41 protein-coding genes and 1 tRNA gene (1 of these 42 cut by a window edge) are annotated in these 43291 nt (G+C 65.5%); 23 read left to right on the top strand and 19 right to left on the bottom strand.

What is annotated here, in order from left to right:
• The first annotated feature begins 175 nt into the window (after positions 1-175).
• Complete coding sequence (locus FNL14_RS12870) at positions 176-1642, top strand: FAD-dependent oxidoreductase (RefSeq protein WP_142060618.1); 1467 nt, start codon at positions 176-178, stop codon at positions 1640-1642.
• 140 nt (positions 1643-1782) lie between these two features.
• Positions 1783-2718 carry a TM2 domain-containing protein gene (locus tag FNL14_RS12865; RefSeq protein WP_142060616.1) on the top strand — a complete coding sequence of 312 codons (936 nt, stop codon included), beginning with the start codon at positions 1783-1785 and terminating at the stop codon, positions 2716-2718.
• A gap of 14 nt (positions 2719-2732) precedes the next feature.
• Here FNL14_RS12865 and FNL14_RS12860 read toward each other — a convergent pair whose 3' ends face one another.
• From FNL14_RS12860 to FNL14_RS12850, 3 genes are read right to left on the bottom strand one after another with little or no spacing between them, the layout of a single operon-like run.
• Positions 2733-3173 (bottom strand): SRPBCC family protein, encoded by a 441-nt coding sequence (locus FNL14_RS12860; RefSeq protein ID WP_142060614.1) that lies wholly within the window; start codon positions 3171-3173, stop codon positions 2733-2735.
• 22 nt (positions 3174-3195) lie between these two features.
• A complete protein-coding gene (locus tag FNL14_RS12855) occupies positions 3196-4023 on the bottom strand; it encodes a DUF1206 domain-containing protein (protein WP_142060612.1) in 828 nt (275 codons plus the stop codon).
• Positions 4024-4026: 3 nt separating this feature from the next.
• Positions 4027-4317: a hypothetical protein gene (locus FNL14_RS12850; protein WP_091416212.1), complete on the bottom strand. Its 291-nt coding sequence runs from the start codon at positions 4315-4317 to the stop codon at positions 4027-4029.
• Between the two features lie 154 nt (positions 4318-4471).
• Between FNL14_RS12850 and FNL14_RS12845 the strand changes: the two genes are divergently transcribed.
• The gene (locus FNL14_RS12845) at positions 4472-5008 is read left to right on the top strand and encodes a hypothetical protein (protein ID WP_142060610.1); all 537 of its coding nucleotides are present in this window, start codon (positions 4472-4474) and stop codon (positions 5006-5008) included.
• Between the two features lie 74 nt (positions 5009-5082).
• Here the strand turns inward: FNL14_RS12845 and FNL14_RS12840 are convergent, their stop codons facing one another.
• The 3 genes from FNL14_RS12840 to FNL14_RS12830 all read right to left on the bottom strand — a co-directional run bounded on the left by FNL14_RS12840 (position 5083) and on the right by FNL14_RS12830 (position 8519).
• Positions 5083-6291 carry an AI-2E family transporter gene (locus FNL14_RS12840; protein ID WP_142060608.1) on the bottom strand — a complete coding sequence of 403 codons (1209 nt, stop codon included), beginning with the start codon at positions 6289-6291 and terminating at the stop codon, positions 5083-5085.
• A 146-nt stretch (positions 6292-6437) separates the two neighbouring features.
• Entirely contained in the window at positions 6438-7118 is a 681-nt protein-coding gene (locus FNL14_RS12835) for a FadR/GntR family transcriptional regulator (RefSeq protein WP_091416206.1), read from the bottom strand.
• A gap of 6 nt (positions 7119-7124) precedes the next feature.
• A complete protein-coding gene (locus tag FNL14_RS12830) occupies positions 7125-8519 on the bottom strand; it encodes a CynX/NimT family MFS transporter (RefSeq protein WP_142060606.1) in 1395 nt (464 codons plus the stop codon).
• Positions 8520-8667: 148 nt separating this feature from the next.
• Here FNL14_RS12830 and FNL14_RS12825 point away from each other — a divergent pair, with 148 nt between their 5' ends.
• The gene (locus FNL14_RS12825) at positions 8668-10233 is read left to right on the top strand and encodes a CYTH and CHAD domain-containing protein (protein WP_255470818.1); all 1566 of its coding nucleotides are present in this window, start codon (positions 8668-8670) and stop codon (positions 10231-10233) included.
• Between the two features lie 163 nt (positions 10234-10396).
• On the opposite strand, the gene FNL14_RS12820 is transcribed toward FNL14_RS12825, so the two are convergent.
• On the bottom strand, positions 10397-11833 hold the full coding sequence (locus tag FNL14_RS12820; protein WP_091416198.1) for a PucR family transcriptional regulator: 1437 nt from the start codon (positions 11831-11833) through the stop codon (positions 10397-10399).
• A 156-nt stretch (positions 11834-11989) separates the two neighbouring features.
• Between FNL14_RS12820 and FNL14_RS12815 the strand changes: the two genes are divergently transcribed.
• Both FNL14_RS12815 and gabT read left to right on the top strand, forming a co-directional pair.
• A complete protein-coding gene (locus FNL14_RS12815) occupies positions 11990-13420 on the top strand; it encodes a gamma-aminobutyraldehyde dehydrogenase (protein ID WP_091417052.1) in 1431 nt (476 codons plus the stop codon).
• Between the two features lie 61 nt (positions 13421-13481).
• The gene (gene gabT / locus FNL14_RS12810; RefSeq protein WP_142060602.1) at positions 13482-14852 is read left to right on the top strand and encodes a 4-aminobutyrate--2-oxoglutarate transaminase; all 1371 of its coding nucleotides are present in this window, start codon (positions 13482-13484) and stop codon (positions 14850-14852) included.
• 81 nt (positions 14853-14933) lie between these two features.
• Here gabT and FNL14_RS12805 read toward each other — a convergent pair whose 3' ends face one another.
• Positions 14934-16196: an NAD(P)/FAD-dependent oxidoreductase gene (locus tag FNL14_RS12805; protein WP_142060600.1), complete on the bottom strand. Its 1263-nt coding sequence runs from the start codon at positions 16194-16196 to the stop codon at positions 14934-14936.
• A gap of 40 nt (positions 16197-16236) precedes the next feature.
• Entirely contained in the window at positions 16237-17316 is a 1080-nt protein-coding gene (gene rarD / locus FNL14_RS12800; RefSeq protein ID WP_142060598.1) for an EamA family transporter RarD, read from the bottom strand.
• An 84-nt stretch (positions 17317-17400) separates the two neighbouring features.
• Here rarD and FNL14_RS12795 point away from each other — a divergent pair, with 84 nt between their 5' ends.
• From FNL14_RS12795 to FNL14_RS12760, 8 genes are all read left to right on the top strand, one after another.
• Complete coding sequence (locus tag FNL14_RS12795; protein ID WP_091416187.1) at positions 17401-18399, top strand: DNA topoisomerase IB; 999 nt, start codon at positions 17401-17403, stop codon at positions 18397-18399.
• A gap of 101 nt (positions 18400-18500) precedes the next feature.
• On the top strand, positions 18501-19934 hold the full coding sequence (locus tag FNL14_RS12790; RefSeq protein WP_142060596.1) for an FAD-dependent oxidoreductase: 1434 nt from the start codon (positions 18501-18503) through the stop codon (positions 19932-19934).
• Positions 19935-20039: 105 nt separating this feature from the next.
• Positions 20040-21380 carry a helix-turn-helix domain-containing protein gene (locus tag FNL14_RS12785; RefSeq protein ID WP_142060594.1) on the top strand — a complete coding sequence of 447 codons (1341 nt, stop codon included), beginning with the start codon at positions 20040-20042 and terminating at the stop codon, positions 21378-21380.
• A gap of 149 nt (positions 21381-21529) precedes the next feature.
• Entirely contained in the window at positions 21530-23053 is a 1524-nt protein-coding gene (locus tag FNL14_RS12780; protein WP_142060592.1) for an aldehyde dehydrogenase family protein, read from the top strand.
• 36 nt (positions 23054-23089) lie between these two features.
• Positions 23090-24112 carry an alcohol dehydrogenase AdhP gene (gene adhP, locus FNL14_RS12775; RefSeq protein ID WP_181762622.1) on the top strand — a complete coding sequence of 341 codons (1023 nt, stop codon included), beginning with the start codon at positions 23090-23092 and terminating at the stop codon, positions 24110-24112.
• Positions 24112-24519: a DUF779 domain-containing protein gene (locus tag FNL14_RS12770; RefSeq protein WP_142060590.1), complete on the top strand. Its 408-nt coding sequence runs from the start codon at positions 24112-24114 to the stop codon at positions 24517-24519. Before adhP ends, FNL14_RS12770 begins: the two co-directional genes overlap by 1 nt.
• 174 nt (positions 24520-24693) lie before the next feature.
• Complete coding sequence (locus tag FNL14_RS12765) at positions 24694-26256, top strand: amino acid permease (protein WP_142060588.1); 1563 nt, start codon at positions 24694-24696, stop codon at positions 26254-26256.
• A 222-nt stretch (positions 26257-26478) separates the two neighbouring features.
• Positions 26479-26838 (top strand): nuclear transport factor 2 family protein, encoded by a 360-nt coding sequence (locus FNL14_RS12760; RefSeq protein ID WP_255470821.1) that lies wholly within the window; start codon positions 26479-26481, stop codon positions 26836-26838.
• Positions 26839-26840: 2 nt separating this feature from the next.
• On the opposite strand, the gene FNL14_RS12755 is transcribed toward FNL14_RS12760, so the two are convergent.
• The 3 genes from FNL14_RS12755 to FNL14_RS12745 form a co-directional block, all read right to left on the bottom strand.
• Positions 26841-27476, bottom strand: coding sequence for a DUF2461 domain-containing protein (locus tag FNL14_RS12755; protein WP_142060584.1), 636 nt, complete (start codon positions 27474-27476; stop codon positions 26841-26843).
• A gap of 127 nt (positions 27477-27603) precedes the next feature.
• Positions 27604-29085, bottom strand: a complete 1482-nt coding sequence (locus FNL14_RS12750; RefSeq protein WP_091416162.1) for a catalase — start codon at positions 29083-29085, stop codon at positions 27604-27606.
• A 7-nt stretch (positions 29086-29092) separates the two neighbouring features.
• Positions 29093-29578: a Fur family transcriptional regulator gene (locus FNL14_RS12745; protein WP_142060582.1), complete on the bottom strand. Its 486-nt coding sequence runs from the start codon at positions 29576-29578 to the stop codon at positions 29093-29095.
• Positions 29579-29672: 94 nt separating this feature from the next.
• Between FNL14_RS12745 and FNL14_RS12740 the strand changes: the two genes are divergently transcribed.
• Both FNL14_RS12740 and htpX read left to right on the top strand, forming a co-directional pair.
• A complete protein-coding gene (locus tag FNL14_RS12740) occupies positions 29673-30944 on the top strand; it encodes an MFS transporter (protein ID WP_142060580.1) in 1272 nt (423 codons plus the stop codon).
• A 33-nt stretch (positions 30945-30977) separates the two neighbouring features.
• On the top strand, positions 30978-31847 hold the full coding sequence (gene htpX / locus FNL14_RS12735; RefSeq protein WP_142060578.1) for a zinc metalloprotease HtpX: 870 nt from the start codon (positions 30978-30980) through the stop codon (positions 31845-31847).
• Positions 31848-31991: 144 nt separating this feature from the next.
• Here the strand turns inward: htpX and FNL14_RS12730 are convergent, their stop codons facing one another.
• Entirely contained in the window at positions 31992-32483 is a 492-nt protein-coding gene (locus FNL14_RS12730; protein ID WP_050054209.1) for a YajQ family cyclic di-GMP-binding protein, read from the bottom strand.
• A 185-nt stretch (positions 32484-32668) separates the two neighbouring features.
• Here FNL14_RS12730 and FNL14_RS12725 point away from each other — a divergent pair, with 185 nt between their 5' ends.
• From FNL14_RS12725 to FNL14_RS12715, 3 genes are all read left to right on the top strand, one after another.
• A complete protein-coding gene (locus FNL14_RS12725; protein ID WP_142060576.1) occupies positions 32669-32917 on the top strand; it encodes a hypothetical protein in 249 nt (82 codons plus the stop codon).
• A gap of 198 nt (positions 32918-33115) precedes the next feature.
• Positions 33116-33197: transfer RNA gene (locus FNL14_RS12720), tRNA-Tyr, on the top strand.
• 469 nt (positions 33198-33666) lie between these two features.
• Positions 33667-34098: a CBS domain-containing protein gene (locus FNL14_RS12715; protein ID WP_142060574.1), complete on the top strand. Its 432-nt coding sequence runs from the start codon at positions 33667-33669 to the stop codon at positions 34096-34098.
• Between the two features lie 143 nt (positions 34099-34241).
• Here FNL14_RS12715 and FNL14_RS12710 read toward each other — a convergent pair whose 3' ends face one another.
• Together FNL14_RS12710 and FNL14_RS12705 are read right to left on the bottom strand one after the other, a co-directional pair.
• Positions 34242-35273, bottom strand: a complete 1032-nt coding sequence (locus FNL14_RS12710) for a LysM domain-containing protein (RefSeq protein ID WP_142060572.1) — start codon at positions 35271-35273, stop codon at positions 34242-34244.
• A gap of 357 nt (positions 35274-35630) precedes the next feature.
• A complete protein-coding gene (locus FNL14_RS12705; protein WP_142060569.1) occupies positions 35631-36362 on the bottom strand; it encodes a potassium channel family protein in 732 nt (243 codons plus the stop codon).
• 77 nt (positions 36363-36439) lie between these two features.
• Between FNL14_RS12705 and FNL14_RS12700 the strand changes: the two genes are divergently transcribed.
• Positions 36440-36985, top strand: coding sequence for a thioesterase family protein (locus FNL14_RS12700; protein WP_142060568.1), 546 nt, complete (start codon positions 36440-36442; stop codon positions 36983-36985).
• 29 nt (positions 36986-37014) lie between these two features.
• Here the strand turns inward: FNL14_RS12700 and FNL14_RS12695 are convergent, their stop codons facing one another.
• Together FNL14_RS12695 and FNL14_RS12690 are read right to left on the bottom strand one after the other, a co-directional pair.
• Positions 37015-37815, bottom strand: a complete 801-nt coding sequence (locus tag FNL14_RS12695; protein ID WP_142060567.1) for an ABC transporter permease subunit — start codon at positions 37813-37815, stop codon at positions 37015-37017.
• Positions 37812-38735 (bottom strand): ABC transporter ATP-binding protein, encoded by a 924-nt coding sequence (locus tag FNL14_RS12690; RefSeq protein ID WP_142060562.1) that lies wholly within the window; start codon positions 38733-38735, stop codon positions 37812-37814. The genes FNL14_RS12695 and FNL14_RS12690 overlap by 4 nt, the downstream gene beginning before the upstream one ends.
• 158 nt (positions 38736-38893) lie before the next feature.
• Here FNL14_RS12690 and FNL14_RS12685 point away from each other — a divergent pair, with 158 nt between their 5' ends.
• On the top strand, positions 38894-39316 hold the full coding sequence (locus FNL14_RS12685; RefSeq protein WP_142060560.1) for a co-chaperone YbbN: 423 nt from the start codon (positions 38894-38896) through the stop codon (positions 39314-39316).
• A 92-nt stretch (positions 39317-39408) separates the two neighbouring features.
• Here FNL14_RS12685 and FNL14_RS12680 read toward each other — a convergent pair whose 3' ends face one another.
• Positions 39409-39687, bottom strand: a complete 279-nt coding sequence (locus tag FNL14_RS12680) for a putative quinol monooxygenase (protein ID WP_091417048.1) — start codon at positions 39685-39687, stop codon at positions 39409-39411.
• A 114-nt stretch (positions 39688-39801) separates the two neighbouring features.
• Here FNL14_RS12680 and FNL14_RS12675 point away from each other — a divergent pair, with 114 nt between their 5' ends.
• Complete coding sequence (locus FNL14_RS12675; RefSeq protein WP_142060558.1) at positions 39802-41523, top strand: AMP-binding protein; 1722 nt, start codon at positions 39802-39804, stop codon at positions 41521-41523.
• Between the two features lie 132 nt (positions 41524-41655).
• Entirely contained in the window at positions 41656-42609 is a 954-nt protein-coding gene (locus FNL14_RS12670) for a hypothetical protein (protein WP_142060556.1), read from the top strand.
• A 141-nt stretch (positions 42610-42750) separates the two neighbouring features.
• On the opposite strand, the gene FNL14_RS12665 is transcribed toward FNL14_RS12670, so the two are convergent.
• Positions 42751-43291: the 3' portion of a DNA-3-methyladenine glycosylase gene (locus FNL14_RS12665; RefSeq protein WP_142060554.1), read on the bottom strand. 443 nt of this gene lie beyond the right edge of the window; 541 of the gene's 984 nt are visible here — the last part of the coding sequence; its start codon lies beyond the right edge, outside the window — the gene reads right to left on this strand; the stop codon is at positions 42751-42753.

The following is a 43291-nucleotide window of genomic DNA, read 5'->3' as shown; positions in this document are numbered from 1 at the left end:
GGCCGTCGCACTTCAAAACCGCTGATTACGGAACCACCACCCCCAACAGCCCCCGCAAGACCTCCGTTACCACCTAGCCCCCACCCAACTGGGTAGCGCCAAGTGTCGTTTTGAGCCCTCATAACGACACTTAGCGCTACTTAGTTGGGACGGATCGAAGAAAAGGAACACAGCCGTGTCATCAAGCACCACCGTAGGTTCTGCCGACCGTCCGCTGCGCGTCGCCGTCGTGGGCTCCGGCCCGGCCGGCGTCTACGCCGCGGACATCCTCACCAAGAGCGAGGCCGTCAAGAGCGGCGAGCTGACCGTCAGCATCGACCTCTTTGACCGCTACCCGGCACCCTACGGCCTGATCCGCTACGGCGTGGCCCCTGACCACCCCCGCATCAAGGGCATCGTCAACGCCCTGCACAAGGTCCTGGACCGCGGCGACATCCGCTTCTTCGGCAACGTGGACTACGGAACGGACCTCACCATCGAGGACCTGCGCACCCACTACGACGCCGTCATCTTCGCCACCGGTGCCATCAAGGACGCGGACCTCAACATCCCCGGCATCGAGCTGGACGGCTCCTACGGCGGCGCGGACTTCGTCTCCTGGTACGACGGCCACCCCGACGTTCCCCGTGAATGGCCCCTCGAAGCCAAGGAAATCGCCGTCATCGGCAACGGAAATGTCGCCCTGGACGTGGCGCGCGTCCTATCCAAGCACGCCGACGACCTGCTGGTCTCGGAAATCCCGGACAATGTCTACGCCGGACTGAAGGCCTCGCCGGTCACCGACGTGCACGTCTTCGGCCGCCGCGGGCCTGCCCAGGTGAAATTCACCCCGCTGGAACTGCGCGAGCTGTCCCACTCCAAGGACGTGGACATCATCCTCTACCCGGAGGACTTCGAGTTCGACGAGGAATCGGACCGCCAGATCCAGACAAACAACCAGACCAAGACCATGGTCGGCACGCTCACCAACTGGATCGCCGAGCAGCCCGAGGACGTCTCCGAGCTGAAGGCTTCCCGCCGCCTGCACCTGCACTTCCTGCACAGCCCGGTGGAGATTTACGACGACGCCGAGACGCCCGGCAAGGTGGCCGGCATCAAGTTCGAGCGCACCGAACTGGATGGCACAGGCAACGCCCGCGGCACCGGCGAGTTCGTGGACTACCGGGTCCAGGCCGTGTATCGCGCCATTGGCTACTTCGGTTCCGCCCTGCCGGAGATCGAGTTCGACCACAAGAAGGGTGTGGTCCCGAACGACGGCGGCCGCGTCCTGGATGCCTCCGGCACCCACGTGCCGGGTATCTACGCCACGGGCTGGATCAAGCGCGGTCCCGTCGGCCTGATCGGCCACACCAAGGGCGACGCCCTGGAGACCGTCACCTACCTGCTGGAAGACCGCGAAAACCTTCCGGTGGCCAGCGTTCCGGCCGAGGACGCCGTGGTGGAACTCCTCGACGCCCGTGGCGTGAAGTTCACCAGCTGGGAAGGCTGGCTGGCACTGGACGCCCACGAACTCGCCCTTGGCGCAGCAGCCACGGAAGCAGGCGGCTCGCACGGTGTTGAGGTCAAGCGTGAGCGCATTAAGGTAGTGCCGCGCGAGGACATGGTGGACATCTCCCGCGACGGTGTAGCCGCGCAGGTCTAGCGCTTTTCGAAGTCAAATCAGTGGGATGGGCATTTCTGCCCATCCCACTTTTTTGGCCAATAAAGTAAATTCATTGGAGAAACACGTGCCGGCCCCGGCCGGCCGCTGCCATTCCGCCTGCCCTTACCTAAGGACCCTCCATGAGCCACCCCAGTTACCCGCCTGCGCCCGAAAACAGCGCGTCAGTTCCGCCGGTTCCGCCCGCTCCGTCCGGTTTCGCCGGGCACTACCAGGGAGGACAGTCCGGCGGCTACCAGCCGGAGCCATACGGGCAGGTTCCTTACGCCGGCGGGCCGGGCAAGTCCTTCGTCACCACCTGGATCCTGTCCCTCCTGCTCGGCAGCCTGGGCGCGGACCGGTTCTATCTCGGCAAGATTGGCACCGGCGCCGCCAAGCTGCTGACTCTGGGCGGACTGGGTATCTGGGCCATCGTTGACCTGATCATCATCCTGACCGGGAATGCCAGGGACAAGGATGGGCGTCCGCTGGAAGGCTACCCGGAGAACAAAAAGAAGGCGTGGATCATCACGGTAATCCTCTGGCTCGCAAGCATGATTACCGCAATCCTGCTCACTGTCGTGTCCATCAGCATCACAGCTGCAGCCCTCGAGGGCCGGAACGTTCCCGTTCAGCCGCCTCTTCCCTCGGCCTCGCAGGCAGCGCCCGCTCCATCATCCGGAACCACCACCGATAAAAACTCCCTCGTGGTCACCGTGTCCGAAGGCAACACCGTAAAGATCGGCGTCCTCGATTCCCTGTACACCACCGAGATCCCGGCCATGTCCTACCTGAAACCGGCGAACGGAGGGTTCCTGGTGTTCGAGGTCTCATGGGAGACGCTCACCGGAACCAGCACGGCCGCGCCGATGAACTTCGAGGCGTACGACTCGGAGGGCAACCAGGGCGAACGGATCTATCTTGAGGATGGCCTGGGCGGCCTGCCCACTGAGGAAGTGGGCGTCGGGGATCTCCGCCAGGGGCTCATTGCGTTTGACGTCAAGAAGGGGCCGGTCAAGGTAGTGGTCAGCGATGACTTCGGCGACCAGGCATCCACCTTCACTTTGACCGCTGAATAGTTAACCCGGCCGGGCTACTTCCCGGCTCCGCCTGCCGCCATCAGCTCCAGCCGCTTGAGCGTCTCCCGGTTGCGCATGGTGATCATCGGATCCCGCAGTGCCTTCGGGACCTTCTTGCCCGGGCCGCGGATAGCGTCCTCGGCCATGGTGACAAGGCACTGGTTGCCCTGGTCCTGCAGGGTGATCACCACTTTGGCCTCGCCCAGCGGCCAGCCGCGCGCCACCAGTTCCAGTGACTTCTCCGGTTCGGCAGCTGTCACGCGGGTGCTGTCGTTGATCACTAGCGGCCACGTGCCCACAGAATGGTGGAGGCGTGAGCCGGCCTGCGGCCAGGTGTCGTCCACCGCGCGGATCCTTGAGGCACCCACCACCCAGCCGGAGTAGAGCCAGCCGTCGGCAATGACCCGCCAGACATCGGCGGCAGGGGTGTTGAACAGCTGTGACACGGTGGACATGGCGTTCCTTCCTGTAGTGGAGCTACATCCGCCCGAAGCGGGACCGGATGAGGGCGAAAATTCCGTAGGCGATGAATCCGGCCCCGATGGCAACCAGCAGGTAGGGGCCGAAGGGGTGGTCGCGGAGCGCCTTGAGGCTGCCGTCCAATCCCGTGGATTCGTTGGCGTTATGCTTCGCGGCGGCAATCACAAAGAGCAGCCCGGTGAGGCACAGGGCAGCGCCTTTGGCGATATGGCCTGAGATGCCCAGGCTGTCGATAAGCCGTCCGCGCCGGGTGCCGTCGAAGTGGAAGAGTTCCTCCTTGAACCCCCGCCGGATGCCTTTGAAGATGAAGTAGACGCCGATCCCGATGATGGTCAGGCCCAGCGCCACCAGCGCCCACAGCCCCCACGGGGTTCCCATCAGCGAAGCACTGAAATCGCGGGTGCTCTCACTGGAGTCGCCCCGCAGTCCGACGGCGAAACCCGCGAAACTGAGGCCTACACTGCCGTAGGCGATGGCCAGGAAGCCCGAGGAAACCAGCTTGGCCAGCCGCTCCTTGCGGGGAAGGCGGCGGGCCCGGAGCGTGGCTTCACTGGCCTGCCATAAAGCAAGGCCCAGGCACGCAGCCACACAGGCCCACATCACGGCCGGTCCCCACGCATTGGCCGCGAGCTGTTCGATGGCGCCCGTGGGCTCGGCCTCTCCGGGCTGGCCGAAGGCGACCGCAATGGCGATGGCCCCAATGATGACGTGCAGCAGCGCCATAACCGCGAACCCGGCCCGGGCCAGGACGTCGAGGGCCGGGTGGTTCGAGGCCTCCTCGACGGCATCCGCTGCCTGGCTGAGGGTGGAGTCGCTGTCCGACATTGCTTATCCGTTCATGGGTCCTTCGGCGCGGATCTTCTCCGCGCCTGGTCCCTCGACGTGGACGGTGCAGCGGACCACCAGCTGCCCGGGGGCGTTCTCCAGTTCCACGAGGGAATCGTTTCCGCTCAGCACGGTGAAGACTTCGGTTCCCGGCACCACTGCCACGCCCTTGGCTTTGGCAGTGTCCCGCGCATTCCCGAACGCTTCGCGCTGAAGCTTCTCCACGTAGCTGCCGTCATCTTCACGGGCGGGGTCACCAAAGGCCCAGCCGAACAAACTCCCTGTAGTACCCATGCCCAAGATATTACGCGTTGCGCCTGTACAAGACGGGCTTTCGTAACATTAGTAAGTGTGCTTACCATAGGCGCACCATGACCTTGAGGGGACACGGCAAGAGACGTCCGCAGGCACGGCATCTGTAACCAGTTCAACGTTAGGAATGCACATCATGGCAGGAAATCTTATTGCCCGGTCGGTTCACGACCTGACGGCAGCAGCATGGTTCGGTGGATCCTTGATGGGTGCCATCGGCCTGAACGGTGCGGCAGCGGCGGCCAGGGAGCCGTCAGAGCGGACCCGGCTCTCCAGTGCCGGGTGGATGAAGTGGGCGCCCTTCCAGACGGCTGCGTTCGCCTCCCACCTGGTGGCGGACCTCGCGATTGCCTGGGAAAACAAGGAGCGCATTGCCAAGCAGGACGGCGTGGCGCGGGACACGGTGATCAAGACGGCGGTGACGGTGGCGGGCGCTGCCGTGACGCTGTACTCCGGCATCCTGGGCAAGAAGGTGGAGAAGCTGGCCGATCAGGGCGCTGAGAGTGCTACGGAGCCGCGGCCGGATGCCTCGGATGAACTGAAGGCGGCGCAGCAGCAGCTCAAGGTGCTGCAGTGGGTCATCCCGGCGTTCGCCGGCCTGGTGGTCATCCTGGGCGCCAAGCACGGCGAGATGCAGCGGCCCAAGAATGTGTTTGCGGGCCTGCAGCGCTAACGCAGCAAAAACGAACGACGACGGTCCGGCGCCCAGGTGCCGGACCGTCGTCGTGCGTGATTAAAAGGCCAGGCCTAGACCGGCTGGCTCTGTGCGGGAGGCAGGTTCGGGTTCATGTCCTCCAGGTTTGGATCCTCCGCCGTCCACACCTGGATGATGGCCCACGCGACGGCGGTAAGCGGCACCGACAGCACGGCACCTACGATGCCGGCCAGGATAGTGCCGGCAGTCAGTGCCATCAGGATCACCAGGGCGTGGAGCTGCAGTGACTTGCCCATCACGATCGGCTGCAGGAGGTCGCCTTCGAGCTGGTTGACCGCCACCACCACGGCCACCACGATCAGTGCGACAATCGGGCCGTTTGCCACCAGCGCCACCAGGGCGGCCAGGATGCCGGCCACCGTGGCGCCCACCAGCGGAATAAATGCGCCGATGAACACGATGATGGCCAGGGGAAAGGCCAGGGGAACCTGCATGATCAGCAGCGCGGCGCCGATGGCCACCGTGTCCACCAGGGCCACGATGGCGGTGCCGCGGACGTACCCGCCCAGCACTTCCAGCGTCCGGCTCCCCACCCGGCGCAGCTTCGCTTCCCGTTGCCCGCTAAAGGGCCGGAGGAAGAAGTTCCAGATTTTCGCGCCGTCCTTGAGGAAGAAAAACAGGATGACCACCATCAGGCTGGCCCCGGCTATGAATTCGGTGACCACCGACAGGCCGGTGATGGCGCCGGACCGGACCTGGCTGCTGGTGGCGAACTGCACAATCCCTTCGCGCGCCTGGTCCAGCTGTTCCTGCTCGATGGGAACCGGGCCGGTCAGCAGGAACTGTTCCAGCTCATCCAGTCCTGAGGAAGCCTGTGCCGCCAGCTCGCCCCACTGGTTGCGGACGGAAAAATAGATCACTGTGGAAATGCCGGCGAGCAAGGCCAGCAATGCCACGAAAGCGAGGCCTGTGGCCACTCCGCCTGGGATGCCGCGGCGCCGCAGCATGTTCACGAACGGTCCTATCGCCGCGGCCAGGATCAGCGCGATCAGGACCGGAATGACCAGGAGTTTGATCTGCATCAGCGCGTAGACGGACACCACTGCGACCGTCAGGATCAGCAGGACCTGGGCTGCCCGGGTGCCCACCCTGCCCAGCCCGTCAGTCCAAAGTGCGCTGGGCTGTTTGGCAGGGCGTTTCTTTGGAGCCGCGGCCGGTTCGTGCCCGTTCGGATGTGGCGCCGGTAGCGGTTGCGGGGTATCGGTGCCCGGCACCTGTTCGGTCAGGCGTGCTTGCGCCATAGGGAACTCCTCATTCGTCGGCGGGTACCCGGGTGCGCAGTATGAGCACGCCAGGAAGACAACCTTCGTCGAATAGTAAGCCTACTGACCGATTAAGGCCGGGTGAAACCCCGTGACCGCCGCATTTCCCTTCGAAGGCGGAGCCGCTACGCCGCCAGCCACTCTGCGCAGGAGTTGAGGTTCCGGTTTACGGTGGCCACGGACCCGTCCTCATCGCCCTGCTCTATGGCCTCGAGCAGTAGGTCATGCCCCTCGTGCTGCAGCCCGTCGAATCCGGGCCGGAGAAGTTGTTTGAGCATGTCCTCATGGACCACGGCGCCGAAGCTGACGTAGAGCTCATGCAGCAGGGGGTTGCCGGAGGCTTGGGCCACGCGCTCATGGAAACCCCAGTCGGCACGCGCCCAGGCCGCATAGTCTTGGCTTTTCCAGGCCTGGGCCCGATCGCTGAGGAGCGCGCGCAGGGCCGCGACGTCGTCAGGCGTGGCATGGCGCGCCGCGAGCCGGGCTGCCTGGGTGTCCAGGCCGAGGCGGACTTCCAGGATGTGCGCCTCGGTGTGGTCCTGGTACATGCGGCGGGCGGCACCGGAGATCTCGCTGGTGGCGCGGACGTAGGTGCCGTCTCCGCGGCGCACTTCCAGCATGCCGCTGTGCGCCAGGGCCTTGATGGCCTCGCGCAGCGTGCCCCGCGAGACGCCCAGATCCGTCATCAGTCCGGTCTCGGAGGGGATGCGCTGGTGCAGGGGCCATTCACCGGAGTGGATCATGGCGCGGAGCTTTGCCGTGACTTCCTCGGCAAGCGGCGGACGGTGTGAGGTACTGAGGGCCATGGCGTCCTACTTCCGCCCGGCCGCGGGAGATTCGGCCGCGGGAGATTCGGCCGCGGGAAATTCGGCCGCGGGTGATCCGGCCGTGCGGGCGGCAACGACGCCAGTTGCGCCGCGGGTCATCGCGCTGCCCGTGATCAGGTGCGCCACCACAATCTGGACCAGCGACAGGAAAAGCAGTAACGCAAGGGGCAGGATCCAGCCGCCGGTGGCGCTGTGCAGCAGTCCCATGCCGAAGGGGCCGGCGGTGGCGAGCAGGTACCCGCTGGACTGGGCAAGGGTGGAAAGTGCTGTGGTTTCGGCCGTGCTGGCTCCGCTCCGGCTGATCATCACCATCACCAGCGGGAAGATGCCCAGGCCGAACCCCAGCAGGACCGCGGGAACAACGGCCAGGGCCACCGGCAGGACCAGGAGCAGGGCAAGTCCCGCGGCCATGGTGATGCTGACCAGGTAAAACGCCGGGCGCAGCATGCGGGGGCGGGAACCAATGGCAATGAGCAGCATGCCCGCAGGAACGGACACCAGCTGCATCAGCCCGAACATCAGCCCGCTGTCCGAAGCGTTCATGCCCATGGTGGTGAGCATGTACGGGAACCAGCTCAGCAGCGCATAGGCCAACAGGGCCTGGAGCGTGAAGATTGCCGTCAGGAGCAGCCCTTTCCGGGTCCGAAGCAGCGGCCAGGGGGACACATGCCGGGCCGCGGACCGGGTGCTGTTGCGGTGTGCGTGCAAGGCGACGGGGAGGAAGCCGAGGAAAGCGGCGACGGCGGTGATTCCAATGGCGCCGACGGCCGCGGACGGCGATCCCAGGGCCTGCGCCAACGGAACCACGGCAACGGCCGTGACGGTGGCCCCGGTGGTCATGGTCACCGTATAGACGGCCGTCATGAGCGAGGTCCGGTGCGCGAAGTGTTCACGGATGAAGGACGGCATGGCCACGTTGCACACTGCCAGCCCGGACATTCCCACCACGCTGCCCAGTACCAGCATTCCGGTGGCGGGGATGCCGCGGAGCAGGAGCCCGCCGGCCAGCAGGGAGAGTGACAGCAGGATGGCCTTCTCCACGCCCAATTTGCCTGTCAGCCAGGAGGTACCGGCGCCGGCCAGGGCGAAGCAGAGTGTGGGGATGGAGGGGATGATGGCAGCCACGAGGGGTCCGTAACCCAATACGGTCTGCAGGTCGTGCAGAAGCGCCGATGCCCCGGTGATGCCCGCCCGCAGGTTGAGCCCGATGAGTACCAGAGCTATCACGCCGAACACGACGGCGGAGCGCGGCTTGGTTGCCTCGCCTCCAGAAGTGCCCCCAACAGCAGGCGCGGCGGCCCGCACCTGGGCCGAAGCAGTGGCAGGCGCCGAAGCATGTGCGGTGTAAGGGATTGCAGGGGAGGGGGGAACGGCGGGCATCTCCCAAGGCTAAAGGTTAGACGTTTGATGTTTCCAGTTTTGTGGTCAAGCTCTCCCGCCGCTGCCTGCCCGGGCAATAGACTGCCAGCGGGGGCTGGGGCGCCAATCCGTCCAGGCCATGCGTGACGAGTGCGGAAGGACGGCTGTGATGGCTTCCGAGGGAATTGAGATCGAGAAGAAGTACGACGTCGGTGAAGACGCCGCAGTGCCCGCGCTGGAAGAACTGGCGGGCGTGGCCAGCGTCGGGACGCCGCATACTGCCGTCCTGGAGGCCGTCTACTTCGATACGGACAAGCACACGCTCGCCTCCCGCCGCATCACCCTGCGCCGCCGCACCGGCGGGGCCGACGCCGGCTGGCACCTGAAGCTGCCGCCGGAAGCAACCACTGAAACAGAACCCCAGCACCGCCGCGAGGTGCACGCACCGCTGGGCCAGCCCGACGTCGTGCCTGACAGCCTGCTGGCGCATGTCCAGGCTCACCTTCGGGGAGCCGACGTGAGGCCCGTAGTCCGGCTTCAGACCCGGCGTACCACCCACGCGCTGTACGCCGGGGACGGGACGCACCTGGCGGACCTGGCAGATGACTGGGTGGAGGCAACCCGCCTGCGCCCCGGAGACGCGGAAGAACAGCCGCAGAGCTGGCGCGAGTGGGAACTCGAACTGGTTCACGGCGGGCCGGAGCTGTTCGAGCCCGCAGAGCCGCTGCTCCTGGCTGCGGGAGCCCGTCCGGCCGGCCACGCATCCAAACTGGCCCGGGCCCTTGGGGGCGCGTCAAAGGCGGGCGCAGCGCTGGAAGGCCAGGCAGCCCCGGTGGAACTCCAGGCCGGAAAGAAGGCACCGGCCGCCGCCGTCGTCACCGTCTACGTGACGGAGCAACTGCGCCGGCTCCTCGCCGAGGACGCCGCGGTCAGGCTGGAGGAACCCGAGGGCATCCACAACATGAGGTCCGCCATCCGCCGGCTCCGGTCGGTGCTGGCCGCGTACAAGAAGCTGTACCGGGCCACGCCCGTCCGGCGTTTGCGGGATGAGCTGGACTGGCTGGGCCAGCTGATGGGCGATCCGCGGGACGCCGAGGTGGTCCTGGCAGGGCTGCGCGGCCAACTGGCCGGGCTTCCGCCGGGGGCCGGCACGGACGCCGTCCGCGAGCAGGTGGAGCGCAAGGCCGGAGCGGCATTCGACGCCGGTTACCGCCAGGTACACGACGCCCTTCAGTCCGAGCGGTATTTTCGGCTGCTGGACAACCTGGAAGACTTCCGCGATAAGCCGCCGGTGAGGGCGGATGAGGTGGCGGCAGGCCGTCGGCTTGCCGTGAAAGCCGTGGACAAGTCCGTGCGCAGGCTGCGGCGCTCGCAGAAGGCCGCCCGCCAGGCCCGGCGCGGCACGGATTACGAAAACGCACTCCACCAGGTCCGCAAGGAGGCCAAGCGGTTGCGGCACGTGGCCGAGCTGGCGGTGCTGGTGAAGGGCAAACGCGCCGGGAAAGTGGCCAAGGCAGCCCACAAGCAGCAGAAAATCCTCGGCGGCTTCCACGACGCCGTGGTGGCCCGGAAGCTGCTGCAGGACCTGGAAGCGGGCCCTGCCATGGCGGAGGCCGCGGCCGAGGCGATGGCGGTGCTTCGGAAACGCCAGGCCGAAGTCATGGACCAGGCCGAGGCCAAGTACCGCAAGGCCCGGAAAAAGTCCCGTGGCCTGCTGCGGCGCGGGGTTCTGTAGGGGCTCCCAAGGCAACGCGGAGTCAGATAACGCCCTTTCAACCCCAACTATTGGGCACTGTCTGACCCCGCCCGCACCCTAGCCTCGCAAGCTCGGCCAGGGAACCCGGCGGGCGTGGGCCCACCCGCGTTGCGGCTACTTCCCTGTCTGACCCGCGTTGCGGCTACTTCCCCTGCCGGGCGGACAGCCGGGCCACCGCAAGGGCGAGCCAGAGCTGCACCCGGTCCGTGGTGACCGCGGGGTCGTAACCGGTCAGTTCGGTGATCTGTGCCAGCCGGTACCTGACCGTGTTGCGGTGCAGGGTGAGCTCCTCGGCGACGGCGGCCACGGAGCCGTTGTTGTTCAGGTAGCTTTCCAGCGTGGTCATCAGTTCGGCGCCATGGGCGGCGTCGAAGGTCCGCAGCGGATTCAGGGACTCGTGGGCCATGTCCGCCAGCGGCACGTCCTCACTGGCCAGCAGCAGCGACGTCAGGCTCAGCCGCTCCGGCTCGTTGACCGGCAGTCCGTGGCTGGCCGCATCCCGCGCCTCAAAGTAGCTCCAGCGCAGGCCGTTCGGCTTGGTGTACGCGCCGCCGATGCCGATCGTGGCGTGAATCCCCGCCTCCGCCAGGTGGTCGCTCAACTTCCGCGCCAGCGACGGCGCCGCCCCGCCGTCGTCGTTCATCACCAGCATCAGGTCCTTGCCCACGACGGCGGCCACGGACTTCTCCAGTTCCCGCGGCACCGAGGTGCTCACCAGGGCCTTGTGATGGGCGGCCGAGACAGCCAACAGCACCACGTTCTTGCGCGTGCTGTTGATGCCCACCCCGGCCAGGCGGCGCTGCGCCTCGCTGGTCTCCAGCGCCCCGTGGATCACGTCCTCCAGCACCTGCCCGCACAGGGCGCGCTCGGCCTGGCGCTGCTTGACCATGTTGTTCAGCTCAACACTGATCAGGTTCTGGGCGTACCCGATGATGCCCGAGTCCTCAAAGGGCTTGCGGACCCAGAGGGTGCAGGCATCCCGCCGGCCGGTGGGGATGGGGTAGGACGCCCAGGTATCGGCTTGCGGACTGTCTTTGGTGCTGTTGTACAGCTGTGCCGTGAACTGGGTGAGCGCGATGTCCGCCCGGAGCATCCCGCCGAGGTGTTTCAGGAGCTCGGCCAGGCCGCCGCCGGTCAGCAGCGCGCGCGCCAGCACCTGGTGGCCGGCGATCAGCCGTTCCAGTTTGGCGTAATGGTCCGCGGACTGGGCGTCCGCCACCAGCTTGCCGATGGCGATGAAGGGTGTTTCGTAGGGGACTTCCACCACCGGCAGGCCCCAGCGGTTGGCCTCGGCGAGCAGGGCCGGCGGTACTGCTTCATGGGACAGCCCCACGCCGAAGCCGATACCCACGGCGCCGGCCCGCTGTACCTGCCGGACAAAACGCCGCTGCTCGGGGGCCGATTTCAGCCGCAAGCCAGTGGTGAGGATGAGCTCGCCACCATTGATGAAGCGCTGCGGGTCCTCCAGTTCGGTCACAGCCACCCAGTTGATGTCCTCGTGCCAGGTGGTCTCGGCGACCCCCACTTTGGACAGGTTCAGGGATTTGACACCCAGGAGGGCAGCAAGGGAAATGGCCATGAACCAAGGATAAACGGGCGCTAGTCAACCGCACTAAAAAGCGGCAGGAAAGGTGTGCAGGTGGCTATTCACGGGGCAGGGGCGCTGGCATAGGCTCAAGGCAGTCAGATCCATCAGTTTCGACGCCGATGGCCCCCAGGAAAGAGGTTGCACACCGTGGTCCAAACCTTGCAGAACTTCATCAACGGTTCCTTTGTCACGCCCGCCGGCAGCGGCACGCTGGACATCGTGAACCCCACCAACGGTGAAGTGGTGGCGCACTCGCCCATCTCCAACCAGCAGGATGTGGACGCTGCCATGGCCGCAGCCAAGGAAGCCTTCAAGAGCTGGAAGCACGTCACGCCCGGCCAGCGCCAGCTGATGCTGCTCAAGCTCGCCGACGCCGTCGAGGCCAACAGCGACGAACTGGTGGAGGCGCAGCACCGCAACACGGGCCAGGTGCGCTCCCTGATCGCCTCTGAGGAAGTCGCCGCCGGTGCCGACCAGCTGCGCTTCTTCGCCGGAGCAGCCCGCATCCTGGAAGGCAAGTCAGCGGGTGAGTACTTCGAGGGCCACACCTCCTACGTCCGCCGCGAACCCATCGGCGTTGTGGCCCAGGTGGCGCCCTGGAACTACCCGTTCCTGATGGCCATCTGGAAGATCGGTCCCGCGCTCGCAGCCGGCAACACCGTTGTCCTGAAGCCCTCGGACACCACCCCGGAGTCCACCCTGGTCCTGGCCCGTCTCGCCGGTGACATCTTCCCCGCCGGCGTCCTGAACGTGGTGCTGGGCACCGGCCAGACCGGAGCCATGATGGTGGACCACAAGGTTCCCGGCCTGGTGTCCATCACCGGCTCGGTCCGCGCCGGCATCGCCGTCGCCTCCGGTGCCGCGAAGAGCCTCAAGCGCGCCCACCTGGAGCTGGGCGGCAAGGCGCCGGCCATCGTGTTCAAGGACGCCGACATCAAGAAGAGCGCCGCGGCCATCGCCGAATTCGCCTTCTTCAACGCCGGGCAGGACTGCACCGCCATCACCCGGGTCCTGGTGGAGGAATCCGTGCATGACGACGTTGTGGCAGCCATGGTGGAGCACACCAAGACCCTGCACACCGGCTCGCAGAACGACGAAGACAACTACTTCGGCCCGCTGAACAACATCAACCACTTCAAGCAGGTCAGCTCCGTGGTGGAAAACCTTCCAGCGCACTGCCGGATCGAAACCGGCGGACACCAGGCGGGGGATAAGGGCTTCTTCTTCGAGCCCACCATCGTCACTGGTGCGAAGCAGACGGACAGCATCGTCCAGCAGGAAACGTTCGGACCGGTCATCACGGTGCAAAAGTTCAGCACGGAAGAAGAAGCGGTGGAACTGGCCAACGATGTGGACTACGCCCTGGCCTCCAGCGTCTGGACCTCCAACCACGGCACGGCCATGCGGCTCAGCCGCGACCTGGACTTCGGCGCCGTCTGGATCAACACCCACATCCTCCTCACCGCCGAAATGCCGCACGGTGGCTTCAAGCAGTCCGGCTACGGCAAAGACCTCTCCATGTACGGCGTCGAGGACTACACGCGCATCAAGCACGTGATGAGCGCACTGGACGCCTGACGAGTCCGCGCTAACGGCATCACTTCCCCAAACGCTCCCCGCAATTCCTGAAAGGCCCCCCATGACCACCACCGCATCAGACATCACCTTCCGGCTGGAACAGAAGCGCCGCGTCCAGGCCGACTTCCCGGGCCCCAAGTCGCTGGCCCTGGCTGAACGGCGCAAGTCCGTCGTCGCCGCGGGCGTCGCCTCCGGCGTCCCGGTATACGTTGCCGACGCCGACGGCGGCATCATCCATGACGTGGACGGCAACTCCTTCATCGACCTTGGTTCAGGCATCGCAGTGACCAGCGTGGGCGCGTCCGATCCCGCCGTCGTCGGTGCTGTCAAGGAAGCCGTGGAGCACTTCACCCACACCTGCTTTATGGTCACGCCGTACGAAGGTTACGTGGCTGTCGCCGAGCAGCTGAACCGCCTCACCCCGGGCGACCACGAGAAGCGCACCGTCCTGTTCAACTCCGGCGCGGAGGCAGTGGAGAACGCCATCAAGGTGGCCCGCCTCGCCACGGGGCGTGACGCCGTCGTGGCTTTCGACCACGCCTACCACGGCCGGACCAACCTCACCATGGCGCTCACTGCCAAGGCCATGCCGTACAAGACCAACTTCGGCCCGTTCGCGCCCGAGGTCTACCGCATGCCCATGAGCTACCCGTACCGCGAGGAAAACCCGGAGATCACCGGTGCCGAGGCCGCCAAGCGCGCCATCACCATGATCGAAAAGCAGATCGGCGGAGACCAGGTTGCCGCGATCATCATCGAACCCATCCAGGGCGAGGGCGGCTTCATCGTCCCCGCTGAAGGCTTCCTCCCTGCACTGGCAGCCTGGGCCAAGGACAAGGGCATCGTCTTCATCGCCGACGAGGTCCAGTCCGGTTTCTGCCGCACCGGCGAATGGTTCGCCGTCAACCACGAAGGCGTCATCCCGGACATCATGACCCTGGCCAAGGGCATCGCCGGCGGCATGCCGCTCTCCGCTATCACCGGCCGGGCAGACCTGCTCGACGCCGTCCACCCGGGCGGCCTCGGCGGCACCTACGGCGGCAACCCGGTGGCCTGCGCCGCCGCACTCGCCTCCATCGGCACCATGGAGGAGTACGACCTGAACGGCCGCGCCCGCCACATCGAAGCCCTCGCCACTACCCGGCTTCGGGAACTGCAGCAGGAACTGGCAGGCGCTGGAACCGGTGTTATCGGCGATGTCCGCGGCCGCGGTGCAATGCTGGCCATCGAGCTGGTCCAGGCCGGCTCCAAGGAACCGAACCCGGAACTGACAAAGGCCGTTGCCGCCGCCTGCCTGAAGGAAGGCGTCATCATCCTGACGTGCGGCACCTACGGCAACGTCATCCGTCTCCTGCCGCCGCTGGTTATCACCGATGAGCTGCTGAACGACGGCCTGGAGGTCCTGGCTGCGGCCATCAAGGCCAACGCGTAGCCGTCAATAGAGTTAGCGTCCCCTCGCAACGGCGCGAACAAAACCTGGGCCCCGGAACTACCGTTCCGGGGCCCAGGGGTTTTAAGGCAGCTGTCGGTTGACGTTATCCGGCCCGCCGATAACCACCTGCGCGGGGCTGTGCAGGACGTACCCGTTGAGCCAGGAAAACAACGCCCGGATTTTCTGCTGGAATCCGGACAGGAGCGCCAGGTGCACCAGGAGCCAGGACAGGAAGGCCAGCGGCCCCTGGAGCTGCATGCGCTGCCGGCCGAGTTCAGCCACGGCCGCTCCCCGCCCGATCATGGCCATGTAGCCTTTGTCCACGTAGCGGAACGGCTGCCGGGTGCCGCCGTTGAGGTCTGCGTTGATGTTGCGGGCTGCCCACTTGCCGGCCTGCTGGGCCACTGAGCCGAGCTGTGGCAGCTTGGCTCCGGTGGAGTCGGTGATGTTGGCGGCATCGCCAATGACGTAGACGCCCTCGACGTCGGGAACGGTCAGGTCGGTGAGGACATCGATCCGGCCGCCTTTCCCCTGGGGCAGCCCGGAGCCGGCCAGGAGGTCGCCGCCCTTGAGCCCCCCGGCCCACACCACGATTCCTCCCGGGATGTCCGTCCCGTCGGCCAGCGTTACGCCGCCGTCACGCACTTCTGTGACGCCCACGCCCATGTGCATCTGGACGCCGATTTTTGCCAGGCGCTGCCGGGTGTACTCCTGGGACTTCGCCGAAAACATGGTGAGGACGGTGGGGACCATGTCCACCAGGTGCACGCGGCACCGCGCAGCCAGTTCAGGGGAGAAGTACTTGGCCACGACGAATTTGATGTTTTCCGCCAGGGCCCCGGCTGTCTCCACACCGGTGGGTCCGCCGCCGACCACGACCATCTCCACCGGCGCCCCTGGCTCCCGGTCCGCCCGGTCCAGCAGCCGGGTCACGCTGGTTCCCAAACGGGTTGCGTCCGTGACCGAATACAGCGGGAAGGTATGCTCCGCCGCGCCGGGTATGTTGAAGAAATTGGGGACGGCACCAACGGCAACCACCAGGATCTGGGCGCGGAATGTGTCACCCTCGGCGGTGGTGACAGTGTGGTTTGCGGCGTCGACGGCAGACACCTCGGCCGTCAGGACCCGGACGTTCCTGCGGCGCCTGAAAACCGACCGGATGGGCCGGGCAATGGCTGACACGCCGATCTGTGACGTGGCAACCTGGTACAGCAGCGGCTGGAACTGGTGGTAGTTGTTCGAGTCGATCAGCAGTACCCGGACGCCCTTGCGGCCAAGTTCCTTGGCTGCGGCGATGCCGGCGAATCCTGCCCCGATCACGATGACCTGATATGAGTCCTCCATCCGAGCAACCTACTCCACCGGGCTTCCCCGCAACAGTGGGTCAGGTGGATTTCAGGGAAGCTTTGCTCCTTCGGCGGGCCACGGACGTCTTGCGTGCGGTGCGCAGCATGTCCACGGTCAGGACCAGCAGCGCCAGCCACACCACGCCGAACCCGATCCAGCGGTCCACGGTCATTGCTTCCTTGAACACCAGCAGCGCCAGGATGAACTGCAGCACGGGTGCTGAATACTGGAGCAGCCCGATGGTGGTCATCGGGAGCCGGCGTGCCGCGGCACCGAAGAACACCAGCGGCACCGCGGTGATCACGCCGGAAGCCAGCAGGAGCCAGAAATGGCCGGGCCCCTGTGTGGTCAGGGTGGCGGTTCCGGCCGACGCCAGGTAAATCATGGTGACGGCAGCAAACGGAGCCAGCACCACTGTTTCAACGCTGAGGCTGGTGACGGCATCCACCTTCGGACCAACCCGCTTCTTCACGAAACCGTACAGGCCAAAACTGAAGGCGAGCGTCAGTGCAATCCACGGGAGCTTTCCATAGGAGTAGGTGAGCACTCCGACGGCGATGAAGCCGATGGCGACGGCCGCCCACTGCAGCGGCCGCAGCTTTTCCTTCAGTACCAGCACGCCAAGCATGACCGAAACCAGCGGATTGATGAAGTATCCCAGTGATGCCTCGACGGCCTGTCCCGTGGTCACCCCGTAGGTGTAGGTCAGCCAGTTGATGGCGATCAGGAAAGCCGCCACGGCAAGCGTGCCAAAAACGGAACGGTCCCGCAGTGCCTGCGACAGGGTGCCCCATGACCGGGTCACCGTGATGAGGAGCGCACAGAACAGCAGTGACCACACCACCCGGTTGGCCACAATTTCGACGGCGCCTGCCGGCATCAGCACAAAGAAGTACAGCGGGAGCAGCCCCCACAGTCCGTAGGCGCCGATGCCAAACAGGATCCCCGCCGTCGTCTCCTTGTCCACTGCCTTGGGCGCCCCCTTGGTGCCGGCGCCGCCTGCGGGTGCCCCGCTTACTGCTGCTGCAGGAGCCGGCCCTGGCGAGGACGTTGGGGTAGTCGGAGCGGGCAGGTGGGCGGGGGAGGAGGATCCATCGGGAAAAGGCACAACACCCATAACATCACTTCCAGGACGGGTATTCCGGCAAATAGTCAGTAGGCTTGCTTTTATGACTTACGCCGACCGGCCGGAGACCGCCCCATGAGGCTCCGGCGCAGCAACGCTTCGGGCCGCGGCTACCGCCGGGTGGCGGCGGGCAAGGGTTTCAGTTACCGGGACCTGGACGGCTCCACCCTGCCACCGGGGCCCGTCCGCGAGCGGCTGGAAAGTATCGGAATACCGCCGGCGTGGACGGACGTTTGGATTGCCCCGTTCGAGAACGGGCACATCCAGGCCACCGGCGTGGACGCTGTTGGCCGGCGGCAGTACATCTACCACCCGGAATGGCGGGAGCGGAAGGACCGGGTGAAGTTCAACCGGGCGCTTCAGCTGGCCGAATCGCTGCCGGGCGCCCGCCGTCGGGTAACCATGGACCTGCGAAGTGACGGATTTTCGCGTGACCGGGTCCTTGCGGCCGCCTTCCGGATGCTAGACAGCGGGTCGCTGCGGGTGGGGTCCGAGCGGTACACCAACGAGAACGGCAGCCGCGGCCTGGCCACCCTGCTCTGCGCCCACGTGCAGGTGCGCAAGGACCGGATCCTGTTGAGGTTCCCTGCCAAGAGCGGCAAGGACTGGGAGTCGGAAATCCGCGACGCCGACCTTGCCGCCCTGCTGCGGCTGCTCAAGCGGCGGGGACCCAACGCCCGGCTCCTGGCGTACAAGGACGGCCGGCAGTGGCGGCCGGTTACCAGCGCGGACATCAACGCCTACGTGAAGGAGCGGACCGGCTCGGACTTTACCGCCAAGGACTTCCGGACCCTGCGGGGTACGGTGGCGGCGGCTGCCAGCCTTGCCAGGACCGGCCCGCAGAGAACGGCGGCGAAGCGGAAGCGGGCCATCAGCCGGGCGATGGTCGACGCCTCCGAAGTACTGGGGAACACGCCTTCGATCGCGCGCAAAAGCTATGTGGACCCTCGCGTGGTGGACCACTACCACGAGGGCGAAACCATCGACCCCAAGCGGCCGGACTCCGCCGAGGCCGAGCTGCGCGCGCTGCTCTACCGCGAAGGCGATGTGGTTCCGCTGGCCAAAAGCGGATAAGGCCGGCTTTGTGCTCCGCGGCCAGGGGTCCGGGGCCAATTAGAATAAGTGACTGTGCGCTGCTCCTACCTGCGCATCCTCATCGGTCAGAAGGGCTCCGAGTGTCCAACCACGGCGAAACCACCCCCACACGTCCGCTCCGCGTAGCCATCGTGGGCGCCGGGCCGGCAGGAGTCTACGCTGCGGACATCCTCACAAAGTCCAGTGGCGTGAAGGAGGGCGACTTCGAAGTCAGTATCGACCTTTTTGAGGCCTACCCCGCGCCGTACGGCCTGATCCGGTACGGCGTGGCCCCGGACCACCCCCGCATCAAGGGCATCGTTAATGCGCTGCACAAGGTCCTGGACCGCGGCGACATCCGGTTCCTGGGCAACGTCACCTACGGGCGGGACCTTACTCTCCACGATTTCCGCGCCTTCTACGACGCCGTCATCTTCTCAACCGGCGCCGTCAAGGATGCGGACCTGGGTATCCCGGGCATCGACCTGCAGGGCTCCTTCGGCGGAGCCGACTTTGTGTCCTGGTACGACGGGCACCCGGACGTGCCGCGGGACTGGCCCCTGGACGCCAAGGAGATTGCCGTCATCGGCAACGGCAATGTGGCGCTGGACGTGGCCCGCATGCTGGTCAAGCATCCGGAGGAGCTGCTCAGCACCGAGATTCCGGACAACGTCTACCAGGGACTGAAGGCTTCGCCTGTGACGGACGTGCACGTGTTTGGCCGCCGCGGCCCGGCCCAAGTGAAGTTCACGCCGCTGGAGCTGCGGGAGCTCAGCCACATGAATGACGTGGACATCGTGCTCTACCCGGAGGACTTCGAGTTCGATGAGGCCTCCGACGAAGCCATCCGCAGCAACAACCAGATCAAGACCATGGTGAACACGCTCACCAACTGGCTCGTGGAGGAGCATACCGAATCGGAGAACCCCTCCTCCCGCCGGCTGCACCTGCACTTCCTGCACAGTCCCGTTGAGATTTACGACGACGGCGGGTCGGGCAAGGTGGCAGGCATCAAGTTTGAGCGCATGCAGCTTGACGGCACGGGCAACGCCAAAGGCACCGGCGAGTTCATCGACTACCCCGTGCAGGCCGTCTACCGTGCCATCGGCTACCACGGCTCGGCCCTGGACGAACTGGAGTACGACGCAAAGCGCGGTGTCATCCCCAACGAGGGCGGCCGTGTGCTGGACGCCGCAGGTAACCCGGTGCCCGGGATCTACGCCACCGGGTGGATCAAGCGCGGCCCGGTGGGCCTGATCGGCCACACCAAGGGCGACGCGCTGGAGACCATCGGCTTCCTCCTCGAGGACCGGCTCACCCTGCCGCCCGCGCAGAACCCCGATCCGCAGGCCATCATCGACCTGCTGGAGGAACGCGGCATCGAATACACCACGTGGGAAGGCTGGAACAAGCTCGACGCCCACGAAGCGGGCCTGGGCGCAGCCTGGACCGGCCCCGAAGGCCTCGACCATGTGGTGCGCGAACGCATCAAGGTGGTGCCGCGCGAGGAGATGATCCGCATCTCCCGCGGCTGACCACCCCGCCGGCAGGCCTAGGTGGGGGAGGAGGGCAGGGTTAGAATTGCCACCACCCCTTGGCCGGCACGGCAGCGCCGTGCCTACAGGCAGCACAGGAGTTCGATGAAGAACCTGATCCAGCCGGAGCCGCTGCAGCGCGGCGCACTGGCCGCCCACGAGCTGCTCGACGGCGGCTCCCTGCACGATGCCTCCAGCGGCCTGCGCAACCTGATCCGCGAGTCGTGGCAGCGCTCCGCCGGATTCAAGGCGGACCCGGACAACCCTGCCGCTCCACTGGCCATGGACCGGGATGAGCTCGAGGATTACCGCAGCCATCACCCCCTGGCCGCCATCATGCCGGTCATCAACAAACTCCTGGTACAGCCCAGCCACGACTCCGGACTGCTGGTGGCGGTGGGCGACGAAGTGGGCCGGCTGCTCTGGGTGGAAGGCGATCCTGCGCTGCAGCGCAGGGCAGAGGGCATGATGTTTGTTGCCGGCGCCGACTGGTCCGAGGCCACGGTTGGCACCAGCGCCCCCGGAACCGCCCTTGCCCTGGGCCGGGGCATCCAGATTGCCGGCGCTGAGCATTACCAGCGGGCAGTGCACCCCTGGAGCTGCACGGCGGTGCCCTTCCACGACCCGGATTCCGGTGCCGTCCTCGGCGTCGTGGACATCACGGGCACGGCCACGGCGGTGGCGCCGCATACCCTGTCGCTGGTGGAGGCAACAGTAGCGGCCGCCCAGGCACAGCTGCGGGTGGAGCGCCTTCAGCTTGCCGCGGAGCTTGCGAACAGGCCGGCACGACGCCGGGCCACGGCTTCCGCTTCCCGCGCACCGGGGCAGGGGGTCAAGGAAGGCAGCCTGTACCGGAACAGCCTGCAGCTGCTGGGCCGCGACCAGGCACTGCTCAGCCTGGAAGGAAAAACCATTGTTCTTTCCGCCCGGCACAGCGAGATCCTGGCGCTGCTCAGCACCCACCCCGACGGGCTTTCTGCTGAGGAACTGGGCGTCCTGCTCTATCCCGGTGAGGGTTCCACCATCACCCTGAGGGCTGAAATGGTGCGCCTGCGCAAAGTCCTCCAGCAACTGAGCCCCGATGCCGTTCCCGGTTCCCGGCCCTATCGGCTTCCGGTCGATGTGGTGCCGGACAGCGGCCAGGTGCTGAGCTGCCTGCAACGCGGCGCGCACCGCATCGCCCTGGAAATCTACCGCGGCGCTGTCCTGCCGCGGTCCGAGGCGCCCGGCGTCGTGGAGTTGCGGGACAAGGTCTCGTTGCTCCTGCGAGAGGCAGTCCTCACGGACGGCAGCGCTGAGTCGCTGCTCAAGTACGCCGAACTTCCCGAGGCAAGGGACGACGTCGGGGTCCGCCGCGCCGCCCTGCGCCTCCTGCCCGCCCGCTCACCCAAGCGGGCCGCCGTCGTCGCGGACCTGGAGCGGCTGGAAGCCGAATTGGGCGCTTAAGGCGCGCCGGTGGTTGAGTCTGCCGAAACCAGGTTGCGGCCCAAGCTCCGGGACGGTGCAACCTGACTGCAACCTGCCCGCTCCTACGCTGATTCCAACGGCGGCCGCCAGCAGCAAGAGCCGCCCTCTGCACAGCAAAGGAGCTAGCAATGACTGTTTACGCCCAGCCCGGTACCGAGGGTTCGAAGGTCACCTTCAAGGACCGCTACGAGAACTGGATCGGCGGCGAATGGGTTGCCCCGGTCAAGGGCCAGTACTTCGAAAACATCACGCCCGTCACCGGCAAGGCCTTCTGCGAGGTAGCCCGCGGGACTGCAGAAGATATCGACCTGGCGCTGGACGCGGCCCATAAGGTTGCACCGTCCTGGGGCAAGACGTCGGTTGCCGAGCGCGCCGCCATCCTGAACAAGATCGCCGACCGCATCGACGAGAACCTGGAAATGCTCGCCGTCGCCGAATCGTGGGACAACGGCAAGCCCATCCGCGAAACCCTCAACGCCGACATTCCGCTGGCCGCCGACCACTTCCGCTACTTCGCCTCCGCCGTCCGTGCCCAGGAGGGCCGGCTCTCCCAGCTCGACGACGACACCACCGCCTACCACTTCCACGAGCCGCTCGGCGTCGTCGGCCAGATCATTCCCTGGAACTTCCCCATCCTGATGGCCGTCTGGAAGCTTGCGCCGGCGCTCGCGGCAGGCAACGCAGTGGTGCTCAAGCCCGCCGAGCAGACGCCGAGCTCCATCCTGGTCCTGGTGGAACTCATCGGCGACCTGCTGCCCGCAGGCGTGCTGAACATCGTCAACGGCTTCGGGGTGGAGGCCGGCAAGCCGCTCGCATCCAGCCCGAGGATCCGCAAGATTGCCTTTACGGGCGAGACCACCACCGGCCGCCTGATCAGCCAGTACGCGAGCCAGAACCTCATCCCCGTCACGCTGGAACTCGGCGGCAAGAGCCCGAACATCTTCTTCAACGACGTCGCCCAGGAAAACGACGCGTTCTACGACAAAGCACAGGAAGGCTTCGCGCTGTTCGCCTTCAACCAGGGCGAAGTCTGCACCTGCCCGTCCCGCGCGCTGGTCCAGGAGGACATCTACGAATCCTTCATGGCCGACGCCGTGGCCAGGGTGGAGAAAATGATCCAGGGCAACCCCTTGGATACCGAAACCCAGGTGGGCGCCCAGGCCTCCAATGACCAGCTCGAGAAAATCCTCTCCTACATCGACATCGGCAAGCAGGAAGGTGCCAAGGTCCTCACCGGCGGCGGCCGCGCCGAACTGCCCGGCGACCTGGCCGGGGGCTACTACGTCCAGCCCACCGTTTTCGAGGGCCACAACAAGATGCGGATTTTCCAGGAGGAGATCTTCGGCCCGGTGGTGGCAGTCACGAAGTTCAGCGACTACAACGACGCCATGGGCCTGGCCAACGACACCCTGTACGGCCTGGGCGCCGGCGTCTGGTCCCGCAACGGCAACATCGCCTACCGCGCCGGCCGGGAAATCCAGGCCGGCCGCGTCTGGGTCAACAACTACCACGCCTACCCGGCGGGCGCCGCGTTCGGCGGCTACAAGTCCTCGGGCATCGGGCGCGAGAACCACGCCATGATGCTGGACCACTACCAGCAGACCAAGAACCTGCTGGTCAGCTACAACGAAAACAAGCTCGGCTTCTTCTAACAACACCACCGCTACAACGACGCAAGGATTTCGCCAATGACGACGACAATGCAAGCAGCAGTAGTAACCGAATTCGGCACCGACCTCCAGATCCAGGACCTGCCCATCCCGACGCCCGGCCCCGGGGAAGCCCTGGTCAAGGTGCTCACCACGGGTGTGTGCCACACTGATCTGCACGCCGCCGAAGGCGACTGGCCGGTCAAGCCCTCGCCGCCCTTTGTTCCCGGGCACGAAGGAGTGGGTGAAGTGGTGGCACTCGGGGACGGCGTCACCGACCTTGCGGTCGGCGACATGGTGGGCAACGCCTGGCTGTGGTCCGCCTGCGGCGACTGCCAATACTGCCGCACCGGCTGGGAAACCCTGTGCGAGGCACAGAAGAACGGCGGCTACAGCGTCGACGGGTCCTTCGGTGAATATATGCTCGTCGATACCCGCTTCGCCGCCCGCATACCGGCGGGATCCGACCCCGTCGAGGTGGCGCCGGTGCTCTGCGCCGGTGTCACCGTCTACAAGGGCCTGAAGATGACCGAAGCCAAGCCGGGCCAGTGGGTGACCATCTCCGGCATCGGCGGCCTGGGGCATATCGCGGTGCAGTACGCCGTGGCGATGGGCCTGCGGGTTGCCGCGGTGGACATTGCCGACGACAAACTCGCCCTCGCCAAGGCACACGGGGCCGAACTGACGGTCAACGCTTTGCACGAAGACCCCGTGGAAGTGATCCAGCGTGAAACCGGAGGTTGCCATGGAGTCCTGGTTACTGCAGTGCACCCGTCAGCGTTCGGACAGGCCATTGGAATGGTCCGCCGCGGCGGCACGATTGTGTTCAACGGGCTGCCGCCGGGCGATTTTCCGGCGCCCATCTTCGAGATTGTGCTCAAGGGCCTGACGGTCCGCGGCTCGATCGTGGGAACCCGGCAGGACCTGGAGGAGGCACTGGACTTTTACGCCCAGGGCAAGATCCATCCCACGGTCTCCGTCCGGGAACTCGCCGAGGTCAACGCGGTTTTTGACGAGATGAAACACGCCAAAATCGACGGCCGCGTGGTCCTGAGGTTTTGATGACCCCGGACAGCATCCATGCTGCAGTGACGCTGCCCGGGGAGGACTTCTCCCGGGTGGCGCTCACGCCGGCGGCCGCCGAGTTGCTGCGATTGCTGTGGGTTCGGCACGGGCCGCTCATGTTCCACCAGTCCGGCGGGTGCTGCGATGGGTCCTCACCAATGTGCTACCCGGCAGGAGACTTCCTGACCGGTGACTCGGATGTGTTGCTGGGCATATTCGATGTGTCCGAGGGGCTGGAGGCGCAGCCGCTGGAGTTCTGGATGTCCCGGGAGCAGTTCAACTACTGGAGCCACACGCACCTGACCGTTGACGTGGTGCCGGGGCGGGGCAGCGGATTCTCGGTGGAAGCGCCCGAAGGCAAGCGGTTCCTGATCCGGTCCGCACTGATGGATTGGCCGATATAGCACTTCGGCGCTACAGGCTTGAGGTCCTCCATTTGGAGGGCCTCAAGCGCTTTATGCAGAACATAGTTTGGCAGCACTGCCGTCTCACCATTCGGAACAATTGGGACCGTCCAGTGGATGGACACTATCGTTGATAGGTCTGTTTCCATCAGAAATCAGGATTGTGATCCCCCTATGAACCTTCTCCGGACCAAATCAATCGAGCAGTCCATCGCTGACGCCGATGAACCCGGACGCAAGCTCAAACGGTCCCTCAGCACGTGGGACCTGATGATCATGGGCGTTGCGGTGGCTGTGGGTGCCGGTATCTTCTCCGTTGGTGCCAAGGCTGCAGCCAACTTCTCCGGCCCTGCCGTGACGTTGTCTTTCGCCATCGCCGCCGTCACCTGCGCCCTTGCCATCATGTGCTACGCCGAGTTCGCCACCGCCATCCCCGTGGCAGGCTCCGCCTACGTGTTCACCTACGCCACGATGGGCGAGCTGCTTGCCTGGATCATCGGCTGGAACCTGATCCTTGAGCTCTTCACGGCCGCAGCGGTGATCGCCAAGTACTGGGGCATCTACCTCAGCAAGGTGTTCGCGCTGATGGGTGCCGACATTCCGCCGGCCATCTCGCTGGGCGGGGTGGACCTCTACTGGGGCGCCTTCCTCATCGTTGCCGTGTTCACCGTACTGCTGGTGCTGGGTACGAAGCTGTCCGCCCGCGTGGGCAACATCTTCACCCTGATCAAGATCGGTGTGGTGCTCTTTGTGATCGTCGTCGGCTTCACGTACGTGAAGTTCGAAAACTACACTCCCTTCATTCCCGCCGCCGAGCCCACCGGTGGTGCCGGCGCCGCGGATGTCCTGAAGCAGTCGTTCTTCGGGTTCCTCACCGGAGCCGCACCGGCACAGTACGGGACGCTGGGCATCTTCGCCGGCGCTGCACTGGTGTTCTTCGCCTTCATCGGCTTCGATGTTGTGGCCACCTCGGCCGAGGAAGTCAAGAACCCGCAGAAGACCCTGCCGAGGGGCATCTTCGGCGGGCTCGCCGTGGTGACGCTGCTCTACATCCTGGTATCGCTGGCCCTGACCGGCATGGTCTCGTACACGCAGCTGGCCGAGGCCAAGAGCCCCACCCTCACCACAGCCTTCGAAGCCGTGGGTGACACCTCCGCCGCCAAGGTCATTGCCTTCGGTTCCCTGGTTGGCCTGACCACCGTGATCATGGTGCTCCTGATGGGCCTGTCCCGGGTGGTACTGGCGATGAGCCGCGACGGCCTCCTGCCCCGTGCGCTGTCCAAGACCAGTGACAAGCGCTCGACGCCGGTCCGCCTCCAGATCATTTGCGGGGCCGCCGTGGCCCTGGTGGCGGGGCTGACCAACGTGGACCTGCTCGAGGAAATGATCAACATCGGTACGCTGTCCGCCTTTGTGGTGGTGAGCCTGGGCATCCTGGTGCTCCGCAAGAAGCGCCCGGACCTCAAGCCCGCGTTCCGCGTTCCCTTCGGCAAGGTCCTGCCGGTTGTATCCGCCGTGCTGTGCCTTTACCTGATGACGAACCTTGCCGTGGAGACCTGGATCTTCTTCGCCATCTGGCTGGCGATCGGCCTGGCCATCTACTTCGCCTACGGCCAGCGCCACTCCCGTTTGAACGAGAGGTTCGCCACGGCAAACACCGCCGTCAACGGGGGTCCTGTGGAAGCTGGTACTCCGGTGGCGTCGGCCGACGACGAGGACGAGCTGACACGCGCCTGACACTGACCTGCGCCTGGCGCTGACCTGCGCCTGAGCGCTGGTCGTGGCTGACGCCGGAGCCGCAGAACCGCCCGCTGATCCTGGAATCAGCGGGCGGTTCTGCGTTTGCCTGCCGGTCGGAGCGAGAATTGGGGGTGCGGCAGGACGGAGTCTGCAGTTCAATAAAAGTGCACCTGTGGCGGCGGGCCACGGGTGGCTGGAAGGAACGTGGGCGTTGTGCAGATGACGATGGAGCAGGTGGCAGGCGCTTTTTCGAGCCACCGGTTTGAAGAGGCCCTTCCCCAGATCCACGACGATGTTGCCTGGGATCTTGTGGGAGGTGAAGTCCTGGCCGGCAAGCCGGCGGTGGTTGATGTCTGTTCATCCCTCGCCCGGGACCTGCAGGATGTGCAGACCACGTTCGATCAGTTCCGGATGGTTTCCGGACCTGCGGCTGTTGTGGTGGATAGCGTTGCCCGGTACCTCTCAGCCGATGGCAGCCTCAGCCGGGTGGCATCCTGCGATATCTACGACTTTATGGACGGGCGGGTGGTCCGCATCCGCTCCTACAACGTGGAACTGGCACCCGATACAGCCGGTTGAGGCTACGGTGCTGCGTGCCGGCCCACCCAGTCCACCAGCGGCCGCAGCTCATCCCACAAAGCAGCAATCTCCTGGAGGGCGGCAGGAGTAGCCAGCCACGCCGGCTGTCCCAGGTCGGTGGCGGCGGAAAGGGATTTGTGTTTGAGGAGTTCGGCCCTGGGGTGATCCTGCGGGTACCCGCGCGGGACGGTCTTGAGCTTCTCTCCCTCCACCATAAAACCGGCAGCCGCCACGGCTTCGACAATGTGCCGCAGTGATTCCCCTGTTCCTGAAGCGTCCACCGAGTTGCGGTACCGGGCCAGCTGGGCCGGGGTGTGGGAGTGGTATCCGCCGCCCACCAGGAGTCCGTCCGCGCTGACCTGAAGGTAGAAGCCCACTCCTTCCTGGACGGACGCAAAGGCGCCTTGGGCGGTTTTGTAGGGCGACTTGTCCTGGGAGAACCTGATGTCCCGGTTTGGCCTGAAGATTTTGCCGGGACCAAATCTGGGCTCCAGCTCGGCCAGCAATGCGAGGAACGGCTCCCGGACCAGCGTCTGGTAGCGGTCCTTGTTCTCCTGCCACCACTCGCGGGTATTGTTCTCCTGCAGCTCCTGGTAGAACTCGAAGGCGCCGGCGGGGATGCCCTGGAAAGTTGTCATGCGTCGATCCTAGGGACAGCAGCCACCGGCGGCCATGGCGAACAATACCTATGTGGAAAAAGAAAAAACCACCCCGCCACGGAAACCCGTGACGGGGTGGTTTTCAGCAACTCAGAGAGGGGCTGGATCAGCCGATCTTGTTGGCGGCTTCTGCCTCGGAGAGCGGTGCAGCGCCGAGGTTGGCGCGCAGCTTGGCGCCGAGTTCGGCGTCAACGTTGGTCCAGTACTGGATGGCGCGTTCCTTGATGTCGGAGCGCTTGACGCCGCCCACGGCACCGGTGATGGTGTCCAGGAAGCGGGCCTTTGCGGCGTCGTCGTAGACCTCGCGGTACAGCGCGCCGGCCTGGACGAAGTCGCTGTCCTCGGCGTGTAGGGAGTGCGCGGCGAGGGTCAGCTCGCCGTCGTTCTCCCAGCCGCCGGCCGGGTTCTGCGGCTCAAGCGCAGCGGGACCGCCGAAGGTGTTCGGGGCGTAGACCGGAACCGAGGGAGCGTTGAACAGGTAGCGTCCGGCGCCGTCCTGGCTGTAGTTGTTGACCTGGTTCTTGGGCTGGTTCACCGGGATCTGGGCGTGGTTGGTGCCCACGCGGTAGCGGTGTGCGTCCGCGTAGGAGAAGATGCGGGCCTGCAGCATCTTGTCCGGGGAAGCGGCGATGCCCGGCACGAAGTTCGACGGCGCGAAGGTGGCCTGTTCGATCTGCGCGAAGTAGTTCTCCGGGTTCCGGTTCAGCTCCATGGTGCCCACCTTGATCAGCGGGTAGTCAGCGTGCGGCCAGACCTTGGTCAGGTCGAACGGGTTGAAGCGGTAGGTCTTGGCGTCCTCGTACGGCATGACCTGGACGTGCAGGTCCCAGGACGGGAAGTTGCCGGCTTCGATGTTCTCGGACAGGTCGCGGATGTAGAAGTCCGCGTCCGAACCGGCCAGGGCTTCAGCCTGCTCGCCGGTCATGGAGTTCACGCCTTGGTTGGACTTGAAGTGGTACTTGACCCAGAACCGCTCGCCCTCGGCGTTGATCCACTGGTACGTGTGTGAGCCGTAGCCCTGCATTTCACGCCAGGAGGCCGGCAGGCCGCGGTCACCCATCAGCCAGGTGACCTGGTGGGCGGACTCGGGGGACAGGGTCCAGAAGTCCCACTGCATGTCGGCGTCGCGCAGGTGCGTGCCGGGAAGGCGCTTCTGGGAGTGGATGAAGTCCGGGAACTTGATGCCGTCGCGGATGAAGAACACCGGGGTGTTGTTGCCCACGAGGTCGTAGTTGCCCTCAGTGGTGTAGAACTTCACGGCGAAACCGCGGGGATCGCGCCAGGTGTCCGGGGAGCCGTTCTCGCCCGCAACGGAGGAGAAACGGATCAGCATTTCGGTCTCGGCGCCGGGCTGGAGGAAGGCTGCCTTCGTGTACTTGGACACGTCCTCGGTGGTCTTGAACGTACCGAATGCACCGCCGCCCTTGGCGTGCACTACGCGCTCCGGCACCCGCTCGCGGTTGAACTGGGCGAGCTTTTCCACCAGGTAGTGGTCAGTCAGGATGATGGCACCATCGGCACCAACTGACTTCGAGTGCGCGTCGGACGTAACGGGGGCACCTGACTGGGTTGTTGAAATGGCAGTCATTGTTCTCCTATTTCTGTGTTTCTTCTGAGGGACGATTGGAAGGAAGTTGTTGGGACTGCTGGCAGTCCTGGCAGATGCCCTGGTACATCACGTCGGCGATCTGGATGGTCATCGGCTTGGCGTGTTCATCCCAGTGGGGCGTGAGGCAGGGCGCGTGTCCCACGGCGCAGTCCACGTCCTCAACGCGGCCGCAGCTGATGCAGATGGCGTGGTGGTGGTTGTCGCCGACGCGGGTTTCATACAGTGCGGGGGAGTGCGGCGGCTCGAAGCGGCGCAGCATGTGCAGGTCCGTGAGGTCACCCAGCACCACGTAAACGGACTGGGCTGTCAGCTCGGGGAGCTCGGCGCGGGCGGCGGCCAGGATGCTCTCGGCAGGGGAGTGGGGATGGCGTTCGACGGCGGCGAGAACCGCCAGCCGCTGTTTGGTCACCCTGCGGCCGTGGGCGCGCAGGGCGGCAGCCCATGCCTCCTGGCCGTCAAAGTGCTCTGTCATGGCTCCATTGAAACACTTATTCTGAGTTTCTCACAATAAGGCTTGGCTTACCTGTGTGGAGAGTCAGCGGCCCCTGCGACATTAGGGTTACAGGGTGGGGAAACTGCTTGCTGACATCACGCCGCTCAAGGAGAGCCGCGACTTCCGCCGGCTCTGGCTCGGGTCGGCCGTATCCGCCGTCGGAAGCCAGCTCACCCTGGTGGCAGTGAGCCTGGAGATCTACCGCCTGACCCAGGACAGCTTCTATGTGGGACTGCTGGCCGTCTTCGCCCTGGTGCCCCTGGTGATCGGCGGGCTCCTGGGTGGATCCATCGCCGACTCCCACGACCGGCGCCGCGTGGCGCTGCTGGCCAGCACGGTCATGTGGCTGACCACTGGCCTGATCGCCCTGCAGTCCTGGCTGCACCTGGGCAACGTTTGGGTCCTCTATCTCCTGGTGGCAGTGCAAAGCGGCGCGCAGGCCATCAACCAGCCCGCCCGCAGCGCCATCCTTCCCATGCTGATCCGCCAGGAACTGTTGCCGGCGGCGAACGCCCTGAGCATGATGTCCTTCGGCCTTGCCCTGACTGCCGGGCCCCTGCTGGCCGGCGTGCTGGTGGCATGGGTGGGATTTGGCTGGACCTACACCATCGACTTCGCCAGCTTCGCCCTGGTGCTGTGGGCCGTCTACCGGCTGCCGCCCCTGCCGCCGTCGGGAAGTCCCGGCAGGCCAGGCATCCGCTCGGTCATCGAGGGGTTCCGGTTCCTGGGCACCCGTCCCAACCTGCGCATGACCTTCGTGATCGACCTGGTTGCCATGATCCTCGCCCAGCCGCGCGCCCTCATGCCGGCCATCGGCGCTGTGATGATCGGCGGCGGCGAAGCAACCGTGGGCATGCTCCTTGCCTCAACAGCGGTGGGAGCGTTCCTGGCCGGGCTGTTCTCAGGCCCCCTGGGCGCTGTCCGCTGGCAGGGGAGCGCGGTGGTTTTCTCGGTAATGGGGTGGGGTGCATCCATCGCCGCGTTTGGCATGGTGGCAGTGCTCGCCGGCCGCTCCCCGGACGGGGAGGTTACCTTCTGGCTGCTTCCGGCTGCACTGTGCTGCGCATTGGCTGGAATCGCCGACTCGATCAGCAGCGTCTTCCGCAACACCATCCTGCAGGCCGCCGCGCCGGACCACCTCCGCGGCAGGCTCCAGGGTGTGTTCATCGTGGTGGTCGCGGGCGGCCCTCGAATCGGCGATCTGCTGGCCGGCGGCGCCACGAAAATGGTGGCCGAGGGGTGGGTCCTGTTGTTCGGCGGGCTGCTGTGCATTATGGGGGCGTGGCTGGCGGCGAGGCTGCAGCCGGGATTCCAAAAATATGACGCGCGGAACCCGGCTCCCTAGAAAGCCGTTCCCATAGGTGAGCGAGGAGGAATCGTGCACAAACACTACAACGGACTGAAGACGGCGGCGCTTTTCGGCGTGCTGTGGGCGGTGCTGCTTGGCCTCGGAGCCCTCATTGGCGCCAGCACCCGCAGTTCGGCTCCTATCTGGATTATGGCGCTGGTCGGAGTCGGGACCACGGCGTACGGCTACTGGAACAGCGACAAGATCGCCATCCGGTCCATGCAGGCCTACCGGGTCACGGAAGCGCAGGCGCCGCAGCTGTACCAGATTGTCCGCGAGCTGTCCGTGCGCGCCAACCAGCCGATGCCGCGGATCTACATTTCGCCCACCATGAATCCGAACGCCTTCGCCACCGGCCGGAACCCGCGGAACGCGGCGGTCTGCTGCACTGAAGGAATCCTGCAGCTCCTGGACGCCCGCGAACTCCGCGGCGTCCTGGGGCACGAACTCATGCACGTCTACAACCGCGACATCCTCACCTCGTCCGTGGCCGCCGCTGTCGCGGGCGTTATCACATCGGTGGGCCAGATGCTGCAGTTCTTCGGCGGCGGCGACCGGCGGAACTCGAACCCCCTGGCCATGATCGCCATGGCCCTGCTGGCGCCCTTCGCGGCGTCGCTGATCCAGATGGCCATCTCCCGCACCAGGGAGTACGACGCCGACGAGGACGGTTCCGCGCTCACCGGCGATCCGCTGGCGCTCGCCTCAGCCCTGGCCAAGATCGAGCGCGGCGTCAGCATTGCGCCGCTGCCGCATGATCAGAGGCTGGTCAACGCATCGCACCTGATGATCGCAAATCCGTTCCGCGGCGGCGCCATCAACAAGCTGTTCGCCACGCACCCGCCCATGCGCGACCGGATCTCACGGCTGGAACGGATGGCCGGGCCGCCGCTGCGCTAGCGTCCCGCCGTCGTCCGTTCTGTCCGGCGACGCGCATAACCATCCTCGACGCGCAAAAACGCCGACGCTACCGGAATCGGGGTAGCGCCGGCGTTTATGCCTGGCGCAGGAATTTTCCTGCGTCGAAAACCTGTGCCCGCGGTGCTAGCTGCGGAAGTTCACAAACTGCAGGTCAGCCTCGTCGAAGTCCTTCAGCAGTGCCATGGTGGCCTGCAGGTCGTCGCGGGACTTGGACGTAACGCGCAGTTCGTCGCCCTGGATCTGGGACTTGACCGATTTGGGGGCTTCGTCGCGGATCAGCTTGTTGATCTTCTTGGCCAGGTCCTGCGCGATGCCTTCCTTGATGGAAGCCTCGAGGCGGAACTCCTTGCCGGAGGCGTAGGGCTCGCCGGTATCCAGGGACTTCAGTGAGATACCGCGGCGGATCAGCTTGGACTGGAGCACGTCCAGTACCGCCAGGACGCGCTCTTCGGAGTTTGCCTTCATGAGGATCTTCTCTCCGCTGAAGTCCACTTCTGCACCGACGCCCTTGAAGTCGTAGCGCTGGGCCAGTTCCTTCTGTGCCTGGTTGAGCGCGTTGGCCACTTCCTGCTTGTCCACTTTGCTTACGACGTCGAACGTTGACTCGCCTGCCATGACTCTCCTTGTGCTGGTGGGGGCCTTGTCCGCGGACAGGGCCGGGATCGCTGCATTCCAGCCTAATACGGATGTCGCTGATGAGGGGGAGCCGTATTTCACAGTTCCCTCTCAGCGGACATCCCGGGGGAACGAAGGAGGCGGCGACAGAGTTGAAGGAGTTGGAGTTGCACGAAAGGAACACCATGCACCGCAAAGCTGTCCACTACGTCACACGAACCACATCAGCGGCAGCCGGGGCCGTTGCCACGGCAGCAACCTCGGTGGCGGCAGCGGCGGTGGCGGCGTCCATCATTTTCAGCCCGGTAGCGGATGCGTCCTCCCGTATGGACGGCGTCCGCGAGGACCTGCTCCGGGCGGTGCAGTTGAACCAGATCACCGAGGAGCAGGCCATGAAGTTCGAGGCGAAGCTGGCCGGCCGGATTCTGGGCTAGGCCTGACAGCAGCCTTAGGGACCGCCTGCCTGGACCGCCTGCAGGGTCCGGAATCCGCGCCATTCCGGGCCTTACGGCGCCGATTCGATTCTTCGGCGGAAGTTCTGTAAAGTTGTCTTGCCCGCGGTTACTGTAAGCGGAACGGCCCGGAAACGGACGTCCTGCAGACTGCATCTACGGGTACTTCTTTTGAAGTTTGGCAGATTACCCGAGCGGCCAAAGGGGGCTGACTGTAAATCAGCTGGCAACGCCTACGGGGGTTCGAATCCCTCATCTGCCACCCAAGGAAAAGCCTTCGGAACCATAGGTTCCGGAGGCTTTTTCGTGTTTGCGAGCCCGCCCCCATCAAGGTGGCGCAGCATCCGGCAACCCGCCACCACCTCCTGCACCAGATCGGGCAACACGCCATCACGTTTGGGGTCTGCTGGAGCTATCGAATGCAGAAGGCGGCGGCAGCACCGCCGTCGTACTTCATCTGGTGTTGATGGGGCGATGCGGCAGAAGCGGCATGAGGTGATGGCGCGTTGTAGGGAAATCGGCAAAGCTTAGCCATCGCCCATTTCCCGCGCCTTTGCTGGGAAGCAGGCCCCTCCCATACACACGTTTTGTCCTATAACCCCAGGTTCCCGAGCTGCCTCCAGAGGCGGCAAAACCGTCGTCGACATGACAGTGGCGCGGGCGTAGTCTGGCACCATCGGCGCAAGTGCCCGATGCCCTGCGTCGATCAAAGAATCGATAAAGGAGGACAAATGAGTGCCGTACGTGAATTCATGACTACGGACGCGCAGTGTATTAAGGAAAGCCAGTCCCTCGCAGATGCTGCCCGGATGATGCTGGACCTTGACTGCGGATCGTTGCCGATCTGCGGTGACGACGGCAAGTTGAGGGGCATGATCACCGACCGTGACATCGTGCTCAAGTGCGTGGCCGCCGGGCGCGATCCCCGCGAAATGATGGCCCGCGATCTCGCCTCGGGCAAGCCCTACTGGATCGACGCCGATGCGAACGTTGATGAGGCCATCGACATGATGGAGAGCCACCAGGTCCGCCGGCTTCCTGTCATCGCCGACCACAAGTTGGTGGGGATCCTTAGCCAGGGAGACATCGCCCGCAATTACTCCGAACAGCGCGTGGGCGAGCTGGTGGAGCACATCTCCGAACGCAAACGGATGAACGCTTAGCCGGGAAATTTTCATCAACCAACGCCACGGAGGTCCCTCCGTGGCGTTTCTTGATGCCAAATCCTGGCCTTGTCCGCAGCTCCCCACCTTGAAGGTTAGGAACTGCGGACAAGCTTATGAATCCTCGTGCGCGGCAGGAATCTTCAGTTCAGCGCAATCAGGAGCATCTGGCTGGTTCCCGGGATGCACGTCTGCAGGATGGCCCGGGGAAAGCCGCCAAACACATTGATGACATCGTTGGTGGTCCCGGGGTTGGGTACCTGCCCGCGAGCCGTCACCGTGTACGTTCCGTAGCCCGGGATGCTCACCGTCTCACCCACGCCGATTCCGGAGAAGCGGGCCCAGCCGCCGCAGAAATCATGTTCAGTGATAAAGAGTGAGTAGCCGTCGTTGGGCGTGAAGTGGATGGGCCCGATGCAGGCATCGACCATGGACTGCCCACCGGCGCCGGCAACGTAAATGGTCCGGACGGCTGGAGCGGCCGCAACCGGGGCAGGCGCCGGAGCAGCTGCAGGTGCCGGTGCGGGGGCCGAAGCAGGAGCGGGAGCAGAAACAGCAGCAGGTGCCGGGGCCGGTGCGGCAATGGCCGGACCGGTCAGGACCAGTGTCTGGCCCGGGACGATGATGCTGTACTGGCCCAGGCCGTTCGCGGCAAGCATGGCGTTCATGTCCACCCCGAACCGCCCTGCAATGGCACCGACGGTATCGCCGGGAATCACGGTGTACTGGTTTCCGTCGGGCGCCGCTGCCGGTGCCGGTGCCGGTTCAGGAGCGGGTGCGGGCTCGACGGCGGGCGGCGGCGGTGCTGCCTCCGCAGGCGCTTCCGGGGCAGGCGCGGCAGGCGCAGCAGCAGCGGGTGCCTCGGCTGGTGCTTCTGCCGGTGCCTGGACAGATTCCGCGGAACCGGAACCGGAACCGGCAGCATCGGCCTGCGTGCCCTGCTCCTGGGAAACAGCCTCGGCAACGGGAGCCGCCGCCGTCGTACCTGCCGGAGCGATGGTGACGGGCGCGGCAAGGGCTCCCACTCCCACCGCCGCCACAACGGCAGCGGTGGCCATCCCCGCCCACAGTTTGTTGCTGATGGTGGGGCGGCCCGCCGTCAGGTCGGAGCGGGGGACGTCGGTGGCGAAACTACGGCTCGGACCGTCGGGGGTAGAGAAGTATGGCTGGTTCATGGGTAGCCCATCGAGGTGCGGTCCGGCCGGGCAGCTGCGGGTGCAGGAAGCGGGGCAGGACGGATCGAGGTGTGACGCACCGGCGGCCCAGCCTTAGACCAGGCCGCCGCCGGCGCATGATGGAGGCGTCCGCATACCCAGAAAATACGGAAGCTCCGCGAGAAGGCACTGCCATCCGGAAGCCACCCGGTGAACAGGCCAGCACATGTTCGGTCCTAGGAATCCCGAGTCTAGGAAGTGCGGCGGGGCGCAGGCACCAGTAGGGATTACCCGAATATTTTGGACCGGTACTTGGGAGTGCGGTCCCTGACACTCAAAATCGTTCCTGCGTACTACCTGCTGCTCCGGGCGCGGATGCTACCGGCTTTGCCGGCCCTTCAGCTCCGCAATCTCCCGGCGGAGCATGGCGATTTCCACAACCAGGTCCGCCAGTTCGGCCCGCACGGGCTCCTCGGCCTCGGCCACCGCTTCGGCGGTGTCCTCCACCCGCTGGACCAGCCAGGACGCAATGGATGCCGTCACCACACCGAGAACGGCGATGCCGCTCATCATGAGGGCTGCTGCCACCACCCGGCCGAGAGGCGTTACCGGGTACATATCCCCGTAGCCCACGGTGGTGATGGTGGTAATGGCCCACCACAGGGCATCACCGAACGTCAGGATCTTCGCGTCCGGCGCAGACTGCTCCACGTCCAGGACGGCGAGGGCGCCCACAAACACGAGCATGGTTGCCGATCCCGCCACGTACGTAACCACGCGTCCCCGGAGGGTGTCGCCCAGCGTCCTGTGCAGGACGGACAACAGGGTCACCAGCCGCAGCAGGCGTAGTGGGCGGAAGAATGGCAGGGCCACGATCAGCAGCTCATGCAGGTTCCGGACGAACCAGCTGCTCCGGTCAGCTGCGAGCCAGAGGTTTGCCACGTAGTCCACGGCGAAAATACCCCACGTGGCCCACATGATGGCCTCCAGCCAGATGGCCGCGCTGCCCTCAATGCGGCCGATGACCTGCGACGCATACGCTGCCAGGAAGATCAGCGCCGTCATGGTGAGCGGCCAGTCCGCCAGGTCCCGGTAGCGTTGTTGCGTCATGGAGGAAATCCTACGTGGAGGCTTAACAGCCTCGATGTCTGGCTGACCCCAAAGTTACCCGCAGGTAACATGAGTGAATGCACTTGCTGTTGAGAACCCTCCTGCTGCTCATCACCCCGTCGCGCCAGCCGCCGCTGACCGTCTGGGACCATTCGTCGCTGCCGCTGCGTGTGCTGCCCACGGACATCGACATTGCCATGCACGTCAACAACGGGATGTACCTGTCCCTGATGGACCTTGGCCGGTTTGACCTGATGGTCCGTTCCGGCGTCTGGATGCGGATGCGGCGGCGGGGCTGGAGCCCGGTCGTGTCCGCGGAAACCATCTCGTTCCGCAAGTCCCTGCAACTGTGGCAGCACTACACCATCGAAACCAGGATCATCGGGCTGGACGCGAAGGCCATCTACTTTGAGCAGCGTATGGTGGCCGACGGCGAGATTTACGCCCGCGCCTACATCGCCACCCGCCTGGTCCACCAGGGTCGGCCCGTCAGCCAGGAGGAGATCCTGCGCGAGTTTGGCGAGCCCCCCGCAGACCTGGTTCTTCCCGAATGGGTCCATGAGTGGCGGGCCTCCAGCGCGCTGCCCGGGAGCCGGACGCCGGCGCCGCACGCCTGGGCCTAGATGTCCCTGGCCGCCACTGCCCGGCGGCCTTAGGCGCCCACATCACGCCGTTCGAGTGCGACGGCGGCGAGCACCACGAGTGCCGCGGCGATGCCCCACAGCCACCCGGCCGCAGCCCAGTCCGCGCCGTTGGCAACGGGAGAGTTGCTGTACGCCCAGTGGTACGGGCTCAGGTCCAGCAGCCACTCCACGTCCTGGCTCTGGCGGCCCACGGCGTTGAACACGTACCCGAGCACCCCCACCGCAGCCCCGGCGAAGATGCCGTGGATCCTGCGGCCGGTGATGGTACCCACGCACAGGGCGGCGGTGCCGCTGAGCAGTGCCAGCCCGGCGAACAGGACGGTGGCACCGAACAGGTTGCCCGGCTCGATCCCCAGCCGGGAGGGGCCGTTCAGCAAGGACACCAGGACGAAAACCAGGCCAGCCAGGACCAGCACCCGCAACAACAGCGCCAGGGCCCGTTCCAAGACCACCTGGACCCGCCGCACACCGTGGGCGAGCGTCAGCTCCAGTTGCCCGGACTCCTCATCCCCGCCGACGGCCGCCGCTCCCCAAGCCACGGAGGCGATGGTCATCAACAGGAAGCCGATCAGGCCGAACAGGGTGGCCTGCGTATAGCCGGGGCCGGTGGCGATCTGGTCGTAGTTCAGGGCTTTGGTCATTTCGGCGGGCAGGGCGTTGATCATGTCCTGCATCTGGGCGCTGCCGCCAATGGAGGGGTACAGGGGCAGGTAGAGGAACGCTGCGGCCGCCAGTCCAGCGGCCCAGGCGAGCGTGGACCGCCACGTATCAAAGAAGGCCCGGCGGAACAGCGGGAGGCGTGTTCTCACTGCGCCTCCTCCGGCTGGGCGGAATACATCTTCAGCACGGCATCCTCCAGGTCGGGTTCCTCCAGGACGAGATCGGTCAGCTGCAGGGATCCGAGGATCCGCACCAACGGCTGGATGGGGCCTTCCAGCAGGGCCGACAGCGTGACGGTGCCGTCGGACTCCAGCACCTCCACCTGTCCGACGCCGGGTACCCCGGCCAGCAGCGCAACGGCGTCGTGCGGCGTTATTCCGGCAGCGGTGATGCGGACGCGGCGCACTGCACCTTCGCGAAGCCCGCTCACCGATTCCACGGCGATGATGTGTCCGTCCCGGAGGATGGCCACCGTGTCCGCCGTCTGCTGGACCTCGCTCAGCACGTGTGAACTGAGGAAGATAGTCTGGCCCCGGTGCCGGGCTTCCCGGACCATCGCATGGAATTCCTGCTGAACCAGCGGATCCAGGCCGCTGGTGGGCTCGTCGAGCACCAGCAGCTCGGGCTGGTGCATAAAGGCCTGCAGCAGGCCGAGCTTCTGTTTGTTGCCCTTGGAAAGTTTGCGTGTATGGCGGTCCAGGTCCAGTCCCAGGCGTTCGGCCAGTTCGTTGATCCGGCCGGCCGGAACTGGACCGCTCACCGCCTCATAATGCGCCAGCAGCTTGCGGCCGGTCACCCGGCCCTCAAGGAACAGCTCGCCGGGCAGGTAGCCGATGCGGCGCCGCAGCTCCGGCCCGCCCTTCCGCGGATCCACACCCAGCACCCGCACTTCGCCTGCCGTGGGGCGGATGATGTCCAGGAGGCAGCGCATGGTGGTGGTCTTCCCGGCACCGTTGGGCCCGATCACGCCGAACACCGAGCCGGCTTCCACCGAGAAGTCGATCCCGTGCAGCACCTCGCGGCGGCCGAAACTCTTGGTCAGCGACCGGGCCGAAATCGCGATAGCCATAAGCCCTCCCGTGGACCGCACCGAACGCTGATGACCCTCAGAATAGGCGCCCGGGTGCAAGCTGTATATGCGCCGGGCACTCTTATTCCCGATGACGCGGGGAGCGAACAAGCGGCCCTGGCCAAGACATCCCGGCCACGCACGCGTACGGTTGAAACATGGCTACCGTTGACATCACTGGCGAACAGTTCGCATCAACCATCGAAGGCAACGACATTGTCCTGGTGGATTTCTGGGCAGAATGGTGCGGCCCCTGCAAGCAGTTCGGGCCCACGTACTCCGCCGTTTCCGAGAAGCACCCGGATGTCCTCTTCACCAAGGTGGACACAGAGGCCGAGCAGCAGCTGGCCGCCGAGGCAGGCATCTCGTCCATCCCCACGCTGATGGCTTTCCGCGAAAAGGTGCTGGTGTTCTCACAGCCCGGCGCGTTGAACTCCCAGCAGCTGGAACAAGTTGTGGATGCCGTCAAGGCCCTGGACATGGACGAGGTCCACGCCCACGTGGCACGCCAGCGCGAAGAAGCAGCCGCGGCCAGCAACTCGGCGGGACCCCAGGACGGCTCCCAGATCCCGGATCTCTAAACCCTTCTTAACTGCAACGCGGGGTCACTTTACGCCCAAGAACTTCGGTTCTTTGGGCGCAAAGTGACCCCGCGTTGTTCGTGTGAAAGGGGCTACAGGCGTTCCAGCTTGACGGGCTCGGCCAGCAATGCGCTCAGGGACTCGTTCAGGTCCTGGACGGCGATGCCCTTGGAGTGCTTGGCCAGATCCTCCTCCGAGGCCCACTGTTCGGTCAGGACCAGCTTGTCCTCGGTGGCTTCGGTCAGCTCATAGCGGATGCAGCCGGGTTCGTTCACCACCTCGTCGATGGCGATTTCCAGGGCCAGCTTTACACGGTAAAACTCGCCGTCGTTGGGGATGAACGTTGCCTGCAGGTCAATGGGAGAACTCATGGATTTCACAATACCGGCCACCGGCTGCAGCCCCGCTCCTGTTTACGCGGGCCATCCGACTGTTGCACCGCCTCAATCCTTTGTTTGCCCGGGGCCGCTTGGTAGCGTGCCCTCATGCGCGCTTACACAGCCGGGGACACTGACGTCCCGTTGCTCGAGGAGACCATCGGCGGGAACTTCGAAAAAATGGTGGCCAGGTTCCCGCTCCACGACGCACTGATCGAGGCCGCTCCGGTGCCCGGTGCGGACGCGAGGCGGTGGAGCTACACCAAAATGAACGACGACGTCGACCGCCTGGCGCGCGCACTGCTCGCCATGGGCGTCGCCAAAGGGGAGCGGGTGGGGATCTGGAGTCCGAACTGCGCCGAGTGGACGCTGCTCCAGTACGCAACGGCCAAGGTGGGTGCCATCCTGGTGAACGTCAATCCCGCCTACCGCAGCCACGAGCTGGAGTTCGTGGTCAAGCAGAACGGGATGCGGATGCTGGTCGCCGCGCCCTCGGACCGGAACAGCGATTATGTAGGGATGGCCCGCCATGCGCTCGCGGAGTGCCCGGATCTTCGCGAACTTGTGTTCCTGCCCCCACCCGGTGGGGAAGGGGCCGGCGGGAAAGGGTCCAGCGGGGACGGGACCGGCGGCGAATGGTTCGACGGCGCCGTCCCGCTCAATGACGCGGAACTGACGTACGCCGAGCTGCTTCGGCGGGCGGACGCTGTCGGACATGCCGCGCTGAAGACGCGCATGGCGGAATTGAGCCCGCACGACCCCATCAACCTCCAGTACACCTCGGGGACTACCGGCTTTCCCAAGGGCGCCACGCTGACCCACCACAACATCCTGAACAACGGCTACTCGATCGGGGAGCTGCTGGGCTACACGGAGCACGACCGGGTGGTGATTCCGGTGCCGTTCTACCACTGCTTCGGCATGGTGATCGGCAACCTGAACGCCCTGAGCCACGGTGCTGCCACCATCATCCCGGGCAGGGGCTTCAACCCGGCCGCTGCGCTGGAAGCCGTGCAGGACTTCGGCGGAACGTCGTTGTATGGGGTGCCCACCATGTTCATCGCAGAACTGGCGCTGCCGGACTTCGCCTCCTACGACCTCTCCACCCTCCGCACTGGCGTGATGGCCGGTTCGCTGTGCCCCATCGAGGTGATGAACAGGGTGATCTCCGAGATGAACATGCGCGACGTGGCCATCTGCTACGGGATGACGGAGACCTCGCCCGTGTCCACCATGACCCGCGACGGGGACACCCTGCAGCACCGGACGGAAACCGTGGGCCGGACCATGCCGCACCTGGAAAGCAAGATCGTTGATCCGGGTTCGGATGAGGTCCTGGAAAGGGGACAGATCGGCGAACTGTGCACCCGGGGCTACGCAGTGATGGAGGGGTACTGGAACCAGCCGGACAAGACCGCCGAGGCCATCGACGCCGACGGCTGGATCCATACCGGTGACCTGGCCCGCATGGACGACGACGGCTACGTGGTGGTGGAGGGCAGGATCAAGGACATGGTGATCCGGGGCGGCGAGAACATCTATCCGCGCGAAATCGAGGAGTTCCTCTACACCCACCCGTCCATCCAGGATGTGCAGGTCATCGGGGTGCCGGACGTCAAGTACGGGGAGGAACTGATGGCCTGCATCATCCTCAAGCCGGGTGCTGAACCGCTGGACGCTTCCGCCGTTGCCGAATTTTGCCGCGGGAAGCTGGCACACTACAAGATTCCCCGCTACGTCGACGTACGGGAGAGTTTTCCGATGACGGTGTCCGGGAAGATCCGCAAGGTGGAGATGCGCGAGGAAGCCGTGGCCAGGCTGGGCCTCTAACTCCAACGCGGGGTCAGATCTGGCCCAAAAACCGCGGCTTATTGGGCAAGATCTGACCCCGCGTTGGATGGATGGACCTATGCCTGTGGATAACTTCAGAAGGTCTTGCTTGTGGGGTGCACACTTGGTGCCATGGTTACCGCCAGGCCACTTCCCGAGACTCTCGCCAAGCTGCCTTTTACGATCTACGAGGCACGCGACCTTGGCGTTGCGCCAAAGCGTTTGCGCGCAAAGGACCTTGTTGGGGCAGGGCGGCTGATTCGGGCCCATGCCGGGCGGGAGCTTGAGCTGGCTGAACGGGCCCGTGTGCTTTGCACGGCGACCCCGGATGCCTGGGTGTCCCATGAAACAGCTGCCATCCTCTGCGGGCTGGGGCTTCCTCCCTGGCTGGGCAACGACCAGCGCATCCATCTCAGCAAGCCGCACAGCCTGCCGCGTGTCCGCCGGGCCGGGATCATCGCTCACCGGGTGCATATGATCCCTGGTGAAGTGGTGGAGATTGATGGAATCAGGGTCACCGGGCCAGCAAGGACGTGGCTGGACCTGGCCCATGAGCTGCCCCTCCGATATCTCGTGGCCATGGGAGACCAACTGATCCGGATTCCACGCCCTGAACTGGAGTTCCGCAACGAGCCGTTTGCTTACAAAGAAGGGCTGCGCCTGCTGATCCGGCAGCATCCCAACATGAAGGGAGTGGAAAAGGCGCGCCTTGCCCTTGACGAGATGCGGGTGGGGTCGGATTCTTTTCCGGAGACATTCCTTCGGCTTGCGATGCTGGACGCGCACCTGCCCGAGCCGGAACTGCAGCTCCGCCTTGATCCCGACGATCCGCGGTCGCCGGCAGCCGACCTTGGGTATCGGAAGTACCGGATCGCTGTGCAGTACGACGGCGAACATCACCGTTCGAGGGAGCAGCAGTCACGCGATAATCGCCGCGATGAATTCTTCATCAACGCCGGTTGGTCCTATTTCAAGCCAAACGCGGACGACCTCGCCGACGGCTTCCTGGATCTCATCGCCAGGATGAAACAAGCACGCCGATCCTCGCAAAACCCGTCTTCTCAAACAACGCGGGGTCAGGTTTAGCCCAAAAACCGGGGTCTATTAGGCCACGAGTGACCCCGCGTTGCAGTAATGGAGCGTGACCCCGCGTTGCAGTAATGGAGCGTGACCCCGCGTTGCAGTAGTCGGGAGTGACCCCGCGTTGCAGTAATCCAAGCAACAGAGTCAGTGCCGGCGGTGGTCCTGGATGGTCATCCGCGGGCCGAAGGTGGGTTTCCGGAAGCCTGTGCTCTGGATCATCCGCACCACCCGCTGCCGGTGCCCCTGCCAGGGTGCCAGCAGCCGGAGCATGCCGGCGTCGTCCGTCCGCCGGCCCGTCAGCGCCGCGCCGACGTACGCGGCCAGGTGGTAGTCGCCCACCGAGATGGAGTCCGGGCAGCCATGCGTCCGCTGCACCACCTCGGCCGCCGTCCAGATGCCGATGCCCGGGATGGTCTGCATCTTTGCTGCCGCCTCCGGCGCCGGCAGTGCTGCCAGCCGTTCAAGCGCGACGGCGGAACGCAGCGCCCGCATCACGGTGGCCGAGCGCTGTGGTCCCACCCCCGCCTTGTGCCACTCCCAGCTGGGGATCTGTGCCCACTGTGCTGGGGTGGGCGGCAGCATCAGGGTACCGGGAGCCAGCAGCCCTGCCTGCGGTGCGGGGGAGCCGTAGCGGTGCACCAGGTAGCGGTAGGCCCGGCGGGCCTCGATCACGGTCACTTTCTGT

Origin of the sequence: Pseudarthrobacter sp. B4EP4b (genome assembly GCF_006680095.1) — a bacterium.
In the GTDB taxonomy this organism is placed as follows: domain Bacteria; phylum Actinomycetota; class Actinomycetes; order Actinomycetales; family Micrococcaceae; genus Arthrobacter.
This window is presented reverse-complemented; position numbering and strand designations above follow the sequence as displayed.

What these genes read in the sequence shown, in the direction of transcription:
- FNL14_RS12865 (WP_142060616.1), top strand. Translation starts at nt 1,783, where the DNA reads ATGAGCCACCCCAGTTACCCGCCTGCGCCCGAAAACAGCGCGTCAGTT.
- FNL14_RS12860 (WP_142060614.1), bottom strand. Translation starts at nt 3,173, where the DNA reads ATGTCCACCGTGTCACAGCTGTTCAACACCCCTGCCGCCGATGTCTGG.
- FNL14_RS12855 (WP_142060612.1), bottom strand. Translation starts at nt 4,023, where the DNA reads ATGTCGGACAGCGACTCCACCCTCAGCCAGGCAGCGGATGCCGTCGAG.
- FNL14_RS12850 (WP_091416212.1), bottom strand. Translation starts at nt 4,317, where the DNA reads ATGGGTACTACAGGGAGTTTGTTCGGCTGGGCCTTTGGTGACCCCGCC.
- FNL14_RS12845 (WP_142060610.1), top strand. Translation starts at nt 4,472, where the DNA reads ATGGCAGGAAATCTTATTGCCCGGTCGGTTCACGACCTGACGGCAGCA.
- FNL14_RS12840 (WP_142060608.1), bottom strand. Translation starts at nt 6,291, where the DNA reads ATGGCGCAAGCACGCCTGACCGAACAGGTGCCGGGCACCGATACCCCG.
- FNL14_RS12835 (WP_091416206.1), bottom strand. Translation starts at nt 7,118, where the DNA reads ATGGCCCTCAGTACCTCACACCGTCCGCCGCTTGCCGAGGAAGTCACG.
- FNL14_RS12830 (WP_142060606.1), bottom strand. Translation starts at nt 8,519, where the DNA reads ATGCCCGCCGTTCCCCCCTCCCCTGCAATCCCTTACACCGCACATGCT.
- FNL14_RS12825 (WP_255470818.1), top strand. Translation starts at nt 8,668, where the DNA reads ATGGCTTCCGAGGGAATTGAGATCGAGAAGAAGTACGACGTCGGTGAA.
- FNL14_RS12820 (WP_091416198.1), bottom strand. Translation starts at nt 11,833, where the DNA reads ATGGCCATTTCCCTTGCTGCCCTCCTGGGTGTCAAATCCCTGAACCTG.
- gabT (WP_142060602.1), top strand. Translation starts at nt 13,482, where the DNA reads ATGACCACCACCGCATCAGACATCACCTTCCGGCTGGAACAGAAGCGC.
- FNL14_RS12805 (WP_142060600.1), bottom strand. Translation starts at nt 16,196, where the DNA reads ATGGAGGACTCATATCAGGTCATCGTGATCGGGGCAGGATTCGCCGGC.
- rarD (WP_142060598.1), bottom strand. Translation starts at nt 17,316, where the DNA reads ATGGGTGTTGTGCCTTTTCCCGATGGATCCTCCTCCCCCGCCCACCTG.
- FNL14_RS12795 (WP_091416187.1), top strand. Translation starts at nt 17,401, where the DNA reads ATGAGGCTCCGGCGCAGCAACGCTTCGGGCCGCGGCTACCGCCGGGTG.
- FNL14_RS12785 (WP_142060594.1), top strand. Translation starts at nt 20,040, where the DNA reads ATGAAGAACCTGATCCAGCCGGAGCCGCTGCAGCGCGGCGCACTGGCC.
- FNL14_RS12780 (WP_142060592.1), top strand. Translation starts at nt 21,530, where the DNA reads ATGACTGTTTACGCCCAGCCCGGTACCGAGGGTTCGAAGGTCACCTTC.
- adhP (WP_181762622.1), top strand. Translation starts at nt 23,090, where the DNA reads ATGACGACGACAATGCAAGCAGCAGTAGTAACCGAATTCGGCACCGAC.
- FNL14_RS12770 (WP_142060590.1), top strand. Translation starts at nt 24,112, where the DNA reads ATGACCCCGGACAGCATCCATGCTGCAGTGACGCTGCCCGGGGAGGAC.
- FNL14_RS12765 (WP_142060588.1), top strand. Translation starts at nt 24,694, where the DNA reads ATGAACCTTCTCCGGACCAAATCAATCGAGCAGTCCATCGCTGACGCC.
- FNL14_RS12760 (WP_255470821.1), top strand. Translation starts at nt 26,479, where the DNA reads ATGACGATGGAGCAGGTGGCAGGCGCTTTTTCGAGCCACCGGTTTGAA.
- FNL14_RS12755 (WP_142060584.1), bottom strand. Translation starts at nt 27,476, where the DNA reads ATGACAACTTTCCAGGGCATCCCCGCCGGCGCCTTCGAGTTCTACCAG.
- FNL14_RS12750 (WP_091416162.1), bottom strand. Translation starts at nt 29,085, where the DNA reads ATGACTGCCATTTCAACAACCCAGTCAGGTGCCCCCGTTACGTCCGAC.
- FNL14_RS12745 (WP_142060582.1), bottom strand. Translation starts at nt 29,578, where the DNA reads ATGACAGAGCACTTTGACGGCCAGGAGGCATGGGCTGCCGCCCTGCGC.
- FNL14_RS12730 (WP_050054209.1), bottom strand. Translation starts at nt 32,483, where the DNA reads ATGGCAGGCGAGTCAACGTTCGACGTCGTAAGCAAAGTGGACAAGCAG.
- FNL14_RS12725 (WP_142060576.1), top strand. Translation starts at nt 32,669, where the DNA reads ATGCACCGCAAAGCTGTCCACTACGTCACACGAACCACATCAGCGGCA.
- FNL14_RS12715 (WP_142060574.1), top strand. Translation starts at nt 33,667, where the DNA reads ATGAGTGCCGTACGTGAATTCATGACTACGGACGCGCAGTGTATTAAG.
- FNL14_RS12710 (WP_142060572.1), bottom strand. Translation starts at nt 35,273, where the DNA reads ATGAACCAGCCATACTTCTCTACCCCCGACGGTCCGAGCCGTAGTTTC.
- FNL14_RS12705 (WP_142060569.1), bottom strand. Translation starts at nt 36,362, where the DNA reads ATGACGCAACAACGCTACCGGGACCTGGCGGACTGGCCGCTCACCATG.
- FNL14_RS12700 (WP_142060568.1), top strand. Translation starts at nt 36,440, where the DNA reads ATGCACTTGCTGTTGAGAACCCTCCTGCTGCTCATCACCCCGTCGCGC.
- FNL14_RS12690 (WP_142060562.1), bottom strand. Translation starts at nt 38,735, where the DNA reads ATGGCTATCGCGATTTCGGCCCGGTCGCTGACCAAGAGTTTCGGCCGC.
- FNL14_RS12685 (WP_142060560.1), top strand. Translation starts at nt 38,894, where the DNA reads ATGGCTACCGTTGACATCACTGGCGAACAGTTCGCATCAACCATCGAA.
- FNL14_RS12680 (WP_091417048.1), bottom strand. Translation starts at nt 39,687, where the DNA reads ATGAGTTCTCCCATTGACCTGCAGGCAACGTTCATCCCCAACGACGGC.
- FNL14_RS12675 (WP_142060558.1), top strand. Translation starts at nt 39,802, where the DNA reads ATGCGCGCTTACACAGCCGGGGACACTGACGTCCCGTTGCTCGAGGAG.
- FNL14_RS12670 (WP_142060556.1), top strand. Translation starts at nt 41,656, where the DNA reads ATGGTTACCGCCAGGCCACTTCCCGAGACTCTCGCCAAGCTGCCTTTT.